This window comes from Rhodococcus sp. p52 (assembly GCF_000763325.2).
Taxonomy (GTDB): domain Bacteria; phylum Actinomycetota; class Actinomycetes; order Mycobacteriales; family Mycobacteriaceae; genus Rhodococcus; species Rhodococcus pyridinivorans.
The window spans coordinates 171273-228943 of record NZ_CP016820.1; the positions used below are offsets into that span (position 1 = coordinate 171273).

The window sequence follows — 57671 nt, forward strand, 5'->3', positions numbered from 1 at the left end:
GCTCGTTGCCGTCGTCTTCGGTCGTGTCATCCGAACGCGTGAGGAACGCGAGAGCCCGCTACCCCTCGACGGGGCGGAAAGTGCGAACACGCAGGATCCCGCGATCCGGACCGCTCGTATACCAGGACGGGGCGGCTGCTGCTGTCGTGCTACCTCGAGGTCCGGCCCGAGCACACCGATCGGTGGAACTCGGCAGTGACGCTGCGCTCGTGCAGGATGGGGGTCTGCCGGCCTCCTGCGGTGCCGATGTCGTCGACCTCGGTAGTCGGGTGGGGTTGCGGTTCGGCGTGCTCGAAAACGTCTCGCGGTGACCGGGCGAGACGAGTGAGCAGTTCCGCTCTCGACGTCAAGGTCCGTGGTCTCGTCGAGTTCGCGGGAGGGGGATGGCGTTCTCAGCGACCGCAAGGTGCGGTCTTCGACGAGCTGCGCAGCATCATCCCGAAGCTTGCCGGGGTCGGGCACGGGTCATCGTATCCGCGGTAGCGCTGGAGCGTCGCCCTTCGAACCGACCTATCGGGCCAGCACGCCCCGCCCTCGACTCGAGGACACGGCACCGCCATTGTTGTAGCAGCAGCTCAGGTCGGCATCGCCGACCGGGCAGCAGCCGCCTCGTCAGCTCGCGCGGGCGTCGCTCTTTTCGCTGTTCGTCTTCTGCGCCGCAAGTGTCTTGACACGAGCAGAGGATTTGCGCCCGAGTTTTTTGTCGATGGCGAGCTTGCCCCGAGCAGCGTTGATCTGCGCGTCAGTCGCTCTCGGTGCTGTTGTGGTCGCCATCATGGTCCTCCGTGTCGTTGCTGCCAGTATCGCCCAGAGCAAGCACCTCATCAAGCACGGTGTCGGCGGCGAGGAGTTCATCCCGGCCTGCCAGAGAACTGGTGATCATCGCCCGGACCAGCTGGACACCCACATTCGACCGGTGCGCACTGTCGACGTCGAGCGCCAACTCGGTGGCGTACTGGAACCGACGCCACCACTCTTCCCGCCGCGCCTGTACTTCGCGCTGCTCCGTGGCGCGGGTAGTGGCCCGCCACACCAGAAAAGCGCTGGTTCCCGCCGCGATCAGCGTCAAGACATTGAGAACGATCTGTACGGCCGGCACCGAGCCAGTATCGCACCGCACCCCACCCCCCCCCTCCCGCCGCGCGACCGCGGGGTCGTGGGGCCGATGATTCGCAACGCCAGAGCTCACCAGTGGCATTCGAGCCCTCGAGTGACATTCCGCCCGACGACGAGCAGTGTGCCGCTGCCCATGCCGGGGTAGAGGACTCGACCCCGGCATGGGCAGGGGCCTGTGAGCGAGGGACGGTTCGGCCGCGTGAGGGATGCACGATAGCGCGAGCGGCGAGGCGCTCGGACTCGAACAGCGCAGCGGTCCAGAGCGAGGAGAGTCCGCATGTTCTGTCCGAGCTCATCATCGCCGAGCGCACCCCGACGGAGCGTGTCGAGATCACCGGTCCGCACACGAGGTTCCCACCACCCCTAATGCTCGCGCATGCACCCGTCACGCACCTGCTCCCGATCCTGTCTCGTCCGACGGAGCGGTCGGTGTCCACCGACAGGTGTTCACGGTCGGTCGCGTCCACGACAGCGGATGGACGAGCGTGCACCGAACGACCTTTCTCGACTCGACGACCATCTCCACTCCTCACACGGGGAGCCTCGGCCGTGCGGTGACCTGCCGGATCGTCCGTTCAGCGCAAGTCCGCATTTCCGTACATCCGCATCTCCGCATGCTCGGTCAGGACTCGTTGGTGCGGCACCCGACCCGAATCAGGCGCCTCGCCTCGTCGCACGAGGGACCCGTGCGGCGCGCCCGGCCCAGCGGTGATCGGCATTCCGGGGTCCGACATGGGGAAGGTCCGGACCGGGGGCGCAGGTATTCACCCCGGTACGGGCCTGGTTCTGAAGCCTATCCGGACTGCCGACGGGAGCGGTTCAAAGGTGCGAGGGGCCACCTTCGGTGTCCACCCGAAGGAGCGTCGCTGGCGCGCCGCACCGACAAGAACTTCCTGTTGTTGTGTCCTGCTGGCCATCCGATTGTGACCGGCGGTCCGCTCCGCGCAACCCCTGGGCGCTGCGCGGCCTGACGGCCCGGAAACTTTCTCCCCCGCTGCGCTCCTCGAGAAACTTTCCGTCCCAGGGATTGCACTCCCGCGGCCCTGATGCCGGTCGTCATCTCCTTGCCAGCAGGGCACAAAGAACAGCCGGCCCCGGGGCGGGCGGTTCTCACTTCGAGCACGGGAGCGCACCTATGACGTCGCCGCAATCGCCGATCTTTCCTCCCCTCACCACCCGGAGCACCATCATGATCGCCGGAGAACACCAGCAGGTTCGCGTGGATGTGACCAGCGCGCTGACCGCGGCCGCCGCAGTGTTCGTCACCTTCGGGGCCGTGCGCATGGTCTTCACCGACCCGGCCGTGGCCCGCGCCCTGACCGCCGCGCTGCGCCGTCCGCGCAGCGGCGGCTATCTGATGGCGCTGCCCGAACACTTCCTGCTCAGCCCCGACCGGTTCGCCTCCGACGAGCACCTGGTCACGGTGAACTGGTCACAGGCTCCCCAGACCAGCGTCGTCCCCGGCGGTGCGTTCTCCCCCGAGCGTCGCCGCCACGTGCACTGGGTCGATGTGGAAGCCGGACCCTTGATCTTCCGCTTCTTCGACAAGGCCGGACACACCGCGTTCGTCGCGGAACTGGCCCGCATCATCCAAGTCGCCCGGTCCGTGCTGCTCCCCGCCAACGAGAAAGCCCTCGCTCTGCACGGGCACAGCTGAGTAGTTGTCCCCAGGTGGCCCGGTTCTCCACAGAACCGGGCCACTCACCTATTTTCGCTCCGAGTCGCTCACTGGCGCCGGACACACTGACACCCAGCACCAGCGCTGCCCTTCACCATCCGGCGAGGAGAGACCACGACATGCACATCTGGACAGTCACCTGCGATCCGCACTACGAACACACCTTTGGCACCACCGGCACTGCTGCGACCGAAGTCGCCGCCGTCGCTGCCGGCGCCGCAGCACTGCGCCGCCTCATCCGCACCACCCCCCACCTCGACCACGCTCCGTTCCTGAACCTGCTGATCGACGCCCGCCCCCGCATCGGCATCACCGTCACCGCCGAGCACATCGAAGACGCCCTCGGACGCATCGACCAGTACGAATACGACGCCACCCTCGCCGCCGCGGTCGACGACAGCATCCTCGGCTGCCTCGACACCGAGACCAACGGAGACACCTACCTCGATGAGTGACGACACGGGACTGTCGCTATCGGATCCACCGGAAAACTGACATTCCCACGGCACGTGAAACCTCATTCGAATCGTTCTCGGTTCTTCGTCCATCCATTTCGTGAGGGCAACACCCGTACTCAATTCGCCTTTTTCCGGCAACTGTCCGTCGAGGCCGGTTACAGGCTCGACACCGATCGCTTCCAAGCCGTCAGCAAGACCGAGCTGAAGCAGAACCCCCTGGTCGGGGACCTGCGTGAGCAGTTCGTCTGGGGACGTTTCGAGTACATGCAGAACGGCGACACCGGCCTGATGCGCGACGTGCTGGACATGGCGATCACCGAGGTGGTCGATCCTGTTCCCGCCGGTCCGGTCATCGACCACGGTGTTGATCTGCGCGCTATCACCGCCGCCATGTCCGCGCACCCACGCTCTGTTCACGACTTCACCGCCAATACCTCCACGCCGGGTCCTGTGACTCCACCCGTGGACCCGCCCCGCAGCCGACCCACCCTCGACCTCGACTTTTAGACGGATACGTAACTGGCGATGGTGGTGCCGCAGCATCGCCACCGACACTCGCACCTACGCCATGGTGCATCCACACCCCCGCGCCTGCCGGTCAGGGTTCTGCAGAGGAAAGCGGACCGTCATCGCTGGCCCGCCGTGCATCACCGAGCACCACCCGGAAGTGTTGCAGCGAGCAACAACAGGGTGAAACTGCTGCATACACGCACTATCATGAGAGCGATCCGTGCAGAGGGCGCAGATGGTTCGAGCCGAGGAGGTGGACAGATGAGCGTGGTCACACCGAAGACCGTGCGTCAGCAGCTCGTGCAGTCCGCCGTGCTCGACAAGATCATCACCACCGGTCTGTCGGTCGACACCGAACCGGTGCGCCGCAGCCTGCAAACGATCCGCCGTCAGGTGAACCGGAGCCCACTGATGGAGCGCTACCTGGACCGATGGGACATGATCGTCCGCACCAACGACATCGATGACATCCGCCGGATCGTCGAGACGGACGACGACACCAGCCGGGAAATGCGCAACCTGTCCCCCCTGTCGGTTCTGCTCAGCGATGACGAACGTCGCCGCGTCCTCACCGAATTCAGCACCAGACTCAAAGCTACTGCGCAGCGGTGAACCGGGACGAACTCGGACGGGCGATCAAGGCCGCGTGCGCCAACCTCGACGAACCTCGCGTGATCGTGCTCGGTTCCCAATCGATCCTCGGCAGCTTCGACACCACCGCCCTGCCTCCGGCCGCCTTCCTCTCGCGAGAAGTCGACATCCTGCCCCTGAGTGGGATCACCGATCCACCTGCCGTCGAAGACAAGCTGCTGCTCCTCGATGCCCGACTCGGCGAGGGCTCGCCTTTCCACATGTCCTTCGGTTTCTACGTCGAAGGCATCCACAAAGACGTCGTAGTCCTGCCCCGACACTGGGAACACCGCCTCGTCCACTTCATCGTCGACGACGACACCTCCACCCTCTACGGCCGAACCGGATTGTGCCTGGACCCAGTGGATCTGTGCGTGTCGAAAACGATCGCCGGACGCGAGAAAGACTACGAATTCGTCGCCGCCCTGGTCGCAGAACAACTCGTGCGAGCCGCCGACATCCGCGCCCGCATCGACAGCGGAATCGAGTGGCCACCGACCTACACCGAGAACAAGGATCTCTGCCTCGATCGAGCGCGGAACTGGCTGAGCAGTCTTGCCGACCCCACCGCGACCTCGGCCAAGGAAGATCCTGCCTCTAATGCTCCGGCGTCGGTGGCCGCCGACATCGCCACCGCTCTCCTCGGCCATCCCCGCTCGGTCGAGCAGATGCTCAACAGCAAGAACCGAGGTGAGAACCCCTCGACGTCCGCTGCTCCCCCTGACACCGGACCGACCCGAGAAGCCGGACCCGACCTCTCTCAATGAGTGCTGTACGAATCTGCCTCCACAGACCGGTGTGCGAATACCGCGACAGACGGAAATAATGGAAAAACAGAAATCGTGCGCCAGTCGGCTACCCTCGCCGACCTTCCAGCGTGGACAACAACACGAACTTCGTGCCCATCAGATCGAACGCCGCTTCGCTGTCGCCGGCGACGAGGAGTTCCCGCTCACGGGCGTGTAGAGCTGCAATCGCGGTCTCGAGTTCCTCGTCGGTCATCGCATCGGCGGCATCGCCGATGGCTCGCGTCCCTTCTTCCACGCGCCGAGGGTAGCCATGGTGCCGTTCGCTGCACGCGCAGCCCATCAGCGGAAAAGGCGATGGTCCCCGGCGGGGGCGCCGGGGACCATCCTTCGACCCGTCAGGGAATCACTCACCTGTCGGGGAACTCGGGTGATTGCAGCGGTCACCGTAGCGGAAGCACGGATCGGTACCAAACAGGTGGAGCGAGAGCGACCGGCAGGAGGAAGGACTCTCGCCAGTCAGTCCTCGACGGGTACAGATCGCTTACGCGCGCCGGCCACGGATACGTGAGCGGGCTGTCGGCGTTGACCTCGATCATCGCCGTGCCGGTGTCCTCATCGATGTCGTTGACGGTGAACACGAACGTGCCGCGTGCGCTGACCGTCACCTGATCGCCGGGCTTCAGGGTGCTGTCTCCGATCGACACGACAGAAGAGGGGCGTGTCGTTTCCCAGTTCACACCAAAATTCAGCGAAGCTAATTTTCTGGATCCCGGCGGGTCGCCCCGTCTGCGATCCGGCCGGCTCGCTCACCTTCCGAGTCGGGCCTTGGTTGCTCCTGTGTCTGTCTCGGTGGCCATTGCACCCCCGGTGAACGGCGGTCCCGTATGGCGCGGAATGGCGATCTCCGCCTCGCAGACGAGACACAGATAGGTGCGGTGTCCGGTGGCCCCGGAGGGGCGCAGGGCCGTTGTGCAGGTGCACGGTGTCCAGCCCACGACCACCCGGTGCGGTCCCAGCCGGTGCCCGTTCGGGCAGAACTTCGGCGGGCGCTCGTAGGACACCACACCACACATTTTCGCACATGTGTTCGACTAGGGCGTTTATAGTCAGGGCGGCAGGTCGATGGAGGGACGCGAGAGGCGGACTTCGGGAAGCATCGGCCTGCCACATCGTTTCCGCAAGAAACAGACATCGAGAGCGGAAGTACCCCCCTCATGCCACCTCGAACGATCCGGGGTTGACCACGCCCGCTACCGCGCCCCTCGATGGCATAGCGCCGATCCCTACCATTCGTAACGTACGTATCATGATACGTACGTTACGAATATTGTTACGATGCCGGATACGAACGTCATCGGGTCGGGAGGGCGAGGTCATGGCCGAGGAAGCCAGAGGGGGACGGCGCCGCGAATACGCCACCGACGCCGACCGGGTACGGGCCTGGCGGCAGCGCCAGAAAGACAAGGCCCGCGCCCAGCAACACCAGGATGCACTGCCGACCGATCCGACCTCGGCGATCGGCACCCTCGCCGACGCGGTACCGCTGCTGCGCCGCGAAACCCAGGCGATGCTCGAGACGCTGACGACGATCGCGTCGTCGATCACCACCGCGACCGATCTGCTCGCCGATCCGGCGGCGATCGATGCACAGCTGCGGCGCGTGCAGGCCGAGGCCGACAAGGTCCGGGCCGACGCCGCCGCCGAGATTGCGGCCCTGCGGGACGAACTCGACACCGCTCGCACCGAACGCGCCGACGCCGATGCCGCCGCCACGGCCGCTGACGCCGAGGCCACCGAGGCTCTCGCCCAGCTCACCGCAGCCCGGGCCGACCACGCCGCGGCACAGGACCGCTGGCAGCAGCAGCTCGAACTCGCCGCCGCGACCCACCGCGAGCAGATCGTCGGCCTCGAGCACCGGATCGAGCTGCTCACCGGGCAGCTCGACGAGCACCGCGAGCGGCTGACCCGAGCGATCGCCGAGAAAGACGCCGCGGCGGCCACCGCAGCCGAACACATCCGGCGCCTCGAAGGCGAACTCACCGCCGCCCGCACCGCGGCGGCAGCCGAACGTGACCGCGCCGAAGCCGCCCGCGCCGACGCCGCCGCCGCACACGCGCAAGCCGAAGCCGCCCGCGAACGAGTTGCCGAACTGCGCGCCGAACTCCAGGACCTGCGCACGCCCCCGCCCGGCCCGTGAACCCCCATCCGGCTCCCTGTCCTGCCGACTGCCGCAGCTGCGGACCTCGAGGTTCGAAAGGGATCGACCTGTCATACTTCGATCCGGCCATCCCCGCCGTACCCCTTGCGGCGGGGATGCTCTCTGCGGTCAGGCACTCGCTCATCGCCGACCAGGGCCGCGACGTCGTAGACACCCCTGGGGTGTCGTCTACCCCACCTGAGGTCGGACCCTGCGGGATCGCACTCGTCCAGAGTCGATGCGTGGTCGAATCGTCTCGGCTGGCGTGCATGATGAGAGGCCACCGACACGTACCGAGGGGAACGATGTTCACCGCATTACGCGGCCGATTCCGCACACGATCGGTCACAGCCCACGCGCCGACCACCGAAGCGCACCGGAGCGGCACACCCGCGCAGGCGAAGGCCGATGCGGCAGCGCACACGCACGCCCAGATGCAGATCGAGACATTGGAGAAGTACCTCGGCTCGCTCACCGAACAGGACCGCGCCGAGTACATCGCCGCAGCACAAGACCTCAAAGATGCGATGAACGAGACCGGCACCGAGGATTTCCGCGCCTGCCACCGAGGGGGACGGCCGCCCGGTGACCACAGCGTCCCCGACGGAATCCGCTCGCTCCAGCAGCTACGGGCACTCGCTCGTACGATCCGCACCTCGAGCCGGCCTGACCCGACGGAAATCGCCGCTGCGGCGAACGCAGGCACGTCCGCCGCGACTCCACACACCGACCCGGGAAGCGGCGACGACACCGACCCGGACCCAGCCGGACAGCAGAAGCTGTGAACCGCGCCGGCGGCGCGGCCGCGGCCACCGTGTTGGTGATCGCCGGCCGCAGCATCGACATCGACACTGCGGTCGCCAAGGCCCACGGCTATCCGGCAGTGACCGTGGCCCGCTACGACCTGCCTGGCCCCGGACCCGCCGCGGTGATCACCGCCGACGAGATCGCCCGCACCCACAAGGTGCGCTCCCGCATCAGCCACGCCCACCGCGACTGGTTCATCCGCAGCGCCGTCGACGCCCCGTGGGCGGCGGTGCCGATCGCGGCACAGCTGGTCGACGCCGACCCGAACATCAGCGGTGGACTTTACGACCGTGCCGAAGCTCTCTACGACCATTTCCGCACCGCCGCGCCCCGGCAGGTGGGGGTCGCCGAGATCAGCAAGGTGCTCCACCTCAAACGCCCCGGCTTGTTCCCCATCCTCGACTCGAAAGTCATGGCGTTCTACCGGCTCCACGCTCGTGCCGCCGCGGCCCGCTATCCCCATCGCGGCAGGCGTGCGATGTTCTGGGCAGCCATCCGCGACGACGTGTGCGCCAACCTCGACAGCGGTGCCCTCCCACTGTTCCGCCGCCGCCTGGCGCAGTCCGAGAGCGAGCAGGTCCGCCGGATCGCGACCCTGACCGACGTGCGTCTGCTCGACCTGCTGACCTGGGCTATCTCCTGAGGTAGCACGGGCCAGCTGGGTGCTTGCTCTGGCAGCTTCATTCGAGTTCTTCGGTTTCCGTGGGTGCCGGATGGCATGTAGCGAAATCGATCTATGGAGCGAACTACAGAGTGCAGCTGTGCGTTCACGGCCTGCCAGCGTCGTGATCTAGGCCGCGGCCTCTACTGCTGTCCTGCACGAGTTACATCGGAGGATGCTTGTCGACGAAAGTGACGGGCGGCGCAAGCAGCGCGGTTGCCGCTTCTTCACATGCGGCGTGTGCGCGGTTCCGTGGCACCGACCCCCTGATTACCGGCGTTACCCGACGTAAGCTCGCAGAACAGGTCGGCCATTCCAAAGGCCCTCAGAGCGCCATCCCGTTGCTGCGTTGGATGCGCGCGATGATGTTCGAACGGCTCGTCCGCGACAAGCGCTTCGCGTCCGAGGTGGTCACCGTTTCCGTCGGCGCCCTGGGCCTGGAACGGCCGCAGGCCGTTGTCGTAGCCGACGCCCACATCGACACGAGCAAGACAGCGTCCGCATTAGAGCTGGCGCATAATGCTGCCGTCACGCATGGACATGCCACTCTGATCCACCAATTGGCCGTTCCATTTCTCGGGCTCGAAGGCGAGAACGCTACGGACACGCATCCTGACTTCGCGGTGGTTGCGCCCAAGGCTCCAAACAGTGACGGCAAGTCTGACGGTTCATGGTTGATCGTCGGCGACGCCAAGGACTATCAACGAGTGCGCGCCAAAATCGAGGATGGCCGTCTCCTCAAAGGATTTCTGCAGGTCGCCCTAGGTGCCGAGTCCGCCGCAGCATGGACGAAGCTGCCCGCAGGAATGGACGTTCACACATTCGGCATCCTCGCCGTACCTCGCAACTCTTCCCTGTCTCCGACTGCAGTAATCGAGAACCTGAACGACCATCGTGAAGAGGTCCGTATGCGTGTTCGAGAACGCGCTTCCGAAGCGGCCGCCTTCCCTCCGGAAACCCGCGCCAACTTACCGGCCCATCTTGCACACTTACAGGCCATCTATTCTCCGGACACCTGTCCTAGCTGCGACATGTTCATGTTCTGCCGTGCCGAGCTGCAGAAGTCGACCGACCCGGCCGACCTACTGATCGAACTGGGAGTCAAACCAGAAGTCCGAACACAGGCCGTGGGACTGATTGATGGCGTCACCCCCGTCGGCAAGATCCCGAACTCGGTCCGCCAGCAGATCGAGGCGACGCTCGCAGGAAACGGCATGCTATCCGGTCAGCGGCGCCTCGACCCGATCGGGCAGCCCGGTACGGTCAACGTGGTGCTGGTCAAGTCGGACGGTGCGACCCTCGGTGTGTACGGCATCGCTGTCCAGCGCGTCACAAAGAATGCTGTCGAGCCATGGCACGTTTCGGTGTACGACAACCCGGACAGCGACGCCACCCGACGATCGATCATGAAGCTGCTTGGCAGGGAACTCAACAAGGCCATTGCAGAGCAATTCAGGATGAACGCCGACGCTCCCGCCCCCGTCCACCTCGTTGTGCCCGACTCGACAACGGCCGACCTGCTGGTTTCGATCGCTGACAGTGTGGCCGGCAAAGAACTTTCTCGGTTGCGCTGGGAGCGCGACAAACAGCAGGGGCGTCCAGCGCTCACCTACAACGGCGAGCCTGCCGCCATTCCCTCGTACCTTCCAGAGAAGGACCGCGTAGCCGTTTCATTCCTGTTGGAGCAGGACCGAGCACGGACTATGCGGGCCCGCTCTACCATTGTCGACTTGCGCAGGGCACTTGCCTCTCTCGTGACGGCCGGCGGTCCAACCGGCAACTCTCTTCGTCTTGACTACCTCGCGCCGTGGGTAGACCCGAGCGAACCTCTGATCGACCACCGCGCCCTAGCAGAATTGATCGAGAAGTCGGCTCACTCGGTCGGCGCGCAGTTAACCCCGACCCAGTCCAATGCGATTCACCATGCGTTCACAGGTGACAAGCCCGGGCTTCCGCGACCGGCCAAGCCGAGCGTCTACCACGACTTGATCCGCACCGAGATCGAATACAAGACCACCGTGTTCGACAAGGCCTCCCGGATTCTTCAAACCGAGTTCGACCTCTCAAAGCTGCAACCAGCGGTGCGCACCGTAGAGGCCGACGCCCAGCGCCTCTGGCGTCGACGACTCGACCTGCACGCATTCGACCTTGTCCGGTTCGATCGCACATCCCGCTGGTGGCGCAACGACGTGGTGCCGATCCTCGAAGCGGACGACAAGTTCACGGCCCAAGTGACAGCCTTGACGAACCCGCTTGCAGCCTACGACGCAGCTCAGGATGCAGGCACACGCCACCTCGCCCTGGCACGAGTGATCAACGACGCTCCGTTGACGCTCGAAATCGACTCCCGCCGCATCGGCGACGAGTCGCGCATCGTCGCACTTCACTGGAACGGCTACGCCCTAGTAGAGACCGACGAGGTCACCGTTCAGGTCCAAAAGGGCAGCTTCAAGCTCTCCCACATGCCCATCGGTGAACTTACAGCCGTCGGGACACACCCTCGCCAATACAGATGGTCACCACACCACGATCCCGGTTTCACCGTCGGCGACGAGGTGATAGTCGCAGATTTCTCGTGGTTCTCCGATAACAAGAGCGACGTGTGGTTGAACATGGCCCGCCCGAGCGTCGACTCGTCGTCCGCGCCCAAACCCGCCTGCACCCCCGACTCATTCATCGACGACCCGGCCAACCATCAGTGGTGCTGCAAACCTCACGAGGCGGCCGAAGCCGAGTGGTCAGATATCCTCGCAGACCGCCGTGCCCGCGGAGAGCTCAATCCACAAGTATGGCCGCCCGTACTGGACTCAGACGCGTTCGACGTCAACGCCGCTGACGAGAGCCTGCCCGATCCGGCCGATCGGCCGGCCACACAACCACCCGACGAGCTGACGATGGACGACGTGGAATAGCTGATGACTGTCACATTTACATCCCCGTCGCTTGTCGCTACCGATGCCTACCACCACTCGCGTGCCGCAGCGCAGAACGAAGCGGCGGCCACCTTTGCCAAGGGCCAGCTGCTCGACGCGCTCAACGGCAGCTCGGACATTCAGCGCATCCTGCTGAAAGCTGCCGCCGGGGCCGGCAAATCATTCCTGCTGCGCGGTCTGGTCCGCGACGCCATCGATCAACCGCAGTGCCTGCGTGTCGCCGTCACAGCCTTCCAGAACCGGCAGCTGTGGCCGCTTGCCGCGTCCCTCGGAAACGACATCGGTAAGGACCGTGTGTGGCTGTGGGCCTCCAAGCGCGTCTTCAATGACGTGCCGGACTGGGTCAAGACGTCGGCCACCGTCGTCGACTCGGTCAAAGCGATTCCCCAAGACGTACCTGTCGTGCTGACCACAACACACATGCTCGGAATGACCCGCCAGCACATCCGAAGTCACTTCGGCACATCTTTTCACGACGATTACCGATTCGACGTCTTGTTCGTCGACGAGGCATGGCAATTGCCGCACCACCTGTTCGACAAGATCACCTACACAGCACCTATCCACGTGGGTGTCGGTGACGTCGGGCAACTGCCACCCTTGGAGATTGCCGAAAACCCATGGCGCGGCGACCCCGGCTTCAACCCCTATCGCGCCTGGCCGACCGCCTACGACGACGACCCCAACACATGGGCCACCGAACTGCCGGCGGTCTGGCGCCCGACAGGCGAACAACTGGGATTGTGGCGTGCGTTCTACCCCGAGTGGGAGTCACTCAACTGCGTCGCCGCACCCGGTGACCGATCAATCGGACTCGGCACTCTCTCCGGCCTGGCAAAGACGGTGTGGGAGTCCGTCGCTACCGGCGTCCCCACGCTCCTCGAAGTCGACGGATTGCCGGACGCCGAAGCTGCCGACGTCGACCTGCCACTTATCGAGTTCGTCGAAACCCTTCTCGACGACCTGTTCTCAGCAGGGTTCACTCTTTCCTCCCAGATCTACAACGACGACGGAACACCGAGCGGCAAGACCAAGGAGGAACGCCCCGGCGCCGATGCGGACGACCCTCTCGTCGCTATCCTCGCCACCCGAAATCAGGCGGTTGACGACGCCACCGACGCTGCCGCCCGACTCAGGGCCAAACACAATCTGATCGAGTCCGACTTGATCGCGTCCACCGTCGACTCGTGGCAGGGGCAGACGAACGGCATCACGATCGCCCTCCATCCCCTCACCGGCGCCTCCGAGTTGGACGAGTTCAACTCGGCGTTCGGCCGTCTCGCAGTGGCCTGCACACGCGCTACACATGGATTACTGATGGTGTCGCGGCCCGGACTCGACAGGCTGCTTCAAGAAGCACCTGTACGCCCAGGTACTCCATTCGGTGAACCGGGGAACCGCCATTTGCCCCGTCAGACCCATCAGCGCATCCTCGCCACCTTCGCACGAGGGGTCGCCACAGTCTCACCGACTCCGTAAGAAAGAATCGACCCGTGTCACGCCTCAACGACCTCATCCGCCACGTCGCCAATATGGATCCTCAGCTGGCGAAGGACCTGCAGCGCGAAACCGACGCGCTCGCGGAACGCCGACCGTTCGGACTGAACTTCGAACGACACACGCCCGAGGCGGTGGAATTGCCGGGCCGGCCAGTGCGCAAGAACGACAAGGTACGCATCCTGCCAGACCGTGGCGAAATGCCGAAGAAGGAGAACGAGCGTCTCTATCGTGTAGCGAGGACTTACACCGAAGAAGGCCAACGGTGGGCTGACGTTGTGGCGGTGGACGATCCCGACGAGGGGTGGTCCGTGCTTGTGGAGGACCTCGTCGTGGTTGCCGAGTTCCGAGACCCGATCTATCCCGGGCTCGTCTCCACGGGGAAAGTCGAGCGTGGCGGCGACAAGCCGTTCCACACTGTCATCAACTCCGAGAACTACCATGCACTCCAAGCGCTGCTATTCACGCATCGGGGCAAGGTCGACGCCATCTACATCGACCCCCCGTACAACACCGGGGCCAAGGACTGGAAGTACAACAACGACTACGTGGAGTCGGACGATCACTATCGTCACTCCAAGTGGCTTGCGTTCATGGAGCGTCGCCTCTTCCTTGCGAAGGAACTACTCAACCCCGACGACTCGGTGCTCATCGTCACAATCGATGAGAAGGAGTATCTGCGGCTGGGATTGCTGCTGGAACAGTTGTTTCCCGAGGCTAGAATCCAAATGGTGACGTCGGTTATCTCCCAGCGCGGAGTCGCGCGCGACGGCACGTTTGCTCGCGTCGATGAGTACCTGTTCTTTGTTTTCATCGGCAGCGCGAAGATCTCGTTTACCCCTAGAGATCTTCTTGGATCTGTTGAGTCTGAAAAGCCACGTCAAATGTGGTTTCAATTCCGACGAAACGGCGAAGGGTCATTGCGTGTAAACTCGCCAAACCTTTTTTACCCCCTCCTCATTGAACCAGAGACTCGACGAATCATATCCGTGGGAGATCCACTGCCACTTCAATTCGACCGTAGAGAATTTCCAGTTCCGGCCGGCTTGGAGGCTGTTTGGCCGCTTCGCGAAGACGGTACCGAAGCCCGTTGGAGAACCGGTGTCTCGATTGCGCGCCGCAACGCCGAAGCTGGATACCTCCGTGTGGGACCAATGAATGAAAAGAAGGGGCTTCGACCGGTGCTTTTCATCAACGAAGGGGGGGTCAAGGCGATTGAGAGCGGAGAGATCGAAGTTCTCGGTAGGGGAGAGAGTGGTGAAGTGCTTCTGGGTAGTGCTAAACGTGAAGCGGTGCAACCCAAGACTGTGTGGAACAGCCCGGCTCATGATCCCGGTTGGCACGGTAGTCGAATGCTCGCCTCGTTCCTTCCTGGAATCCGCTTTCCGTACCCGAAGTCGCTATACGCGGTCGAAGACTCGCTCTCCATTTACGTTGCCGACAAGCCAGAAGCCGTAATCTTAGACTTCTTTGCTGGATCTGGCACGACAGCGCACGCAACATTTCGTCTCAATAAGCGAGATGGTGGCCACCGTCGCTCAATCGTGATCACGAACAACGAAGTGAGTGCTGAAGACCAAAAGGGCCTACGTGCGGGAGGGCTGCGCCCCGGCGACCCTGAGTGGGAGCAGTGGGGCATCTGCGACCACATCACCAAGCCCAGAATAGAGGCTGCCGTTACAGGCAAGACCCCGATGGGAGAGCCGATCAAGGGGGATTACAAGTTCACGGACGAGTTTCCGATGGCGGACGGATTCGAAGAGAATGTCGAGTTCTTCACCCTCAGCTACGAGTCTGCGATGCGCGTGTCCTCTAACCGCGAGTTCGCCAAGGTTGCGCCATTTCTATGGTTACGTGCCGGAGCGCGCGGGCGGCGCATCGACGACGTCTCCACTGGTTGGGACGTGGCTGACGCGTATGGGGTTATCGCGAACCTGGACCTAAGTGAACCATTTATCAAGACGGTAGAGGCGCAGGAGGGTCTGACCCACGCGTTCATCGTCACCGACGAGGACCGACTGTTCGAGGCGATGGTGCGACAGTTACCCGAGCACGTCGAACCAGTCCGCTTGTACTCGTCCTACCTGCGTAACTTCGAGATCGAGGCAGGAAGGGCCGCACGATGAAGTTCACCCTCAAGCCGTATCAACGCACCGCCCTCGAAGACATGCTTGTGACGCTTGACCGCGCCAAGACGATCTATGAGCGCGAGACGACACCGACGTCTGTTTCGCTGTCCGCAACCACGGGTGCTGGCAAGACGGTCATCGCCTCAGCCGTTATTGAGTCGCTGTTCTACGGAAACGACGACTTCGACTTCGAACCAGATGACGGCGCCGTCGTCATCTGGTTCTCCGACGACCCGAATCTGAACGAACAGACGCGGTTCCGCATCATGGAGGCGTCCGACAGGATTGTGTCGACAGACCTTGTCACCATCGAACCCCCCTTCTCGAAGCCCAAACTTGAGCCGGGCAAGGTGTACTTCCTCAACACACAGAAGCTCTCGAAGTCGTCGCTTCTCACTCGCGGGCACGAGATTCTTACTGAAGACGAGGTCCTGGACGGGATGCACTCTTCTGTCCAGCCCGACCTGCAGGGATACACGATCTGGCAAACCATCGCCAACACGATCGACGACCCCGATCTCACGCTTTACCTGATCGTCGACGAAGCGCACCGGGGGTTCGGCACGAAGGCGACCCGAGACAAGTCCACGATTGTCCAGCGCCTCATCAACGGCCACGCCGGGTACCCGCCCGTCCCGATCGTGTGGGGAATCTCTGCCACCATCGGAGACTTCAAAGAGGCAATGGATGACGCGGCCGTATCCGGAGACCGCCGATACCTTCCCCCAGTCCAGGTCGATGGTTTCCAAGTGCAAGAGTCCGGACTCGTCAAGGACATCGTCAAGATCGACATCCCGGCCGAAGCGCAGGCCATCGACATGGTTCTGGTGCGTCGAGCCGCAAAAAAGCTGAAACGCTCATCCGAACGCTGGCAGAAGTACTGCGAGTCGCAAGGGTTGCCGAACGTCGTCAATCCACTACTGGTACTGCAGGCGCCCAACACGCCAGATCACGACAAGCTGGGGCAAGCGCTTGACGTCATCTTCGAGGAAATGCCGGAGCTGGGATCGGACTCCATCCGGCATGTGCTGGGCGAACACACCATGCAGACCTTCGGAGCGCATCAGGTCAACTGGATCGAGCCGCAAGTAGTCGAAGACCGCACCCATGTTCGGGTGCTTATAGCCAAGGACGCGATCTCCACAGGATGGGACTGTCCACGAGCGGAAGTGCTCGTCTCGTTTCGGCCGGCGAAGGATCACGACCACATCCAGCAACTCCTCGGCCGGATGGTGCGCACACCGCTGGCGCGGCGAGTCCCGGGCGACGACGAACTCAACTCCGTCGACTGCCTGCTGCCCTTCTTCGACCGCAAGACCGCCGGCGACGTCGTGAAGTTGCTGACCGCTCAGATCGACGGCGTACCCGACCCGACAGGTCGGAAAATGATCCTCGAAGAGTGCGTCATGACGCCCAACAAAGCGATTCCCGACGAGGTCTGGACGGTGTGGGACAACCTGCCGTCCATGACGATTCCCCAGCGCGGCACTTCGCCGGTGAAACGTCTTGCCTCGCTCGCTCTTGCCCTGTCAACCGATGGTGTTCGCCGGGACGCACTCGCCGAGATGGCTCGGAAAATCCACAAGGTGCTCGATGAGTCGGCCGAGCTGTACAAGAGTCGGGTGAAAGCAGCCACCGCTGAAGTGTTAGCAGTGCGTCTGCAGGAAATATCGGCGAAGTTCGGCACGAAAGGTGTCGGATACACCGACATCGTCGAGCAAGCCGACGAACGAGCCATTCGAGTCGCGTTCGAGGACGCACGCAAGGCGTTCGGTTCCGATATCGCACAGACATATGTCGACCATCTGACGGGTGAAGACGACAGCGACGATGTGTTACGCGATGCGTTCGTGCGGGCTGCAGCACTCGCTTGTGTGCCGGAGGTCCGGGAAGCGGTCGACAAGAAATCGGACGAGCTTGCTGAGGGGCTGTTCGAGGAGCATGCAGACGCGATCCAGGACTTGCCTGACGATCGCCAACAGGAGTATCGCGAGATCAACGCGCTCGCTGCGACCCCTCAGATCAGCCGGCTGGGGCGGCCGCGCACCCGGATCGAGGACTACATCGAGGAGGTCGACGATCAGTGGCGCCGAGCCGAATTGGTGAAGTTGCACCTGATGTCGGATGAGAACGGAGATGCGCCTATCACCAACCTTAATGACTGGGAAGGCGAGATCGTCAAGTACGAGATCGCACGATCAGGGGCGCTCGCGTGGTACCGAAACCCGCCACGCCAGACCGCCGACTCGCTCGGAATCGCCTATCGCGATGAGACAACCGGCAACTGGCGTTCGATGCATCCGGACTTCATCTTCTTTCATGAGATCGAAGGTGAGCCTAAGGCGTCGATCGTGGACCCCCACGGCCACCACTTGGACGACTCACTGGTAAAGCTTCAGGCGCTTGCCAGGTTTGCCGAGCAGCATGGTCATGCGTTCCATCGGATCGAAGCCTTGAGCAAAGTTGGTGACGTGATGAAGGTGTTGAACTTGCAGGACGAAAATGTGCGGTCCATCGTCATGAGTGGCGGTCGGACGGTGGACTGGTACTACAACTCCCAGTTTGCTGGTAACTATTACGCGGAAAACTGAGGGATCGCGCCCCTGCCATGGGCGGGGCCTGTCCGAGCTGCCGCACGTCAGGGCATCACGTCAGTTCATCCGGGGAATTGCACGCATCTCAAGTCGAGGCGAGACCCAATCCGTAAGGGGTTGATAGTGGTATCGTGTGGTTGCCCAAGGCAATAGCCGAGGGAAGCGGTTCGTGTAGGAGGTCTCCGGAGTGTAAGTACCCCCTGTGGGCAGCTCCACCTAGCGGTTTCCAGCCTTGCGCGCCCATCATGCTCAAGAAGAGCCCCACCCATGGGTGGGGTTCTTCTCGTTGTCAGAGCGTGAATACCTCGATCCGGTGTGCGATCTTCGCTCTCATCTGGCCACCGCGGCCCCAGGCCCATGCATGGATATCGGGGAGCCACAGCAGTGGATCGCTCGGGGAAGCATGATGGTAGACGAACGGCGCATCGGCGCCCAAGGCGTCGCGGATGGTCCGATTATCCTCCCGATCCTGATTGCAGGATTCGATAAGGACCCGGCTCACCGAGAGCGTCGCCAAATCCCGAACGGCGGCCCCGAGAGTGAGATCACGGGCGCTTCGTTCGGGCATCTTTCCCGACTTCACGACGTAGAGGCGACTGGCCGCGTCGAGCTTCGCTACCTCGGTGACCAGCTTCGGCGCCTCCTTCTTGCTGACAGACTTCATGTGAATCCGTGCGCTTCCTCGCGGACGCAGCGCTTCGACCTGCTTACGCAAGGCTGCGACATCTCCGCCGGCGACGGTGACAGCGCAGAGCATGTAGCCGTCACGCTTGGACTCGTCAATGAATGCGTGCACAAGCGGGGATCTTGTCAGTGGAGGGTGCAAAGGTAAGTCCGGGCACCGAACCAGGTAGTCGCTGCGTCGGCGATGACAGCTCCCGACCTGGTGGTTTCCGACCTACGCCCGCAGTTGCGGATTCTGTGCAGATCCGCATCATCGGAAGCTGACCCCCGCCAACTCGATGAGCTCTTCGAGGTCGAGACGGTAGGCATCGAGAGAATATCCCCGGCTCTTGGCGCGGGCGGTGATGATCGGCCGGTAGTTATCCAGCAGAAGTCGGTAGAAGGGTAAACACCGGTGATGAGAGTTGCCGTCGTCGCCGATCTCCTCCAGTCGTGGGCCGACTTCCGACCATCTCCTTCCGCGCACCAGGTACTGCACATATGACAGCAGTCGACCTTCCAGCTCGTCGCTGATGTCGAATCCCTGGAACCGCAGCCGGTCGATGCGCTCTTCGCCGAGGACGGCTCGATCAGCAGGGCTAAGCGCCTCGATGCTTGCGCTCAGGACGCGGAACATATCGAGCAAGTCCCAGACCAAGGCGCATTCGGTGCGGGTGAGTTCCGGACCGACCGCAGCGAACACGTCGCCGTACTCGCCGGCGTACCCTTCCTCGAGAGTTTCGCTTCGTCGTGCGTAGTAGTTGGCCTCATCCGGCACAAGAGCGGCCAGGATCCTCGACTGGTTCGCGAGCAGCAGCCGTTCGGTCATCGTCAGTGATTGAGGAACATCGCCGCGACGCATCTCCACGTCGCGACCGAGCAACTGATCGATCTGGTCCCGCAACAATGCACTCACGGTTGCGCCCTTGGATTGGGCCAGCGCCTCAAGCTCTTCTCGGGTCTCGTCGCTGACGCGGAGCGTGAGGGTGGCCATCGGATCCTCCAAGTAGTCTGAACTACAGACAAGAATACAGTATTTATCTTCGTAATACCGCCTTACGTCACCGTGCGCGTAGCCCCCCTGACGGCTGTGCTGTTTACCGATCCCTAACCAGCACGCTTTTAGAGCGAACCGAGGTCATGTCGCAAGGCAGACCGATTGTGGTCTTCGCATGCATTACTTGTATTGCTTGCCTGAATCTCCCGGCCGATCCTGCCCGTAGCTGCCGATTACAGCCCCTCCAACAGTCCCATCAAGTCCTCGAGGAGCGCGTCGGCGCGGGCTTCGATCTCGTCGAAGACGTCGGTGAGGCTTTCGAGGGTCTCGTGGTCACGGCGGCGAGCCTGGGCGCCGCGATCATAGTAGTCGGGGTCGAGGACGATATCGGGCTCGATCCAGGAGTCGGTGTGGTCCTGTGGAGTAACAGACAGCGCCTTGCGCGCCGGGGACTGGCCGGACAGATGCGCCCGTACCAATGCCGATACCGATTGTGGGGTCATCGATTGCGCGTGCGGGAGGTGTCCCCAGCGGTCGATCGGACACAGCAACGGTTGCCGGGCCTGCTCGGCATCGAGCGGATCCGCGATGATATCGACGGGGTCGGTGAGGTGGTGGCGCAGCAGGTGCGTGCCGGGGTGCTGGTCGAGGAAAGTCTGGATCTCCGCCCACCGCCGATAGATCGCGGCAGCCGGGTTGCCCCCGGTCTCGGGATCCTGTGCGAGACGGAAGCGTTCGCCGGCCCGGGTCGTGGCCACCAGAGTGTTGCCGTCGAGGCGGATGTCGCGGCGGCGCAGCCGGGTGAGGTCGGTGAAGCTCATGCCGGTGGCGGAGAGGACCAGGAGCAGGGCGTCGCGGCGGCCGAACAGTCCGCTCGGCCACCCTTCGGTGGGCAGCTCGGCCGCCCGCTGCAGGAGCAGCCGGGCAATCCGATCGAGACGCGAAGTGCGGGTGGTGTCGAGGTGGCGGCGCACCGTCTCGGTCCGCCCCGGCGGCGGGTAGCCGTGGCGGGTGTGGACGGCGTTGATCGCCGACAGGCGGCGCCGCTGCGTCGCGACCGCGGCGGGGTGCTCGTGCAGGAACAGCGCGAGGGTCTCCGGGGTGGCAGGGATGGGCCGGTGGTCGGCGGCGGCGCACCAGTCGGCGAACAGCGCCCAGTCGTGCCGGTAGCGGGCCGGGATGCGCAGGCCGAGGTCGGAATCGTGAACCTCGTTGCGGCGGATGCCTTCTCGTGCGGTGCTGGTCATCGCGGTCACAACCCGAGATTCGTGACAGCGTTCCCGATGAGCGGGGCGTGTTCGCGGGCGTAGGCCTCCAGCATGGCGGGGGTGCTGTGCCCGGTCTGGCGCATGATCGTGTGCGCGGACGCGCCGTTGCGGAAGGCCTGGGTGACGAACCCGGCCCGCAGCGAATGCCCACCGAGCTGTTGGACGATCTCCGGGTCGTAGCCGGCCCGGGTGGCGCGGCGACGGATGGCCTTGTGCACCGCCACCCCCGACAGGGCGGTGTCCGAGAGATTGCCGTTCTTCCGGATCGATCGCAGCCACGGTGATGACGGGACCATGCGCGGCCGCACACCGCGGCACACATGCGCTTCGAACGGCTCGGCGGTGCGGAGCAGGCGGATGACGGCGGGGCGGCCTCCAGCGTCGGAGGCGGAGACGATCTGCGCCCACCGCATCCACGCACACGGCGGGCAACTGGTGTGGTTGTGTATGAACGGCAGCACCCGCACCGTGCCTCGTCCTTCCTGATCGGTCTTCGATTTCCGGAGGCGGATGTGCAAACCGTCGAGCCGGTGCAGGGACACGTCGTTGCAGGTGAGCGCGACGAGTTCGCTGCGGCGGAACGCTCCCGCGAAGCCGAGCAGCAGGATCGCACTGTCGCGGCGTTCGAGGACCTCGTCGGCCCAGCCGGGTGCTGTCCGCTCGCATCTTGTCGACGATGGTGAGGATGTCGGCGGTGAACAGCGGCGCTCGCGGACTGCGGGGCCGCTCCCCTGCCGCGGAGTAGTCGCGGCGGATCCCGGACAGGGTCGTGGTGACCAGCTCATCCGTCCCGGGGGCGGGATGGCCGGCGCGGCGATGGTGGAAGCCGATCCCGGCGACCCAGCGGGCCAGCGCGGCCGGGGAGTAGGCCCGCTCCCCGCCTCCGTCACCGTCGCGGCGGCATCGAGGAGGTAGGCGGCGACGGTGAGCGGATGCGCCGGCAACGCCGCATGCCCTTCCTGCCGGCGCCAAGCGGTGAAGCGGGCCCAATCGGCGGCGTAGTTGCGCCGCGTCGACTCGGACCGTGACCGCGAGACGGTCCCTGCCACCTTCGTGAGGGCCTCGGCTGACAGGGCCGGGACGGACGGCACGGCAGGGTCCCCGGAAGTCGGTACAGGCGGCGAAGAGTCGTCCGGGCGAAAGCCGACACGGGTCCGTGCTCGACGGCAATGAGCGGCGTATGTGTCGGCTCGAACGGCGCCCGCCCTGACGCCTCTGGTGAATCCTCAGGGTGGGCTTTTCTCGCCGTAACTCATCGGCCCATCGGTGAGTAACGCCATGACAGGAAGATCTCAGAGGCACCGGTGTTCGGGGTGGTGACGTGGACCGAGCCGCCGAAAGCCCGCGTAGTCTTCCGTTCGTAAGTCGCCGGCATCCTGCGCGAACAACCAGAAGTGAGCTTGGGATCTGTGTTCGCCCGTCCGATTCAGTGCGGTTCGGTGAAGAATTTGTCGCCGCGGTCGTCGTCGGTCCCGCGGAGGTCGGGAGGAGGTAGCAAGGTATCGGCGAAGCGGTACGAACAGCCGATGTCGTCGACCGATGCGATGCCCCAGTTGTCGCGGAACCACGCCACGCAGGTCGTGGCGATCAGGTCCAGATCGCGGCTGAAGAAATAGCCGTCGGTGCAGTCGTCGAAGTGGTTGTCGAAATACCAGCGATCGAGCACGACGCCGGCGGTCGAGTAGTCGGCGAGCAACAGGTGTCCGAGCTCGACGGTCGAGCGGCGCAACAACATCACGTCGTTGTCGAGTACCTGGATCTGCGCGCACACCACCTGCTCGTCCTCACCCCCGTCGCTGTAGTCGCGTGGTCCGAGGTCGAGAACGAAACCCACCGGCTTGTCCGTCATTGACTCGACCAGCCAGCCGGCCATTTCGGACCAGTGCTCCTCGAGGTGCTGCGGTTCCGGCCCGACGGACCAGGTGTGGCCACAGTGCCGGCACCGGTAATCCGGCAGCGCACCGTCGTCGCCAGGGGTGCATCCGGCTGCGATCGTGCCCGGAGGCGGCGGCGTGGGCGGCATCCCCCACATCAACCGAAGCGCCTGATGACGGCTGCATTCCGGACACGGTGGGCGCTGGACGAACAGGATGTCCATCACGGTCGGCCCGTACGGCTCCTGCAGCTGCGCATGGCACCGAGCGCAGACCCGCACCGCCAGACCCGGCCGCGGGAACATTCCCATATCTGCGGCATCCTCGTCGTTGCAGAGGTGCACCTCGAGAACACTCGGTGACTCGTGCCCTGAGACTGCGGCAGAAGGGCCGGTATCGCAGCACAGGCACTGCGCGGCTCCGACGATGTCCACACCCGTGTCATCGTGCTGGAGGCGGGTAGCGGCGCAGCCGGTGGTGTAACGAAGCTGCCACGGCGTCGGTTCGCTGCGTTCGGCATCGTAAGCAGCCATCCACCGTTGTGCATAGTCCGGATCGAGGGTGGCCGGTGCGGTCGGCATCGGCTCGCCCATGCGCTGTTCGATGGCGGGCACCGAGATGCCGTCCGTCTCGGCACCGGCGCTGTCTTCGGTGTCGCATCCGCGGTCGGCCGAACTCGACGTCAGAGTCTCGATGTTGAGGATCATCGGCTCGCGAGCGGGCACAACGATGATGACCGTGTCGCCGGACTCGTACTGCGCCGGCATCTCCCAGAGCGGATGGGCAGCGTCAGCGATGTGGTCGAGTGCGAAGTACGAATCGAGAGCATCTCGGCGAGGCGACAACCGGCACAGGTGGACCCGGGGTGCTCGTGTGTGTGCGTCCATACCGACGAGCATGGCACCAGTGGGCGACAGCATCACCCGAGCGAGAGAAGCGTACGAGCATGCCGGAGTGGACAATCTGGACCCTTATCGGTCTCCAAGCACTCGGGAATGCAACGGCGCGAGAACTCCATGCGCTGATCGAATACCCAGGGGTACGGATGCAGGCCTGCCCGCCCCGGTGCTCCTACATCATGCGTAAGTGCGGATACTCTCGCTGCGCTGCGCCGATGTGGGCTGCTGCCGGTCAACGCTGGGCACTGCCGAGTGCGAATGGTTGGAACGAGAAGTGACCGGCAAGATAGGGCATCTACTGGAGGGAGATGAGAGTGCAGTAGCCGCGCCCCTGTCCTACACCTCGGGGAAGGACGGGCCGTAGGTCAGCACAACGCGTAGCGACCGGGCCAGGCTTTCCCAGTGGTCGTAGTTCTTCGGGCGCTTTTCGAGAATCAGGACCGGTTTCACCTTGGCTGTGCTGGCCAGTCGATGGGTATAGTCCAGGACTTGCCCCAACCCGAGACGAATCTGCTGGTCCTGCTTGACGCCGCCCAGGCTCTTGACTTCTCCCACGTAGAGCGTCTTTTCCTTGGTCCAGCCGATGTCGAAGGCCGGTGCGCCTGGAGCCGGACGCAGGGCGAGAATGCCGTGGCTCGTCAGATGCTCTTGGAGCTTTTTCACCGTGTCTTGGTGGGCGACGGTACCGGCGTCGAGTTTGTCGAGGTCCTCCTTCAAGATCGTCGCAGGGTGGGTGGACCCGCGATGAACCACCAGCGGACCACCGAACACGCCGTTACCGGGTGCAGGCAGGACGACAGTGGTCCCCTTCGATGAGCCGAGACGTCGGCAGGGTGCCGGCTTCCTCTTGAGCAGGTTGGCGAATCCGGCGGAGTCGACCACATGCACGTGCGGGTGACGCAGAGCCCGGGCTTCTTGGACTGCGAGCAGCTTTCGGCTGTAGACCTGATCTGGGTCGGCCACGACATTCGCGTTCAGCTCGCCGTATACGAGCAGAGTCAGCGAGTGGGAGAAGTCCTGCACGACGGCGTCCGCACCGCGGCCGAGTGCCAAAGTTCTGCACTCTTTTTTGGTGTGGTGGATCCCGTTGATCCTCACCCTTCCGGTGAAGGTCACATGGTGCCCCCGCAGGGATCTGACCCAGCCGTCACAGTCATGTATCGACATCGTTCTCCTCATGGTCACATGTCCACTCCACGATGCACGATACGGCCGTTCCAGACCGACACAGAAGCGAATCAGGCTGCAGAACAGCGTGTTTCAGCGACTTGTGGTGGTCTTCCATCTCGATCTGATGCCGGTGTCGTCGACCGATCCGTTGACCACCGCAGGGATGTGCTTCCAACGCCGCCGACCATGCGCCCTCTACTTCGGACCCGACCGATGCCAGCGACTACGCGGAGTCCCTTCCCGACAGAACCACACCGGCGCATTCGACACCACCATCAACGGCCATGGGGCCCGATGGCTCCATCTGCCAGGGGCCAGCCGGATGGGACCCGGCGACTGCCTTACGGGAACGGTTGATTGCTCTCGCCCAGGACTCACCCAACCAATTCCGCGAAGGCGCACCAATCCCTAGGGGTTCAACACACCGGATCATCGGTGTCGTTGCTGCGGGTAGCGTTCAGCGACGCGAGTTGCACGGTGCCGGTATACGGTGCCGACGATCCCAGATCCGATTCACCCTCGGAATACAGGTGAACGTTGATGTAGCCGGGATCGTTCGTCCGTCGTGATACCGCATCCCGGGCATGGTCTGCGAGACGTTCCGAGTGGTAGTCGATGCTCAGGCAACTGTGGGGTCCGGTCGCGTTCGTGCCCACCACTCGGCTGTCCTCGACCGCATCCTCGGGCAGCAGTTGCCGGGCGGCATCCAGGGCCACATCCTCAGTCACCGCTGTAGCGAACACCAGATCAGCGCTCCACAACTCGTGCCCGGCCCGGCCACCCCCATCGGAATAGTCCTCGAGGCACAGCACGGTATCGGCGTCAAACTGGAAGGCGTATCCCTGACCGAAGGTGAACTCCCCCAGCCGAGAGGTGCATTTGGACAGCGGCACCGGTTCGAAGCGTCCCTGGTACCAAGACAGGGTCGAGGCGATACCGCGCATCCCGTTCTCGTCGACCGGCCCTGAGGACAGGGCTCGTTCGACAGGTGCGGGCTCTGCGGAGGCGCTCACCTGGGGGCAGAAGGCGGTGCGCAGATAGCTATACAGTCTCGACGCCGACGTTGGCGGCGCTCCCTGGTCGACGTCGTCGTCGATCACCTGTTCCCAGCTGCGGTATCCGCTGGCCACCTCCGCGCAGGTCTGTGCCATTACCACCGCGAAATCCTGCCGCTGGGCGAATGTGGTGGCTCGGCCGTCGAGTCCGTAGCCGGCGCCGTCGGCGCGGGCACCGAGTTCACACACCAGCGCATCGCTCACCCCCGCTGCCGCCAGTCGGGTCTCGACACTGCCGTCCGACGCCTCGACGGGCAGCCCCTCGTCATCGCCACACGGCTGTTTCTTCTGCGGCGTGGTTTCCGAGGTCATCGTCGCGCCGGCCGAGGCGGAGGTCTCAGGCAGCGACTGGGAACCGGTCTCGTCACTCGGGCCACAGGCCACGAGCACCGTCGTCAGTACGCCGCACGCGGCCAGTGAAGCCGAATTCTTCGTAATCACGGGTGTCCTCCGAGTTGTTGCGCTATCGAAAATTTCACCGGGTGAATCCTCCGGAAGACGTGACAATGACGTGTCCGGTCGCGTAGACAACACACGACGCCTTTGTGCATACGTATTTACACGTATTCATCGTGGTCTTGGGCGGACGAAAGCCGATATTTTACGAGGTGGTCACCGTTTTCCTGATGGCCGGGCGGTGACGACGGGCGGCCACTGATGTGGGAAGATCTGCCACGGGGTCAGTTGTGTCACCGTGGCAGATCTTCTCAGGGGCAGTGGAGTTTTCGGGAAGAACCCTCCGATCTTCCCGGTGGACTCCGGTCAGACCACGGTGTCGATCAGGTCTGCGCTGCCGGTCGACAGGGTCTGCAGGACGACGTTGAAGTTCTCGATGAAAGCACTCAGGATCTCGGTCATCGTTTTCTCCTCGTGTCGATTCGGACCCGGCCCGATCCGGTCCGGGTCGCCCTGGCGTTTCCTGGGCTGTTTATCTATTACCCGCCGCAACAGATGCATAACCTTCCCCCCATAGAAAATGGGTGATCTGTTTCACATCAGTTTCGTAGAGAGCCAGAATTGACCGAGTCAGCATGCCTTTCTTTCTCAACCGGCGACGAAGAGCAGGACGCAACCTTCTGCATCTCCAAGGACGCCTACCCCTGCCAGGATCGCTGCGGTTGTCCGAAGCTTTCGACAGCACGACCCCGGGTAGGGACTGCTCATGGCTTCGGCAGGTGTGTTGGAGTCTGAGCCGAGGACGGTACCGGCCTAGGTTCGGATCATGCGGAGAGGACACCGAGTGCAGCATCGACAATACGGGCACGGACCGGCAGGAGATGAACACCTGCCTCGCTGGTGGCCGGCCGGGGCGATGGTCGTTGCCGCGCTGGCCTTTCTCGCCCACGATCGGTTGCTCGGCTGGCACGATCACTACGGGTTGTTCGGCAATGCTGTCGATGCGGTGGTTTATCGCCATGGCGGGATGACGGTGCGGACCTCCGAGCCGCTGTACAACTTCGTGTTGTTCGATCTGCTGCCCTTCACCTACCCACCCTTCGCGGCACTGGTGTTCGTGCCGCTGTCGATGCTTACGGTTGCGGGCACGATGATCGCGGTGCACCTGACGAATTTCGTGCTGCTGTATCTGACGGTGTGGTTGAGCTGGCGTGCTCTCGGCTATCAGGACACCACGCGTCTGCGCATCGTCAGCGGCGCGCTGGCGGTGGCGTGTACCTGGCTCGAACCGGTCCGGATGAGCATCTGGCTCGGGCAGATCAACCTGCTGCTACTGGTACTGGTGCTGTGGGATCTGTCCCGGCCCGAGGCCAGCCGGTTGCGGGGCATCGGGGTGGGTGTCGCCGCCGGACTGAAACTGACCCCGGCCTTGTTCATCGTCTACCTGGCGGTGGTGCGGCAGTGGCGCGCTGCGGTCGTCGCGGCCGGTACCTTCGCCGCCACCATCGTGGTCGGCTTCGTGGTGATCTTCACCGATGCCTGGACCTACTTCACCGACGCGATCATCCGGTCGGACCGGATCGGGTTGATCTCGTCCCCGGCGAATCAGTCGATCCGCGGGATCCTCGCGCGCACCCTGCACACCGACGAGCCGTCGATGTGGCTGTGGCTGATATGCGCTGCGGTGGTTGCGGCCGCCGGACTGAGTGCAGCGGCCCTGGCGCAGCGCCACGGTGAACAGTTGCTGGCGCTGACCCTGTGTGGTCTGACCGCGCCGATGGTCTCCCCGTTCTCGTGGGGACATCATTGGGTGTGGACGGTGCCGCTGCTGGTGCTGTGCCTGGACCGAGCGCGGCGCCGACGCCGCTGGTGGGGTTATCTTCTCCCCATAGCTGCGGCGTTGCCGCTGGTGGCGTGGTACCGCTCCTATCCGGACGGAGTGGTGGCCATCGGCACCTTCATGACCCCCGCCGAACCGGTGCTGCGCACCGTCGCGCAGTGCGCCTATCCCCTCATCTTCGCTGTCGCGGTGACAGCCGTGCTTCTCGCCTACGGTCGGCGCACCCCACCGGCCGGCGCGGCGGTCTGCGACGCCGGCAGTACCGACAGGCCCGCCGCGCCGCGCAGCACACCCCCGATCCTCCCGTCATCCCCCGCACGCAGCAGTGGGCACCAGGACACCGACACCACCACGTCAGAAACCCGCCGCGACCGCGGGCACGACCCCGCCCCGCCCGTATCGTGACCGGCATGTCCGTCCTGCCTCGTCTGCTCGGCGCGATCGAACCTCGCACCGCCCGCTCGCTGCCTCAGGCGGCCACCTACGCGCTGTGGCCGCTGGCGGTGCTGATCGTGCTGCAACGACTCTGGTGGGCGCTGTCGGAGCCGTTCCCCTTCGGCCGGTTCCTGACCGTGTACGACGCCTCGTTCGCCTTTATCAACCCTCACCTCGCCGAGCACAGCGATCCGGCCGCACTCAGTCCCGGTGCCGCAATGCTCACCGCGCCCCTGGCGGTGATGACACCCGAGACGGCCTGGTGGTGGTGGCAGGGCTGTTCCGTCGCAGCACTGCTCACAGCCTGGTGCCTGGTGCTGCGGGTGCTGCACCTTCCGATGCGCTCGCCGGCGACGCCGGTGCTGCTGGGTGGAATGTTCCTGTGCGGTCCGGTGACTTCCACCCTGCTCACCGCCGATCTCGGCGCGTTCGTCCTGCTCGCCCTCACCCTCTGGCTGCTTCTGGCGGTGCGCCACCGCGAGGTGGTCGCGGCGATCACGCTCGGGGCTGTCGTGGCGTTGATGCCGGTCTTCGCGGCGTTGCTGATCGTGCCGCTGCTGCGGCGCCGCTGGGTCCAACCCCTCCTCGCCGCCGCGGTCGCCACCGCGATCGCCGTGCCGGTGTGGATTCGTACCGGCGAGTTCGGGTTCTCCGCCCTCGATTCCACCCCCGGCTCATCCCGGTCGGTGTTCGCCGTGGCCGACTATCTGCATCTGCCCACCGTGGTGGCGATCCTGCTCGCCGCGACGATCGTCGCCGGCGCGGTCGCGGCCCTGGTGCTGCTGTATCTGCGGCGCGAGGAGCAACCGTTGACGGTGTTGACGGCAAGTGGGATCGTCTTGCTCGCCAGTTGCCTGCTCACGCCGATCGCCACCGCGGCTTATTCCCTTACGTTGGTGCCGCTGGTCGCCAGCGTGGTACTGGCCGGTTCGGTGCTGCGTAGTTGGCCGGCTTGGCTGGCCGTCTATGCCTTCGGCACCGACGAGAACTGGTCCTCGGCCCACTTCTTCGCATTCGGCACCCACCTCGAGATGCTGCGCCCCACCCTCGGCTGGATGCTGCTGCTGGCCACCAGTCTCACCATGCTGGCCACCGGGCATCGCACTCCTGTCGGCCCGATCCCTGACCGGACGATGAAGACTTCCCCACTCGAGTGGGACTCCTCGGGAGGCGAACACGACTCCCCGACGACCGGATCCTCGTCGGCTCCGGAACCCGGCGCATATTGATCACCGTCGCAGCACCCGAGCCGAGATCGTTCAGCGCCCAACGATCCCCGCACGGGACTACGCTCCCTGGCCGTCATGGGCTACGTACAAGATCGTCTCGTTTGCGGAGCAGAGGGTGATCTGTCTACGTTCGGGGGCACTGCCGAGCAACGATCTTGGAGGCATGATGCGCAGACGGTGGCGAACGATGGCACGCGGCAAGCTGCAGCGAGCGCTGGCCGAAGTCGTCGATGCCTCTGCCCAACGCTCCTGTGAACTCCAGGACAGACACCACGACCGGGTGCTCGCCGAATTGACCACCACGACCGCCCAACTCGCGGCAGTCCTCGAGGAGCTCAAACACACACGATCCGAGGTGAGCGATCTCAAGGACCGTCTCGCCGACTTCGAACAACGCCAACGCCGCGATCTGACCTACGCCATGGACCGCACCGCCACCGACACCGCCGCCGCGTTCGCCGTCGCGAACATGCCGACCGCCACCATCTGCGATCACCCCCATCAGACGCTGCGTTTCGCTCTCGAACAGGTGCGTATACCCGGCCTGGCCCTTGAGTTCGGAGTCGCGTCGGGCACCACCTTGTCAATCATCGCCGAGGCGCTGGGAGACGACCATCCGATCTTCGGATTCGACGTGTTCACCGGACTTCCGGAGACCTGGCGCAGCGGCTTTCCCGCCGGCGAGTTCGCCCAACAGCACCTACCCGAGGTGCCCGGCACCGAACTGGTATCCGGACTGTTCGGCGACACCCTGCCCGAATTCCTCGAGACGCATCCCGGCGACGTCGCCTTCGCGCACCTCGATGCCGACCTGTACTCGTCGACGACGACGGTATTCGATCTGCTCGGCGCTCGACTCGTGCCGGGCACCGTGCTTGTGTTCGACGAGTTCTTCAACTACCCGGGATGGCCCGAACACGAATTCCGGGCGTGGACGGAATATGTCGAACGCACCGGCATCAACTTCGAGTACCTGGCCTACACGCGCAACAACGAGCAGGTCGTGGTGCGGCTGCGATAGAGCGCCCCCGCTCGTGGCGCTACTGCTCGTACAGGCGTGCCCAGTTCTGCCGGTCGGACAGCTGCGGCAAGGCGTCGCGGTATCTGCTCTGTACTTGAGCACCTTCTGCGCGCAGACGCCGCAGCACCGAGGTCATGCGCCGGGTCAGCTGCCGCGCGGCGTACATATCGCGCGTACGCACTCGCACCCCCGACTGGGAGGCATCGGTGACCACGGCATGGTCGAACAACGACACATGCCACCAATGCGCCTCACCCGCAGGAATGCTCACCACGCCGTGCTGAGTGCGGCCTAGCCACTGGTAGGCAGCCCGCTTGGCCCGCACCAGATCCAGGCGCTTCTTGTCGGGCCGAGGCCCCGCCTTGCGCACGACCACATCTGCCCGGCGAACCCCCGGAACAGCATGCGCCGGATGCTTGATCGTCTCGGGAAACCGCATCCGCTCCTCGCGGATCGACTTCAACGCCATTTGACCACCATCGGCAAGCACATCGGGTCCGGCCAAGAAGTCCTCGATACCCCGCAAGGTGGTGTGCGCCAAACCGTACTGCATGGACACGATGTACTCGGTGATCTCCCGGGTGAGCACCTTGCCCAACTCCGCAGTGTCGAAGTCGCTGTGCAGCGCCGCGACGATCAGCGAGTTACGGACGCTGAAATACTTCGCCCAGTCGTCGCGGTCCTTCCAATGAAAATCGGCATGCCATACCCCGGCATTGGGCAAGGTCACCGTGACGAACCCGGCAGCGCGCGCCCGGATCCCGTATTCGATGTCGTCCCACTGGAAGAACATCGGCAGCGGCAGTCCGATCCGGGTGATCACCTCGGCCGGAATCAGGCACGACCACCACGCGTTGTAGCCGGCGTCAACCCTTCTGTCCTGCTGCTTTTTGACCATGTCGGCGTCGTGCAGCGAATTCTGCGCCCACCGCCCGGCCTTGAGTTTGGTCAGATCCGCTTCCTCCGCACTGACATGCAGATTCCGCGGATTCATCAGATACAACATCTGAGCGCCCACGAGTGTCGGTTCCGAGGTGACATTGGCGAACGCGTTCATGCGCAGCACCGACTCGGGTTCGCAGAGGATATCGTCGTCCATCAAGATCACGTTTGCGTGTTCATTGATCGCCGACGCCTCGTACATACCCCGGGTGAAACCGCCGGCACCACCCAGATTCGGTTGCCGGATGTAGATCAGCTTTTCACCGAGCCGCTCGGCGACCTCGACGAACAATCTCTGCTCGGACACATGGTCGGTGCCTTGATCGACGACATAGACCGCATCGATACCAGCGACCATCACCGGGTCGGCTGCAATGGCGGCGAGGGGCTGCGCGCAGTCCGCAGCCCGATTGAACGTGCAGATCGTGATGGCCGCGGGCCGGATCGTCGACGGCGAATCGACCGTCCATTCAAGGTCTCGGATCGTCAGCGGACCGTCGACAGCAACGAACTCCACCCACAACGCCCCGCCGTCGAGGAAGCAGTCCAATGCCGCTGACAGCGACGTCACCGACGAACCTTCGATCTGCACACTGCTCACCGTGCGGGCATGACCCTCGGCATCGGAGGCTCGCAGCAGGACCGTTGCCTGCCCCACAGCCTCGAAACAGAAGCCGACGCGAACCTCCCGTACGGTGGTCCACTTCTGGTAATAGCTGGCAGCGAACCGACCGAAGTAGGTGTTGGTGTCGACCCGCGCACCCTTCTCCAGGTTCAACACGAACCGCTCACGGTGTGCCTTGCCACCGCGAATGCGGGCATACAGGTCGTCGTCGACCCGAGGAGTCGGCGCGGCGAATACTCCGCGTGCCACCACCAGGCGTGCCGACGCCTCGTGTTCTACGAGCACGGCCCGTTCCGGCTCAGCATTCCCGATCGGCGGTTTCCCCGCTGCGGACATGGTCATGACGCTCCTAGCCGTTCGACGATCACCCGCAAGCCCCTCCATGGGTGCGTGTCGTCAGGGAGAGTATCAACTGTGGACTCCGCGACGCCCGGTACAGCAAGTCCGCTCTACGCAGAATCTCCGGAAGCCGCAGTTCACACAGGGCTGATATACATCGGCACCAACACAGATCCAGTGCGCACTGCGCACGACGAAGGCATCCCTATAGCGCGGTGTCAGAAAGCCTACTTCCGCTAAACGTCAGCGCCGTGGCGGGTCAGCCACCGCAGCACCATGCGTTCGGGGTTTGACGGTGTCCTCGTGGCCGACGAGCATCCACAGATAGCCGCGGCGCACCCCGAAGCCGCCGTCACCGGGAACGGTCCGCAACGCAGTCTCCACCATGTCGAGTCCCTGCGGGTCGTCGAGCAGGACGCGAGCATCGTCGAGTGTCCGGATCCCCGGGACTGTCTGGATCACGCACGTGTTTACTTCGTCGGGCGAGTACCACGCCGTGAACGCCTTTACTGGCAAGACCGTTCAGCGCGCTCAACCGTTTCCGTAATCGTTCGGTACTGCGGTCAGGACTTCTCGGATCAGAGTGCATCGCGCGCAGCTGCATCGAAGTCCGACGTTATGAGGTGTCTCGCAGTCTCCGGTCGAGGGCAGAGACGACAAGACGGCGCGGTTGTTGTCACCGCTGTATGGATGGCGCGCGTAGGCAGGCACGATCCGGGAGGGTCGCGGTCAGCGCACCTGCCGAGCGGTGTCGGCGGCCTTGCGGGTTGCCTTGATCACCGTCTGTGCCATGACCAGGTTGCCGCCGGCGCCGATGGCCATGCCGATTCCGAAGGGAGCGGCGCGGCCGAGCACGAGCACACCTTGGCGGGTGCCGTACTTGGTGATGAAGTTGTAGCCGAGCACGCGGTTGATGGACCGGATCGTCGTGGTGGGAACGGAATTGGTCAGCAATTTGCCCAGATGTGCCCCGCTGCGGCCGGCGGCTTTGCCGACGAACGACGATCCACCTCCCCCACCGAGCACCGTGAGCACGATCGCCTTCTGATGCTCGAGGTCGGTGAAGTCCATGCCGAGCACCTTCAACACCGACAGCACGTGCCCGGCTGCTGCGGTCAGAAACCACGAGGTGTCCCCGGCTGTCATCGCCAGCGCTGCTGTAGTTCCTACCCCTGGCACGGCCGCGGCCGCACCGGTCGCCGCGCCGGTGGCTGTCACACTCGACCAGAACGTCGTCTCGAGCTTCTTGAGCAGCTGCTCCTCGGTGGCGTCGGGATGGCGCTCACGTAACCGCGTCACCCGCGATTCGACCAGCTCCCCGGCAGCGACCAACGCTTTGTCCAGCAGCGCTATCGATTTCGACGACTCTGGGGCCGAGTCCGCCCCGGCAGCCTCCTCGCGTACGTCGTGGGCCGTCTGGGCCTGCCGCTCGTCGAACACTGATCACCCCTCACCGGTCGCTGACGTTCCGACAAGGCATATCAGACAACCGCGACAACCAGGCCCTGCGGACCGCCGAAAAGCGTCCCGAGCACCCCAGGCGACACGTCCGGACGGGACGGACCGCATCGAGGCACCAGAACACCTGACCTGGGTTCTCGGCCAGCAGATCCCGCGCGTGGCCCGCCATCCGATTGTTCTCCCCGCACTGCCGGTCGAGTTCACCCCCGTTCGTGTGAACGAACCCTGACGAGTGCCTCGGGACCACCGCAACGTCGGGGAACGGAGTTCAGGTGACGAGCCCGGCACGAAAAGCCGCAAGCGCGGCCTCGACGCGGTTGCGGGTACCGAGTTTGGTGAACACCGCCGAAATGTGGGTCTTGACGGTGGTTTCGCTCAGGAACAACCGGCCGGCGATATCCGCGTTGGATGCGCCGGTGGCCAGCTCCTGCAGCACGGTGCGTTCGCGTTCGGACAGCACAGCCAGGTCGGTCGGCGCCGCCGCCGCGGTGGGGTTGGGGCGGTGGGCGGCGATGCGGCGCAGCGATTCCTGGCTGAACAAGGTGTTGCCTGCGGCGACGGCGCGTACCGACTGGTGGAAGGTGTGCGGGGGTTCGTCCTTGCTCAAGAAGCTGTGTGCACCGGCGGCGACGGCGTGGACGACGAGATCGTCGACGTCCATCGCGGTCATGGCGATCACCTTCGGCGGCTGCGGCAGTGTCATCAGCTGGCGGGTGGCGTCGAGTCCGCCGACCCGGCGCATCTTCAGGTCCATGAGCACCACCTGCGGGCCGACCCGGTGCACCGCCTCGAGGACCCGGTCGCCGTCGTCGGCTTCGGCGACGACGGTGATGTCGTCGGTGGCGGCGAAGATGTCGCTCACCCCGCGGCGGACGAAAGGATCGTCGTCGACGACGAGAACGGTGATCGGTGCGGCGGCAGTCATGGCGCCGACAGCCTAACCGTGGGCCCGGACACCACCCCGCACCGAGCGGGTGGGTCAGGCGAACCAGGGCAGCCAGCAGGAGACGACGAAGTCGGTGCCGGTGACACCGGCGTGGACGGTGCCGCCGATCTGCTGGGCCTGCTCGGCCAGCCCGGTCAGCCCGGCACGCGAGCCTGGCGGCACCGTCGGCGCGGCCGTGCTGAGCCGGTTGCGGACATCGATGCGGATGCCGTCGTGTTCGGCGCCGGTAACGGTGATGCGCACCGTCTGACCGGCCGCGTATTTCTGGGCGTTGGTCAGCGCTTCCTGCACCACCCGGTAGGTCACGTGCCCGGAGACCGTGCCCACATCTCCGGGACGCAGGTCGGTGAACAAGGTGGTGTGCAACCCGGCAGCGCGGGCGGACTGCACCAGATCGGCAATCGCGTCGATCCCCTGATGGCCGTTCGAGTGCCGGGCCTCGGCGGTACCGCGCAGGACCCCGACGATGTTCTTGAGTTCGTCGAGGGCCTCATGGGCGGTGCTGCGGATCATCGAGGCGGTGTTGGCGATCTTTTCCGGGTTGTCGGCGCCGCCGACCTGCAGGGCGCCGGCGAACAACGAGATCCGGCTCAGGCTCGCGGCGAGGGTGTCGTGCATGTCGCGGGCGATGCGGGTGCGTTCTTCGGTGCGGATCATCTCGTCGCGCATCGCCCGGGTCTGTTCGGTGGCCTCATCACGGCTGTGCTCGGCGGCACTGAGCTGGCTGCGGGTGCGTTTGACCAACGCCAGCGCCACGACGCTGCCGACGAACACCGCGGCCACCAGCCACGGGAGCCACCAGTCGATCTCCCACGCCGGTTTCGGTTGGCCGGGCTCGGGTTTTTGTTCCATGCTCAGCACGGAGTTGTCGCGGGTGCGGCCGGCGTCGTAGAGCAGCGAGACCACGCACGCCGCGTACACCGCGCCGGCGGCGGCGACCAGGCGGCGACTGTGCTCGATCTTCGCCACCGCATATAACGCGATCAACGCCGCCGTGGCATCGGTGGAGAACACCAACGGTCCGGCCACCGCCACCGCCAGCACCGGCCAGGGATGCTCGTGCCGCCACACCAGCGCCGCGGCCGCCACCAGGTTCAGCACCAACCCGATCGTGTAGTTCCACGCCGGGGCGGTGCCCGAATCCTCCGAGAGCACGAACGCGGCCAGGGTGCAGAACGCGCTGAGCGTCACCGCCCCGATCGTCCAGGCACGACGAATCCAGACAGCACGAGACGTTCGCGGGGCAGAAGTGGCCATCACATCCCTGCACGCTACGCAACGACCGATCGTCACCGGCATCGGCCGATCGGACCGGACATCACACCCATATCCGACCGAAAGAACGAACCGGTCCGACCCATCGGACGAGGCGCCCGCGGGGTGGCATCGGATGAGCTGAGAACACCGACGGCGCACGGCACCGACTATCGCCGCGCCGCTCCCCTACCCCACTGTTGTCGAGGAGATGTGATGACCGATCCCGGTATGTACCCCAACCCTGAGCAGCACCCCCACGGCCGGCCGGGCCGCAGCAAGCGCCGGATCTGGCCGTGGCTCGTCGTCGGGGTGCCGGTGCTGCTGTTCGGTGCCTGCTCGATCGCGGTGGTCTCCAACCTCGGTGGGGACACCGAAGCCACCGTTACCGCCGGACCGGACGCCGCCGGCGGTGACGGTGATGCCGATGCCGATCGGGGCCCGGATTTTCCCGGCAAGCTCGACCACGACACCGCCGCGCCGGCCGGGGCCACCATCACCCGCGACGACCTCGCCTACACCCTGACCCCGCTCGAGAGCGTCGAGACGATGTTCAGCAGCTCGCTGTGCAGCACGGTCACCATCGACAATGTCGGCACCGCCCAGAACGACTTCAACGGCTACACCGACTGGAGCCTGCAGGACCCCAGCGGCGCCATCCGCGACGCCACCTTCGGCACCGATCGGCCCATGCTCAACTCCGGCAAGATCGCACCCGGGGGCCGTGCCACCGGCAGCGTCTGCTTCGACAACCCCACCGGCGCTGCGCCGGGGACCTATGTGGTGCTGTTCGAAGACACCTTCTCCCTGTCCACCGACCGCCTCGCCTGGATCAACACCCTCTGATCGGGGAGTCGGATCAGAGGTAGGGATCCCGTCCCGTAGCTACAAGGACCCTTGCCTCTGCTCTGAACCACGTCGCAGTGGGATGCAGACTCCGTGCAATCGACAGGTCAAGACTCGGATCTCGGACCCTGTCGCAGCAGAACCATCAGCGGCCGCAAGTGACTCGGGACATGTCGGTGTCCTCGCCTATCTTCAATCCGACCGGTATGGATGGGGGAATTCCAGTGCCAACGCGCATGTCTTCGACCGCTACTACGCGCCTTGAATGTCGTTCTCCCATTGTCCCCGACAGGGTGGGCGAAGAAGCGGCGTTCCGTCAGAGCAGACCACGCCAAGTGGGGCCAGCCCTGGGACGCCGTATGTCAGATCCATCGCACCGCGGGCGCCCGGGACCAGCTGCGTCTCCCAAAGATCTTCTTCACATCGCGGCAGAAATTGCCCACCGCCCTCGATTAGCCGAAGTGCTGTAGTTGGGAGGACCGTGCGATGCCACTTCTAAGCACTTATGACCGCAAAGCCCGCCTGATTCCGGGGCTTCTAGGACTTGCTCCAGTCCCGATAACCATCGCTACTCTGGGCTTGCGGCAGTTTCCCGCGGTGACGGTTGCTCTGGCGTTGATCAGCATCGCTGGAGGGGGATATTTCCTCTCTGTTCTGGTCGCCAACTTCGGGCGTCGCAGTCAAACGATGCTCTGGCAAGAGTGGGGCGGGCGTCCGACAACACAACTGCTGCGCACTCGTCAGCCTGCCGATAATCCGATGCAACGCGACCTCTGGCGGAACGCGCTGAGCCGGCGAACAGGAATTCGCTTACCAGCACCGAGTGAAGAACTGGCTGATCCCAGCGCTACGGATCACGCTATCGAGACAGCGATCGAGCAGGTACTGCACTACGGTCAAGACGAGCGTTTTCCGATCTTATTATCGGAGAATTCTCAATACGGCTTGGAGCGTAACCTTTACGGATTCCGCAAAGCGGGCCGACTGATAGCAGTACTTTGCATTGCCGGACTCGGCACCGCCCTCTACTGGGCCAACTGGGCTCCTCCCAGCGCAATCAGCGCCGGCATCGTAGCCAATATCATCGTCCTCGGAATCTGGCTTTTTCTCCCATCGGCACAACGGACGAAAGAGGCCGGCTTCCGTTACGCCACCCAGTTATTGAAATCAGTCGCTAGAGCAGAACAGGAAGAAAGATCGCAACCACCTTCCAGTCAACCTTCCGTAGAAGGAGATTCTTGATGTCCATCGTCAAATCTTACGGCATCGGCAATGGCGACATGTACTACATTCGCCACAACAGTGACAATTTCACCATCATCGACTGCTCGTTACCAGACGATCGAATTGGCAGCATTCTGGCCGACCTGACCACCCAGTCCAAAGATAAAAGCATTACACGTTTTATTTCGACTCATCCTGATCAGGATCATATCTCAGGACTGGTCGAGCTCGACGATCATCTGCATATTCCCAATTTCTATTGCGTCGCCAATCAAGCGATCAAGGAATATCCTACGGATGACTTCATGCGCTACGTCGAGCTGCGCGACAGCAGCAAGGCCTATTACCTTCACAAAGGTTGTTCACGTCGATGGATGAATGAGAGCAGCGAGGAACGCGGTAGCTCCGGGATAAACATCCTCTGGCCTGATACCTCGGATCCAGATTTCCAGAGCGCTCTCGAAGATGCTGCCGCCGGAATGACGCCAAACAATATTTCCCCAGTTATCCGATACTCCGTCCAGAACGGTCCGAGCATGGTCTGGATGGGCGACTTGGAAACGGATTTCATGGAGAAGATTGCCGGCAAGGTGAACATAACCAAGACGAATATTTTATTTGCGCCGCACCATGGCCGGACCTCCGGTAAGGTACCCGACATTTGGCTCAAAGAACTAGACCCCGACTTGGTAGTTATCGGCGAAGCACCGTCCGAGTACCTGGATTACTATCGCGGCTACAACATAATCACACAGAACTCGTCCGGTGACGTGTTGTTCGAGGCGACGACCGGAAAGGCACACATCTACGTCGGCGACCACACCTACAATGTCGACTATTTGAATGATGACGGTCTCGACCACAGGGACGGCCTTTATTACATCGGCAGCCTCTACATCTGACAAGTTCACCTTATGTCAGGTAAACGACCGCCCGGCTACGGTCCGCCGAAAGACGGTCAAGGATGGGTGAGCAATCCTCGGCCCCGGCGACATCGACCACAGGTTCACCCTCGAACAGTTCGTGGTGATCACAACATGTGCCGGTGACCCGATCTGCACCCAGGTGCGCGCCCTACAGACCGAGGGCGGAGTCGATGTCGCGCCGCATCCAGAAGGGTACATCGAGCCGCACAAAGTTGCCGCGGGGACGCAGGGTGCGGGCGTACTCGGCGACGAGGCGGGCCTTCGCGGATTTGCCGGTGGACTCGTAGCGTTGCTCGATGCTCGCCAACAACGCCTGAAATTCCGGAACGGTAATCCTGATATCGTTGTGCAGGATCACCGTGCGAGGCGGCTTCAGCTTTGGCGCTTTCGGTACCGGCTGCACGATATCGGAGGTCGACGACCTTCGATCAGCGACAGGTGACTTCTGTTTCTGCGACGCGGTGGTCACAAGCCCGCCGGCGCTGAGCTGGAGATCGCCGAAATCGGTCCAGTGCGTGCGTCCGTTCGGCAGTTGGGTCCCGAGCCGGAGGAGTCGACCGTCCGCGGCGTCTTGAAGTGCCAGGTGCAGCGAGTATCCATTGCGCCGGAGCAGACTCCGCGGCGCGGTTTGTCCGGGACCGAAGAGCCAGCTCACCCACTGCGACGAGGCAAGGAGTCGCGCCTCACGTTTCTTCCAATCGGAAAGGTCGGCACCTCGAAGCGCGACAACAATCGACCCCTGTCCGTTCGGGAGTTCGACGGTCACACCCTTGCAGGTGCCGCCGGTTCGGAAGTCTCCGTCGAACCTGACACGGACCGGTCGTCGGCCCTCGCGCTCCAACATATTCCGGATTCCGACGTTGATGAACAGGTGGTCGGCACTCGCCGTGTCCGTGTGGGCACGGTTGCATGGCGGCATGGAACCATCCGCATTCGGAAAGTGCGCGAAGTGTGGGACACGTTCTTTCCCGATCCGAGTGGTCAACCGGCGACCGCATCCGCCAAGCAAATGCCCGCACCAAATACTCCGGTGTTCGAGGGCGGCGCGCAGCGCAAGTGCCTCCCACCGATCCATCGGCATGAGTACCGGCTCATCGGATCCCGGGGCCCGGAGCACTGCGGTCTGCACTCGGCGTGTATCACGCACCAACGACTCCAGAGGGAAGTGGCCCGATCGGGTCCGCATGGTCAGGGACATTCAACGAGGCCACGGCTCGCGCTTACCGCGGCAGCCGTCTCGGTAGAGAGTGCCACCACATCAGCCACACGACAGACCCGGACCACGTGGTTCCGCAGCTGCCTTCGGACGTCCTTTGTCCGTCCGGAGCTGTAGATAGCCGAAGGTAGCGGAGGGCACCTTCGTCACTGGATCTCGGAAAGGGTGTCCTCGACCAACTCCTCAGCTTCGAACGAGGCCGAGTCCTCCTCGGCGTAGCCTTCGTCGATGTCGCGCTGGACCGGCTTGCCGATCGCGGATTCAACCAACCGACAGAGCGCTTCGCGGCGCTGGCGGAAGTATCCGTCGAAGTCGTCCTCGCGGAGTCGGTCGGCAGGGACGAGGTGCGTGCCGAGGATCTGATCGAGCTTCTCTGCCTCGATCTGGGCCCGGTTCTCGATCACCGCCAGGTATGTCGACGGGGCCGATCCGCCGATGGTGCGATTGGTGCGTGCGCTGATCGTGGTCTTGTTGACGATGCTTTCCCGGTGCTCGTCATCGATTCCGTTGTCGTTGCACCACTTCTGGGGAAATATGTGATGGATATCGACCGCCAGATCGACGTACTGGACCTTGTCGAGCGCTTTGTCTTCCATCCAGTCGCGGGCGCCGCCACCGAGAATCAGCGCCGCGAGACCCTTGTAGGCCGCCGCATTGCGGGTGCGCAGGGAATGGAACCGGGATTCGGTGAACGATGCGTCCTGGACCGTTCGCGGCACCACCTCGGTGGCCCCGAGTGCCCATGCTGGCACCATCTCGATGTCGCGGGCGAAGCGGGTTTCGATCGCCGAGCCGTAGAGCTCACCCAGCACGCCGCACCAATACCATCGCGCGAGCCGTTCCCGGACCCCAATCAGATCCGCGTCCTTCCCGAGGACAACCCGGATGGCCGCCAACGGGACGAGCTGCTTGGGATAGGGAATGTCCCGAGGGGCAAAGATGTGCCGATCGGCAAGGAAGGTCGCCGCCCAGACGAACGCCTCGCGTAGCGGACCACGCCACTCCAGATAGTCCTCCAGAGTCAGCTTCAGAACGTCCTCACGCTTGGCAGAGATCGCGGGCGGGCGGTCCGACGTATCAGCGAGGTGCCGTTTGCGGGTGGTCAACATCGTGACCGCTTGGAGGAAGTCAGTGTTCTCCACCGCGGCCAGTACCGGATAGGACGACCATTTGAGCTGGGTTTCCTTCCAGTCGTCGTTGAGTCGGAAATCCGCTCCGGTCCGGTCGTAGTAGCCGGCGTCCCCGGCGAAGACTGCTGTGAGAAGTTCGAACACGTTAAGGGGGAGCCCGCCGATGTTGACTTTCTCGAAGACAGTTGCCACTGCGGCTTTGTCGGTGTTCTCGTCGAGCACGATCGCGGGGATGTCGTAGGTCGCGGCCGGCTTGATGAACTGTTTGTGGAACTCCGTCCCCAGGGTGCGGTCGTCGAGTTCCAGGATCCAGCTCATGTAGTCGCCGTACAGAAGATTGAGCGGGAAGTAGCCCTGCTGGCGCTGCTTGTCGTGGTCGGACAGATCGAGCACGACTTCCTTGTTGAAGTGCGTACGGATCACCCCATCCCCGGGGATGGAGACCACCGCCTCGTCCACACGATTCTGATCGCTGAGGGCGGTCTCCATATGCACCAGATACCGGCGGTTGAAGAGCTTGCCGCGACTGTCCTTGGTCGCGACGACACCGTCCCCACTCAACGCCTGGGTCAGCGATGTCAATCGTTGCTGACCGTCGAGCAGGAGAAACTTTGCGGCCGTCCCGGGTGCGAGATCCACGCCTTCGAGGGGACGCGGCTTGAAACGAACCTGACTGTTACCGGTCTTGAGCAACATCACTGCCCCGAGAGGATGACCGCGCAGCACGGTCACCAGAAGCTGACGGATCCGCTCGTCCTCCCATTTGTAGCCACGCTGGAAGTCGGGAAGCTGGATCTCACCGGAGCGAGTCCATTCGAGATACTCCCCCAGCTCGTACATCGGGGTCAGGAAGCCCACAGCTTCGCCTCCTCGAAAAGCGTCTCACCACGCCCGGGACTCTCCGGGGCGAATCGTATGTGACATTACAACCTGCTACTCGCCACCCGTTGAACCTCGACGAAGGAGGTGGCAGGACCTGTCGCCTGTCGGCGAGGAAGCTGGCGGCGGACGACGGTACGTCCGTTGATTGTTCGGGTCTCGCATTTCCTGAATTAGGAAGGACAGAATGACGAAGCGATCGTGGAACAAGCCGGGCAGGACCGGGGTGTGAATCACCGGCGGCGCGTTGCATGGCCTGTATGTGTCAACCATGCGAGGTCCAACACCGAACCGAATTTACTGCCCACCGCCCACGTATTGGTCGATCTGCACGGTCGGGACCCGGAGTTAGAACCAGCAGGTCACAGGTGTGGAGAGTCATTCATTTCGAGAACGTGAATCAACTCGGGTCTTGAGTTCGAGTGCCCGCCGCAGGACCGTTCTCCCCACCGAATCCGGCTCCTCGAAGTACTGAGCGAACCCGCCTGCGCTCCAGTGGTCGGCGCGGACCATTCGGGACAACGCCCGCACGCAGTCCTCTCTCGAAGCGGTTGCGGCATCATCGATCTGCCAGTCATCGGGTTGAAAATGCAGGACCAACCCGGCCCGACGGAGCAACCACCGCAGATCGGAGATCACCGGACTGTCGTCAGCATCCGGCCACTGCTTGAACCCCGTATCATCCGTGCCGCCAGTAAGTTCGGACAACGGACCGTCGTGTTCTTCGATGCGCTGGAGCAGTACCGCAAGCTGTTCCCAGTCTTCATGGGCGGCCTGGTCGAAAGCAGCACGGAACACTGCATCGTCGTGCACGTCGACCAGCTGCCAGTCCCGTTCGGGACGAGGACCGGGGACGACGGTGACATGCTTGCCGATCGGCACTGCGACGGTGGCGTGTCCGTCGGCATGGACGGTCAGGGTGTAGCCGTCGACGACGGCACGACGGTCCCGGCCGTCATCGACGGCTTCGGTCTCCACGTCCCCGTCGGTCAGGACTCGGGTGTCGAGGTACTGGACCGGACGGGCCATGCCCTTCTTCCAGGGCGTTCCCGGATTGGGAGTCCCGATCAGGTGCCACCATCGAAGGGAGGGAGTGCCGGTGAACGCAATCCGGCCGACATCTGTGCCTTCGGTGAGCCGATTCCAGCCGGTGATGTCGAAGGCCGTGACGACCTCGTTCTTGTAGATGCCCAAGACTGCGTCGGCGTAGGAGTCCAGTTTGTCGTCGGCGATGCCGGCCCAGTTGCCGAGCGTGACATCGGCGGCATCGGCTTCTCCGCGGGCGACCGCGGGCCACGAGTACGCCAGGTGGACAAGGATCATGGTACCCCCATGAATGATCAACATCGTTTGATGATCAGAGATCATGTCGGTTGCCTAACGCTCCGTCAAGATCCATCAACATAAGCAAATGATCCGGAATCATTGATCGTTGAGTCGGTCATGCCTGAATGGGGTCGCTCGGGGGGCGGGATCGCGGGACGTTCCCTATACGATCGTTTTCAGAATGTCAGCCAGCGACTCTTCGAACAAGAAGACGTTCGGCATGCCGACTGCGTCGCGGCCTCTCAGAAACGTCCTACAGGATCCAGCGGCCGCATCCGGCAGTCGGCTGGTTGCCGAGACACATCACGAAACTATAACCGAACACTTTGGCTTGAGTGAACCCACAGCTTGCATATGCCGAAACCCTCGTATGGGAACTTCTCGCAGACCACGGGGAAGTGGATCCGCCCGTATCGGCCGGTTTCCCTCCTTGAGTTGGCCTAGGTTTGACTAGTGCCGATACGACCTCCGAATGAAGCCGTCGCATTCCTGACCCAGGAACGCCCAGCCCAATGGAATGCATGGGTGGCTCAATGGCGATCGGAGAGAAGACCTGACGAGTACCTCGACCTGGCCAACATCAGGTTGAGATCGCTTGCTCTTATCGGAGTTGACCTATCACGTACCCATCTCAGCCGCGCAGACCTGACCGGCACGGACCTGACCGGCGCGGATCTGACCGACGCGTACCTGACCCGCGCGAAGCTGCCTGCCGCGGACCTGACCGAGGCAGACCTGTCCCGCACGGTCCTGACCGACGCGAACCTGACCCGCGCGGACGTTTCGCTCCGCGCGTTATCGTCCGCTTCGATTGAGCGTCTCGAGTTCCGAGCCCAACAAGAACGAGTTCTCCCTGACAATGCGGTGGCCGGAGTTTCAATCGAGGTGGCACTCGGCGCTGGCGAGGACCCCGCGACCATCTTGGATCTTATGAGGGCCGTGGAAACGCTTTGTCGATTAGCGGTGGAAGTTGGAGTAAGAACCACGCCCACAACCAGGGAGACGGGACAGATTGCTGTCGCAGTCGGCACTCCCTACGGCATCGAGATCAAAACAACGCGAATCCGTTACGGCAGCCCTTTGTGGTTTGAGCTAATCGAATTGAGCATCCAGTCAGGTGCTCTCTTCGCCGGCGTCCGGGGCGTGGCTCGCGAAGTAGATCGCGGCGAAGACAGCCGTCTCCTCAACTTGATTCTTATGCTATGCCGTAAATCGGAACGCAGAGCTCTGCTCGACAAGCGGGATGCTCGGAACAAATTAGCTCTAGCAAAGATCGAGACTGAGATCCGTGCAGTCGAGGGAGAAAGCAATGTGTCGGATCCCGTGAACGTGCAAATCGCTCCCAGTTCAGGCGCGGAGCTTAGGGGTCGTGTTGACTCATCCGAAATCGAGGATCCTATTGCGAGAGCTGAGATCGAGGCCAGACTCGGGAACGTGATCCCGATGTTCGAACGTGGTTTCACCCTAGGTGTCACAGACCCACCTCCCCCGGAAGATCTAGATGTATAAGGAGAAGGTCGAGCGAATCGAGAGACGGTCGACCCAACTGCACGCACTACGTGCATTGCATGCGTGCAGTGTCGCCATGTGACCGCCGTCGGATTCCGTTCACAGTCCCTCCAACGCGGCTAGCAAGTCGTCGCACAAGGCGTCGGCGCGCTGTTCGATTTCGTCGAAGACATCGGCGAGGTCCACGAGAGTCTCGTGGTCGCGGCGGCGGGCGGCGGTGCCCCGGTCGTAGTATCCGGGTTCGAGGTCGATCTCCGGCGCGACCCAGACATCGGCGTCGTCCGGTCGGGGAACGGGAAGCGCCCTGCGCACCGGGGCCCGACCCGACAGGTGCATCCGCACCAGCATCGACACCGACTGCGGGGTCATCGATTGCGCGTGTGGGAGATGGCCCCAGCGGTCGATCGGACACAACAACGGTTGCCATGCCTGCTCCGCATCGAGTAGATCGGTGATGATCTCGACTGGGTCGGTGAGGTGATGGCGCAACAGGTGGGTGCCCGGGTGTTGGTCGAGGAACGTCTGGATGTCTGCCCACCGCCGATAGATCGTGACGGCTGGGTTGTCCTCGGTTTCGGGATCGGGTGAAAGCCGGACGCGTTCGCCGGACCTGGCGGTGACCACCAGGGTGTCGCCCTCGAGTCGGATGTCGCGGCGGCGCAACCGGGTGATGTCGGTGAAGGTCATGCCGGTCGCTGCGAGGATGAGCAGAAGGGCGTCGCGGCGGCCGAACAGTCCACTCGGCCAGCCGGTGGTGGGCAGCTCGGCCGCCCGCTGCACGAGAAGGCACCCGAGCCGGTCGAGACGCTGAGCACGACCGGCATCGAGGTGCCGGCGCACCGTCTCGGTGCGCCCGGGGGCGGGGTAGCCGTGGCGGGTGTGGACGGCGTTGATCGCGGAGAGCCGGCGCCGCTGCGTCGTGGGCGCAGCGGGGTGTTCGTGCAGGAACAGCGCGAGCGTTTCGGGGCCGGCCGGGATGGGGCGGTGGTCGGCGGCGGTGCACCAGTCGGCGAACAGCGCCCAGTCGTGCCGGTAGCGGGCCGGGATGTGCAGGCCCGCCGTGGTTTCCGGCGGGTCGCCGAGTCGCTCGAACGAAAGACCCATCGGCTCAGAGCCCGAGGTTGGTGACGGCGTTGCCGATCAGGGGTGCGTGTTCGCGGGCGTAGGTTTCGAGCATGGCGGGGGTGGTGTGTCCGGTCTGGCGCATGATCGCGTGCGCGCTCGCGCCGTTGCGGAAGGCCTGGGTGACGAACCCGGCCCGCAGCGAATGCCCACCCAACTGTTTCACGATCTCGGGGTCGTAGCCGGCCTGTGCGGCGCGGCGGCGGATCGCCTGGTGCACGGCCGCTCCTGAGAGCGGGGTGTCGGAGAGGTTGCCGTTCTTGCGGATCGACCGCAAGAACGGCGAGGACGGGACCACGCGGGGGCGTACACCGCGGCACACGTGCGCCTCGAAGGGTTCGGCGGTGCGCAGCAGGCGGATGACGGCGGGCCGGCCCCCGGTGTCGGAGGCGGCGACGACCTGCGCCCATCGCAGCCACGCACACGGTGGGCAACTCGTGTGCGAGTGGGTGAACGGCAGCGCCCGCACCGTGCCTCGTCCTTCCTGATCGGTCTTGGTCTTGCGGAGTTTGATGTGCACCCCGTCGAGCCGGTGCAGCGAGACGTCACTGCAGGTGAGTGCGACGAGTTCGCTGCGGCGAAACGCGCCGGCGAACCCCACCAAGAAGATGGCGGAGTCGCGGCGTTCGAGGACCTCGTCCGCCCACCCCTCGCAACGTGCCCGTGCTGTGTCGACGATGGTGACGATGTCGGCGGTGAGCAGCGGCGCCCGCGGACTCCGGGGTCGCTGCCCCGCCGCGGCATAGTCCCGCCGGATCCCGGACAGGGTCGCGGTGACCAGCTCGTCCGCCCCGGGAGCGGGATGGCCGGCGCGGCGATGGTGGTAGCCGATCCCGGCGACCCACCGCGCCAACGTCGAGGGTGAGTAGGCCCGCTCCCCCACCTCTGTGACGGTCGACGCCGCGTCGTGGAGGTAGGCGGCGACGGTGAGCGGATGCGCCGGCAACGCGGCGTGATCTTCCCGGGCGCACCAGGCGGTGAACCGGCTCCAGTCCGCGGCGTAGTTACGCCGGGTCGACTCGGACCGCGACCGCACCGCCGTCCCGGCCACCTGTGCGAGGGTCTCGACCGGCAGCACCGGCACGGACGGTGCAGCAGGCTCCGCGGCGGTCGACACGGAGGCGTCAGAGGGGTCCGGATGGCGCATCAGCAGGTCGTCGGGCACGAAACGGGAGCCTACCGCCCCGTTCGGACACGTTCCCACCGGAAATCGCGCTCAGCAGGGGTTTCGACGGAGATGGTGCGCTAATGTCAATTATCAGCACCGACCCCGCACAAACCATGATTGACATAACCCCAGGTCACGAAACGTGCCCGATTTGTCTGTAGGTTCCACGAGGACGTGTCACTTTCCAGATTCCGTGTCACTCGCATGTCATTTTCCGCGTTTCGTGTCACCCAGTCCTGCTTTCCCCAGCTCAGGCCCCTCGGGTTGTCTCACGCCGCCCGGGATGTCCGAGGATTCTGACAAGATCGTGAGAATCCCTGGCTGACACGAACTTGGAACATCGCAGGTCCACGCACTGCACTACTGACAAGTTCGACGAGAACCTACACTTTTTGTTGTTGTCGAGATGCAGCGAAGATTGACAAGCCCGACCACGCAGGTTGACAACGATCATTCAGGCCGCCATCGCTTGTACCTGTACTTATGCGTAAGAAGTGCAGTCAACGTCACCTCCCTTTCCGTCGAAGTAGATTGTCAATCTGCCTCACGGTTGTGGAGGCACCGGATCGAGATGAGGTGCGGCCGCGGGGATCGTTGGCGCGGAGCCACAAGGTTGTCGGGTGGGCGTGTCAAGATCAACGGCATGAACGCACAGGCGAGCCCGATCCTGGAAACGGTGGTGGTGCTGGCGATGGATTACGGGCAGTTCTGTCTCGACGGTGGGCTCGGGGACATCGACAATGAGCTCGAGCTGCTCGAGCAGGCCCAGGCGGAGCAGCCCAGCGCCGGTGACGGCACCATGATTGTGGTGGTGTGCCCGCACCAGAACAACTACGAGATGAGCGTGGACGTGCAGGTCTTCGACCGCCGTCCCGCAGCCGATCGCTTGGCATGGCAGCAGGTCAGCGAAAACCGCCTCGAGATCGATGCGGCCGGGGGGTGAGCGTGTCGTCTCCGACCAGCGAACCGGTGACGGTCGCGGTGCCGCCGGGCCGGTATGTGGTCGAGGTATCCGGGCGCGGGTTCGTCAACTACGGCTGGCCCGGTTCGACCACGCCGGGGGATGTGTGGCGGTTGCGGCTGTGGCCCGACGACGGCAGCGTCCTCGAGCCGGCGCAATTGTGGGACATGCCGGGCTTCGGCATCCCGGAGAACATCCCGCCTGCGACGAACGGATCCGACGTCACGGAGCGATCGTGAACCCACGTCCGAGGACGGCAATCACGACTGTGCTGGTGTTCACCGGGCTCGGTGTGGTGTGCGGCATCGCCGGCGCTGCCGCGTTGTGGTGGTTCGCCTCGCAGCCGCTCGATTTCTACACCGCCGGTTATCAACCGCTCGACTTCGCGTCCGCCCGTATCGATTCGCCCTCACCGCACGGGTACATGGCCGTGTCGGTCCTCGGTGGTGGCGTGCTGGGAGCGCTGGTCGGTGCGCTCGTTCATCTCACCGGGTGGGGGTTGATGCGGCGTGCATCCTTGCAGTGAGCACCGCATGTTCATGACCAGGCACGAATAGTGACGAGCACTGTCACCACGCCCGGAATCCGTCATTCTGAAGCGGCGTGTGCTGTCAGTCTTAGCTGCATCTCGACAAGAGCGGAGATGTGCGGAGGCCGCCGGAGCGGTGATCGAGCCGTGTGCATACACGAACCCGCGGCTCGGGGTTGTTCGGCTACCGGAGGCGGGAGCGGTCGAGCAGTTCGGCGACGTCGAGCAGTTTCGGCGGGCTCATGTGCTGTTGCGGCAGGGCGTGCACGCCCGCCGCGGTGACCCACACGGTGCCGGCCCCGTCGACGGTGACGTCCGGGCGGGGGCTGCGGATCGGGGTGCTCACGATCAGCTCCCAGGTGGCCGGATCGAGCCGGGTGAACAACCAGTACTGGTGCTCGGCGGAATACGTCGCGGGCCCGGGCAGGGGCCACCACCGCCCACGGCCGGTCCCGTCCGGAGGATGACCGACCACCCAGAGCAGGTCCCCGATCTGTCCGCCGCCGAGGACGTGATCGGGCAACGAGTTCACCTGCGATGGTCAGACCGTCGAGTACCTGGTAGACGGCGGTGCCGTCGACGATCGCCGGGGGACTGCCGGTCAGAAACGGCCGATAGGCCATCATCGCGGTTTCCAGCGGTGGACCGATGGTCACGGCGGCGTGCAGATCGACTCGGACCAGGCGCGCCGCACCGAGTGCGCCCGTGGACGGGTCACGCCGCCGGAACAGCAGAACGAACTCGCGACAGGGGCCGGACATGGAGGATCCACCGGACCAGGCCTACGGCCGGATGAGCAACCCGCAGCGATTCGCCCCGCTCCTCCTGGCCGCCGACACGCTGGTGGCAGATCTCGCCGAACGGTTCGAGGTGACCGCGACCCGGGGTCCGGCAACCCTGCGGCCCGCCTCGGCTATCCAGCCGATCGAGTCGATACGGATCACTGCCCCGCACCCGGATCAGGCTCCGTTGACGATCACCACGACCTCTTTTCCGGGGCTGTACCTGGACATCGGTGCTTGGCAGCACATCGCGTTGCCTGCCTGCGGGTGCGATGCCTGCGACGAGCAGGTCGACGACGCTGTCGAGGATCTGATCAAGTACTGCACGGCGGCGGCCGAAGGGCGGCTGTCCGAACACCTCGACGATGTCCATGGGGTACTCGAGCACGCCTGGGACGGTGACGGCTGGAGCAGCCGCGGGACGCGGACCCTGTCCTTCCACCGCATGAGCGAGCTGCGCGCCGGCACGGTTCAGCCGCCGCCGGACGGGCACTGGCGTCCCTGGGCCACGCAAGGGCCCTGCCGGCGACCGGTGAGGGGCGGTGGGGACGCCGCAGCCACCCCGCAAATCGGCCGCAAGCCACACAGCTTCGGTGTCCCGCCGGGGAGGATGTCGCCGTGATGGGCCACACCCTCGACTTCGACTCGTCGCCGCCGCCCGCCGACCAGTACGAGAGATGGATCTGATCGTCGGCCCCTGCTACGCCGACGGGTACCCCGGGGACACAGCGGTTCCCCCGGCCACTATGCCATTGTCAACGCTCAGAACCGTGCCGCCTATCACCGAAGTTCACAATCGCGTCACCTGCCACATGCGCGCAACATGTCTTCGGTCGTCGGCTGACAGGCGCTTCTAGCGCATGCCCTTGACGACGACATTCAATCGAACAGGAGTCGACAGCGTTATCAGTTGGAGACTAGTCGAGGTCGCGGAGGTCGTACTCAACCTTCAGAGTTGCTCGGTCCTTGGCGACGGATTCGGCGAGGTTGCGGGCCGCTGCCTGAAGACTACGGAAGTCCGACGCTACCGCGAAGTCTCCACTTCGTTCAGCGATTTCTCCTTGATCTCGGTAGTACGTCTCAAGGCGCATCAGCTTGTTTAAGCGATCACCAAACCGGGCGTAGTATTCCGCGAGCTGGTCTTTGGAGTAACTGGGGACCTTCTTAACGGAGAAATCCGTACCTTCACCGGACGTTGTCGTCATCGTTCTAGCTCTTCGCGCCGCAGTCGTCGTTCTGGCAGCGTCCGTCCTCGGTGACCTCGCCGCCGCATTCGTTGCACTCTCTTGCCATTTGGTTTCTCGGCTCTTCGCAGTTAGCAGTGGCATTGGCGCCGGCTGGGTGCGACCCGACGTGACCGTCGAGTGCAGGCCCACCGTACCCGGCGGCGTTGGTTCTCCGGGGTACGGAACCCGAACGCGATACGGCCGACGTGCTTGACGATGCGGTTGTAGCCTTCACTGCGCGCATTCGACAGGCCGGTGGTGATCGCCAGGATCATCGGTTCCTGCCACGCCGAGACGGTCGTCGCCAGCTTGCCGATCTCCGGGACACGGCATGCCGCGCAGAACGTGTAGAACCGATACAGCCTGTCCCGGATCTCATGGCGAAGGCCACCACGATCGGTGCAGCGCAACACATCGCGCAGTAGTTCTTTGGCGATCCATGCCGCAGCGATGTCCCCGTGCGGGTCGGCGGCGGTCAGCTTCTCGAACAGGGCCGATCGTTGTTCGTCGGTCAGGCGTTCGGAGGCCCGCAACAACCGTCGTCGATTGATCCATTCGACATCGCTCTTGCGGCCGCGCCGACCCCGCTCGGCCTGGGTGACCCTGCGCCGGACGGTATCGACCATCTCGTTGGCCTTCTTGACCAGGTGGAACCGGTCCACCACCAGTTGTGCGTGCGGCAGTGCCTCGCGCACCGCCTTCGCATACACCGACGACATGTCGATCGCGACATGGGTGATCTGTGCCTTCCACGTCTCGTCGCGGGCGTCGAACCAGTCGATCACCACCGCCGAGGTGCGTCCGTTGACCTGCGCCAGCAACCCTTGATCGCCGGTCAGGTCGACCAGTCCGGTGTCCCACCGGTCCACCCATCTCCGTTCCCCGGTCTCGGGGCAAGTTTCCCATTTCGCCTTCCCGCGTCGGGTCTCATCGATCCCGAGCACCATCACCGGCTCAGGCTCGCCGGCCAGGGCGGCGTCGGCGACCACGACGAGGTGGCCGTGGACGGTGTGCCAGGCGCACCCGTAGTCGCCGGCGACCGCGGACACCGACCGGTCCCCGTCGAGGACCGCCTCGACCAGCAGCGCCTTCGCTCGTGGCGTGACCCGTGCCCGGGACGGCACCCCCGGCGTCGACTCGGTGAACACCTTACGGTCACAGGAGGTATTGGTGCACAACCATTTCCGTTTCCGCCACACCAACAGCGGACGGTCGGGTCCGACCTGCACATCCCGCGGTCTGGTGGTGACCCAACCCTTCGAGCGCGATGATTTCTGCCCGCACTGCGGGCACATCCCGACCCATTCGGGTGCCGTTGCGATCTGCACGATCCGGCTGTCGTCGACCGTGCGCTGCACCGATTCGACGATGACGCCGTCGAGATCGAGCAGCAATGAACTACCGTGGTGCATGCCCGCGTTCCTTGCTGTCCTGGATGCCTGAGAACACCCAGCTCACAAGGGCGCGGGCCCTTTTTCAATCACCGACACGGCAACGGGGTCGATCGGCACCAGCCCCTACCAAGTGCGAAGAGCCGGTTTCTCCTGTCTGGTAAGAAGTGGCTCCGGGATGCCGTAAGCCGTGGCAGAGATTATCGCCATCTATCGTCCGATGCTCGCTGAAAACGGCTTTGTCATCCGTTTGAACTACATATGAGGAACCGCGTTCTTGCCACGCCCGGGTAACTGGATTGCAGGCGGGACTCGGTAAAGGTGGCTGCATCGCACCACGGTCAGCGGCCCTACCGAGTGGGTACTCGGATCCCCCGAGCAGATGGCCGGTCGCGGTGCCGACCCTAATACGCCGATGTTCGTGAGCTTCGTACCCGTTGCGACGACACGGCGCCAGAGACAGACCGGCGGGATTCGTGCACCACCGCACCGGACTCGATTCGTACCTCCGCCCGATCCGTGCGTCCCTGCCCTCCGATCCGAGACAGCTACGTCTGCGTCTCGCTGCCGATGATCTTCACCATCTTCAGAGCTCTGGCCGAGTTCGAACGCAACCTTATCCGCGAACGCACCCACGTCGGCCTCGGCGCCGCCCGGTACGACGGAGTGAAGAGGCGTACGTGACCATGCCGGTGTGTCGCCGGCGAGGTGTCCTGAGGAGGCGGTCATGCATTCCTCGGTGTACGCCCTTCGAGCAGGTCCTTCAGTGCAAGATTGATCCCGACACCCTTTGTGTGGCGAAGCAGCCGATTTCCTGGATCCCGGTCTCCCCACACCTTTGTGCCGACATTGTGACGGCCCGAATCGCGATACCACTTCTGGAAGTCGAGCGCGACCACGTCGGATTCGCTTACTGCACGGATTGAGTGCTCTCGCTCGTGATACACGAGTTTGGCATGGCTCTCGCGGAAGTTCATGACCTCCTCCTCAGTCAGCATTGCCTTGACCAGGGACCCGTCGGGGAGTAATGCGAGAGTATAATACTCGTGGTTGGTTTCTTGAACTCGAACGTTTCCGCTTCTGGTGTTTGCTTCTTTGTGCCAATGGCGCCGGTCGATCGGCCAGTGCGGGCCGAGAGCCTGCACCTCGCGGAAAACAGGTCTGCGTTCATGAACTACGTAGCTGCGGGAGCCGAATCCGAGAAAGCCGGCGGTGGTCTTCGTCACCGGCACATCGGTGTATGTCGTTTTTCGGTACGTCAACGGAGGACTCAGAGGCATTGCAGTCTCTCGCGCAACTCGCTGCGCGTACTTCTTCAACCGGTCCCAGTCGATATGGCTGGCGTCGTACTTGGTTCGATCCATAGGGCGCCTCTCGTCGATCTATCTGACTTGCGGGCAAGGACATGTGTAGGCGTCAAACAGGTGTGAGTGGGGGACAGGGAATCTGGATGTCCTGTCCACGACTCGCAGGTGCTGGCGTATCGCTCAGACGATATTGCCGTGGGCAAGCACTCGACACACTGACGGATCCGCTTGATACATCGGACCATCGAGTATTCCGTACTCGAAGCCGCCTTTGGAACTGCCAAGCTTGAGTTCATCGAGAAACCGCGCCATGAGCTGTGCTCCGGTCACTTCGGTGAAATGCGTGACGAAGAAGATCAGACAACTGCCCAGGCTGTCCTGGCAAGCGGTCCAATGAAACCGTAAGCCACCCAGGTCTAACATGAACATTCCGTTCGACTGTTCCTCCGAGCGGCCCACCGTCGGCACGTTCGACACAACGTGACCGATGAGATCGACCGGATTCATGTCGGCGTAGATCGTGGGGTTCAAGCCGCCGGCAGATCGGATCAACCGGTCCAGGTTCTGGATCGCAGGAGAAGGGTTGCCGGAGAGGTTAAGAGAATCCATGTGAGTCCTTGGCTTGGGGTTGGGACGACCGGGTACACAATCGGCTACTTCAGTGGAGGCTCCTGGCCGGATCCTTCGCACAGTCTGCATGTGCCGGTGCCTTTGCAGGCTGAGCACTTGTTTTGATTGACGGTGCCCTCGGCTCTCCACCCGGAGCCGTTGCACGTCTCGCACGCGGTGGTTCCTTTACAGGCCGAACAACGCATGATCGTTCTCCTTCTCTCAATTAGTAGGGGTGGATCGACCGGAGGATGCGTTCTGCCTCAGGATCGACACGTTTGGGACGGGCGTTACTGTTCAAGCCTCCGAGGCTGCCCATGGTTCGCAAAATCGTGTCGGCGAGTATCGCGCTGCTGTGCCACATATTTCGATCGAACTCCTCGGCGTCCTCAGGGGGACTGTCTTGGTCGTCTCGCTGCTCCCACGGAAAATCGAATGGAAGAATCAGGCGATGAGATCGGGGGAGCTGCTCTACCGCGTCACGGAGTTCATCGCGCCATGCGGTCCACTCTTCCACAGAGAAACGCGGTTTCCCGTTGTCCGACCGCAGAGCTTTGAAGCTCTGACGGGCGATCACCCTGTCGGATTCGGTCAGGAGAACCACGAACGGTAAGCGGTCACGGTACTCGACGTCGTCGATCATGCGGACTAGGGTGTGCGGTTCGGGGTATTCCCCGACGACCGCTCGACCTACGTGGTGGATGAACGTGTCCTGCGGTGGATCGAACAGAAGACGCGCGAGACCGTCGTTGCGCAACTTGTTCATCTCCTCGATATGGTCGTCACGGTCGCGCTCACGGGGCGGTGTTGCCGTTCGCTCGATCGAGGAGCTGTTGGTCAACCCCCAGCCGAGTGCTCTCGCGGCGATCGCAGCGACATGGTGGCGCCAGGATGACTGGGTGAGGGCGACGACCAGGACGGTTCTCGAGTTCAGCTTCGGAAACAAGATGGGCGCCTTCGAGGGAACTCTGTCGCGGGTGAAGGCGGGGATGGACAGGTAGACGACGTCATTGGGCGCCGCCTCGAGCGGCGGGGTGGGGCGTGGTCGAACATGGTCGGCCAGGAAAACGGCCCGATCGCGGATCACTGCCCCGAACTCCTCGATCAATGCGGCACGCACGCTTTGGCCAGGGGCAAGAAGTCCCGGACGTGCAGGTGTCACTGCAATTCTGGTACCCGACAGGACTTCTGCTTCGGGCGAGGGGCCGGAGCGGTGAGGCAGAATCCCCACAGCCCATCGTCCGGTAGCGGTAATGTCTTCGACGAGATCGAGCTGTACCCCTCCTGCCTGGCGGCGGCGGGCGAGTTCGTCTTCGAGTTCTTGGGCACGCATCTGCCATTTCTTGCCGTGAAGGATATGAGAACGTTCGTCTTCGAGTGCTGGAAGCAACGCGCGCAACAGTCGGTCCGGAGCGATCCCGAGTGCCTCAACGAACGTCGGAACCTCGTCGAGTCTCGGTCCGGAATTATTCGATGAGCCCCTCATCAAACGGCGCTTGAGGGTTGCTTCAGATTCGAAGTTCACCGCCCTTCTCAACTTGTCCCATGTCAGTCCGCGCTCTTGTCTCGCAGCTTCATAAAGGCTGGCGAGTCTCTCGGATGCCGAGAACGGTGAAGGATCGGACGTAGCGTTGTTCACGATTGTGGGCTCTTCGCACTTGGTAGGGGCTGGTGCCGATCGACCCCGTTGCCGTGTCGGTGATTGAAAAAGGGCCCGCGCCCTTGTGAGCTGGGTGTTCTCAGGCATCCAGGACAGCAAGGAACGCGGGCATGCACCACGGTAGTTCATTGCTGCTCGATCTCGACGGCGTCATCGTCGAATCGGTGCAGCGCACGGTCGACGACAGCCGGATCGTGCAGATCGCAACGGCACCCGAATGGGTCGGGATGTGCCCGCAGTGCGGGCAGAAATCATCGCGCTCGAAGGGTTGGGTCACCACCAGACCGCGGGATGTGCAGGTCGGACCCGACCGTCCGCTGTTGGTGTGGCGGAAACGGAAATGGTTGTGCACCAATACCTCCTGTGACCGTAAGGTGTTCACCGAGTCGACGCCGGGGGTGCCGTCCCGGGCACGGGTCACGCCACGAGCGAAGGCGCTGCTGGTCGAGGCGGTCCTCGACGGGGACCGGTCGGTGTCCGCGGTCGCCGGCGACTACGGGTGCGCCTGGCACACCGTCCACGGCCACCTCGTCGTGGTCGCCGACGCCGCCCTGGCCGGCGAGCCTGAGCCGGTGATGGTGCTCGGGATCGATGAGACCCGACGCGGGAAGGCGAAATGGGAAACTTGCCCCGAGACCGGGGAACGGAGATGGGTGGACCGGTGGGACACCGGACTGGTCGACCTGACCGGCGATCAAGGGTTGCTGGCGCAGGTCAACGGACGCACCTCGGCGGTGGTGATCGACTGGTTCGACGCCCGCGACGAGACGTGGAAGGCACAGATCACCCATGTCGCGATCGACATGTCGTCGGTGTATGCGAAGGCGGTGCGCGAGGCACTGCCGCACGCACAACTGGTGGTGGACCGGTTCCACCTGGTCAAGAAGGCCAACGAGATGGTCGATACCGTCCGGCGCAGGGTCACCCAGGCCGAGCGGGGTCGGCGCGGCCGCAAGAGCGATGTCGAATGGATCAATCGACGACGGTTGTTGCGGGCCTCCGAACGCCTGACCGACGAACAACGATCGGCCCTGTTCGAGAAGCTGACCGCCGCCGACCCGCACGGGGACATCGCTGCGGCATGGATCGCCAAAGAACTACTGCGCGATGTGTTGCGCTGCACCGATCGTGGTGGCCTTCGCCATGAGATCCGGGACAGGCTGTATCGGTTCTACACGTTCTGCGCGGCATGCCGTGTCCCGGAGATCGGCAAGCTGGCGACGACCGTCTCGGCGTGGCAGGAACCGATGATCCTGGCGATCACCACCGGCCTGTCGAATGCGCGCAGTGAAGGCTACAACCGCATCGTCAAGCACGTCGGCCGTATCGCGTTCGGGTTCCGTACCCCGGAGAACCAACGCCGCCGGGTACGGTGGGCCTGCACTCGACGGTCACGTCGGGTCGCACCCAGCCGGCGCCAATGCCACTGCTAACTGCGAAGAGCCCGATTGTGGAGGTCCTCTCATGTCTGAAACACCATCTTCAGA

General features: G+C 63.8%; 48 protein-coding genes and 4 pseudogenes. 25 read left to right on the forward strand and 27 right to left on the reverse strand.

The window, feature by feature from the left end; all coding sequences use genetic code 11:
- Positions 1-612: 612 nt before the first annotated feature.
- Both IM25_RS26240 and IM25_RS23600 read right to left on the reverse strand, forming a co-directional pair.
- Complete coding sequence (locus IM25_RS26240; RefSeq protein WP_157127014.1) at positions 613-777, reverse strand: hypothetical protein; 165 nt, start codon at positions 775-777, stop codon at positions 613-615.
- Positions 743-1099 carry a hypothetical protein gene (locus tag IM25_RS23600; protein ID WP_157127015.1) on the reverse strand — a complete coding sequence of 119 codons (357 nt, stop codon included), beginning with the start codon at positions 1097-1099 and terminating at the stop codon, positions 743-745. The genes IM25_RS26240 and IM25_RS23600 overlap by 35 nt, the downstream gene beginning before the upstream one ends.
- Before the next feature lie 1152 nt (positions 1100-2251).
- On the opposite strand from IM25_RS23600, the gene IM25_RS23605 reads away from it, so the two are divergent.
- From IM25_RS23605 to IM25_RS23625, 5 genes are all read left to right on the forward strand, one after another.
- Positions 2252-2773: a hypothetical protein gene (locus IM25_RS23605; protein WP_033098801.1), complete on the forward strand. Its 522-nt coding sequence runs from the start codon at positions 2252-2254 to the stop codon at positions 2771-2773.
- Positions 2774-2913: 140 nt separating this feature from the next.
- Positions 2914-3249, forward strand: coding sequence for a hypothetical protein (locus IM25_RS23610; protein WP_052040221.1), 336 nt, complete (start codon positions 2914-2916; stop codon positions 3247-3249).
- Positions 3250-3303: 54 nt separating this feature from the next.
- On the forward strand, positions 3304-3759 hold the full coding sequence (locus tag IM25_RS23615) for a hypothetical protein (protein WP_232333509.1): 456 nt from the start codon (positions 3304-3306) through the stop codon (positions 3757-3759).
- A gap of 264 nt (positions 3760-4023) precedes the next feature.
- The gene (locus tag IM25_RS23620; protein WP_065996590.1) at positions 4024-4374 is read left to right on the forward strand and encodes a hypothetical protein; all 351 of its coding nucleotides are present in this window, start codon (positions 4024-4026) and stop codon (positions 4372-4374) included.
- Positions 4371-5159 (forward strand): hypothetical protein, encoded by a 789-nt coding sequence (locus tag IM25_RS23625; RefSeq protein ID WP_065996591.1) that lies wholly within the window; start codon positions 4371-4373, stop codon positions 5157-5159. The genes IM25_RS23620 and IM25_RS23625 overlap by 4 nt, the downstream gene beginning before the upstream one ends.
- Before the next feature lie 88 nt (positions 5160-5247).
- Here IM25_RS23625 and IM25_RS23630 read toward each other — a convergent pair whose 3' ends face one another.
- Both IM25_RS23630 and IM25_RS25750 read right to left on the reverse strand, forming a co-directional pair.
- Positions 5248-5436, reverse strand: a complete 189-nt coding sequence (locus tag IM25_RS23630) for a hypothetical protein (protein WP_033098870.1) — start codon at positions 5434-5436, stop codon at positions 5248-5250.
- Positions 5437-5581: 145 nt separating this feature from the next.
- Positions 5582-5845, reverse strand: a complete 264-nt coding sequence (locus IM25_RS25750; RefSeq protein WP_033098869.1) for a hypothetical protein — start codon at positions 5843-5845, stop codon at positions 5582-5584.
- A gap of 671 nt (positions 5846-6516) precedes the next feature.
- Here IM25_RS25750 and IM25_RS23640 point away from each other — a divergent pair.
- The 7 genes from IM25_RS23640 (at position 6517) to IM25_RS23670 (ending at position 17956) form a co-directional block, all read left to right on the forward strand.
- On the forward strand, positions 6517-7338 hold the full coding sequence (locus IM25_RS23640) for a hypothetical protein (protein ID WP_033098868.1): 822 nt from the start codon (positions 6517-6519) through the stop codon (positions 7336-7338).
- A gap of 305 nt (positions 7339-7643) precedes the next feature.
- Entirely contained in the window at positions 7644-8123 is a 480-nt protein-coding gene (locus IM25_RS23645; RefSeq protein WP_065996592.1) for a hypothetical protein, read from the forward strand.
- Positions 8120-8788, forward strand: a complete 669-nt coding sequence (locus tag IM25_RS23650) for a DUF6308 family protein (RefSeq protein WP_065996593.1) — start codon at positions 8120-8122, stop codon at positions 8786-8788. The genes IM25_RS23645 and IM25_RS23650 overlap by 4 nt, the downstream gene beginning before the upstream one ends.
- A 197-nt stretch (positions 8789-8985) precedes the next feature.
- Entirely contained in the window at positions 8986-11718 is a 2733-nt protein-coding gene (locus tag IM25_RS23655) for a hypothetical protein (RefSeq protein ID WP_033098615.1), read from the forward strand.
- Between the two features lie 3 nt (positions 11719-11721).
- The gene (locus IM25_RS23660) at positions 11722-13218 is read left to right on the forward strand and encodes a hypothetical protein (RefSeq protein WP_033098614.1); all 1497 of its coding nucleotides are present in this window, start codon (positions 11722-11724) and stop codon (positions 13216-13218) included.
- Between the two features lie 14 nt (positions 13219-13232).
- Positions 13233-15362 carry a site-specific DNA-methyltransferase gene (locus IM25_RS23665; protein WP_033098613.1) on the forward strand — a complete coding sequence of 710 codons (2130 nt, stop codon included), beginning with the start codon at positions 13233-13235 and terminating at the stop codon, positions 15360-15362.
- On the forward strand, positions 15359-17956 hold the full coding sequence (locus IM25_RS23670; RefSeq protein ID WP_033098612.1) for a DEAD/DEAH box helicase: 2598 nt from the start codon (positions 15359-15361) through the stop codon (positions 17954-17956). The genes IM25_RS23665 and IM25_RS23670 overlap by 4 nt, the downstream gene beginning before the upstream one ends.
- 292 nt (positions 17957-18248) lie before the next feature.
- Here IM25_RS23670 and IM25_RS23675 read toward each other — a convergent pair whose 3' ends face one another.
- The 7 genes and pseudogenes from IM25_RS23675 to IM25_RS23705 all read right to left on the reverse strand — a co-directional run bounded on the left by IM25_RS23675 (position 18249) and on the right by IM25_RS23705 (position 26392).
- Positions 18249-18755: a hypothetical protein gene (locus tag IM25_RS23675; RefSeq protein WP_052040183.1), complete on the reverse strand. Its 507-nt coding sequence runs from the start codon at positions 18753-18755 to the stop codon at positions 18249-18251.
- Positions 18756-18893: 138 nt separating this feature from the next.
- Positions 18894-19616, reverse strand: coding sequence for a YfbU family protein (locus tag IM25_RS23680; protein WP_052040182.1), 723 nt, complete (start codon positions 19614-19616; stop codon positions 18894-18896).
- A gap of 236 nt (positions 19617-19852) precedes the next feature.
- A complete protein-coding gene (locus IM25_RS23685; protein WP_033098622.1) occupies positions 19853-20866 on the reverse strand; it encodes a hypothetical protein in 1014 nt (337 codons plus the stop codon).
- A 5-nt stretch (positions 20867-20871) separates the two neighbouring features.
- Positions 20872-21960, reverse strand: a pseudogene (locus IM25_RS23690) (site-specific integrase).
- A 353-nt stretch (positions 21961-22313) separates the two neighbouring features.
- Positions 22314-23648, reverse strand: coding sequence for a hypothetical protein (locus IM25_RS27525; protein WP_335739996.1), 1335 nt, complete (start codon positions 23646-23648; stop codon positions 22314-22316).
- Between the two features lie 348 nt (positions 23649-23996).
- Entirely contained in the window at positions 23997-24776 is a 780-nt protein-coding gene (locus tag IM25_RS23700; RefSeq protein WP_157127016.1) for a hypothetical protein, read from the reverse strand.
- Between the two features lie 470 nt (positions 24777-25246).
- The gene (locus IM25_RS23705) at positions 25247-26392 is read right to left on the reverse strand and encodes a hypothetical protein (protein WP_157127017.1); all 1146 of its coding nucleotides are present in this window, start codon (positions 26390-26392) and stop codon (positions 25247-25249) included.
- Between the two features lie 733 nt (positions 26393-27125).
- On the opposite strand from IM25_RS23705, the gene IM25_RS23710 reads away from it, so the two are divergent.
- The 3 genes from IM25_RS23710 (at position 27126) to IM25_RS23720 (ending at position 30806) form a co-directional block, all read left to right on the forward strand.
- The gene (locus IM25_RS23710; RefSeq protein ID WP_232333510.1) at positions 27126-28526 is read left to right on the forward strand and encodes a glycosyltransferase 87 family protein; all 1401 of its coding nucleotides are present in this window, start codon (positions 27126-27128) and stop codon (positions 28524-28526) included.
- Positions 28527-28531: 5 nt separating this feature from the next.
- Positions 28532-29785, forward strand: coding sequence for a glycosyltransferase family 87 protein (locus tag IM25_RS23715; protein ID WP_157127018.1), 1254 nt, complete (start codon positions 28532-28534; stop codon positions 29783-29785).
- Positions 29786-29951: 166 nt separating this feature from the next.
- Positions 29952-30806, forward strand: coding sequence for a class I SAM-dependent methyltransferase (locus tag IM25_RS23720; protein WP_033098618.1), 855 nt, complete (start codon positions 29952-29954; stop codon positions 30804-30806).
- 19 nt (positions 30807-30825) lie between these two features.
- On the opposite strand, the gene IM25_RS23725 is transcribed toward IM25_RS23720, so the two are convergent.
- The 5 genes from IM25_RS23725 to IM25_RS23745 form a co-directional block, all read right to left on the reverse strand.
- Complete coding sequence (locus tag IM25_RS23725) at positions 30826-32715, reverse strand: glycosyltransferase (protein WP_065996595.1); 1890 nt, start codon at positions 32713-32715, stop codon at positions 30826-30828.
- A gap of 240 nt (positions 32716-32955) precedes the next feature.
- Positions 32956-33174, reverse strand: coding sequence for a hypothetical protein (locus IM25_RS23730; RefSeq protein ID WP_033098607.1), 219 nt, complete (start codon positions 33172-33174; stop codon positions 32956-32958).
- 267 nt (positions 33175-33441) lie between these two features.
- Positions 33442-34152, reverse strand: coding sequence for a hypothetical protein (locus tag IM25_RS23735; RefSeq protein ID WP_232333511.1), 711 nt, complete (start codon positions 34150-34152; stop codon positions 33442-33444).
- 289 nt (positions 34153-34441) lie between these two features.
- Complete coding sequence (locus IM25_RS23740; protein WP_033098606.1) at positions 34442-35098, reverse strand: response regulator; 657 nt, start codon at positions 35096-35098, stop codon at positions 34442-34444.
- A gap of 54 nt (positions 35099-35152) precedes the next feature.
- Entirely contained in the window at positions 35153-36310 is a 1158-nt protein-coding gene (locus IM25_RS23745) for a sensor histidine kinase (protein WP_442971924.1), read from the reverse strand.
- 279 nt (positions 36311-36589) lie between these two features.
- On the opposite strand from IM25_RS23745, the gene IM25_RS23750 reads away from it, so the two are divergent.
- From IM25_RS23750 to IM25_RS23755, 3 genes are all read left to right on the forward strand, one after another.
- Positions 36590-37219, forward strand: coding sequence for a DUF4352 domain-containing protein (locus IM25_RS23750; protein ID WP_033098604.1), 630 nt, complete (start codon positions 36590-36592; stop codon positions 37217-37219).
- A 486-nt stretch (positions 37220-37705) separates the two neighbouring features.
- The gene (locus IM25_RS26245; RefSeq protein ID WP_157127020.1) at positions 37706-38461 is read left to right on the forward strand and encodes a hypothetical protein; all 756 of its coding nucleotides are present in this window, start codon (positions 37706-37708) and stop codon (positions 38459-38461) included.
- Positions 38461-39345: an MBL fold metallo-hydrolase gene (locus tag IM25_RS23755; protein WP_033098603.1), complete on the forward strand. Its 885-nt coding sequence runs from the start codon at positions 38461-38463 to the stop codon at positions 39343-39345. Before IM25_RS26245 ends, IM25_RS23755 begins: the two co-directional genes overlap by 1 nt.
- Positions 39346-39517: 172 nt before the next feature.
- On the opposite strand, the gene IM25_RS23760 is transcribed toward IM25_RS23755, so the two are convergent.
- From IM25_RS23760 to IM25_RS23770, 3 genes are all read right to left on the reverse strand, one after another.
- Complete coding sequence (locus IM25_RS23760; RefSeq protein WP_157127021.1) at positions 39518-40135, reverse strand: hypothetical protein; 618 nt, start codon at positions 40133-40135, stop codon at positions 39518-39520.
- Between the two features lie 596 nt (positions 40136-40731).
- A complete protein-coding gene (locus IM25_RS23765; RefSeq protein WP_033098601.1) occupies positions 40732-42573 on the reverse strand; it encodes a GmrSD restriction endonuclease domain-containing protein in 1842 nt (613 codons plus the stop codon).
- A 399-nt stretch (positions 42574-42972) separates the two neighbouring features.
- Entirely contained in the window at positions 42973-43917 is a 945-nt protein-coding gene (locus tag IM25_RS23770) for a DUF6508 domain-containing protein (RefSeq protein WP_033098600.1), read from the reverse strand.
- 528 nt (positions 43918-44445) lie between these two features.
- On the opposite strand from IM25_RS23770, the gene IM25_RS23775 reads away from it, so the two are divergent.
- Positions 44446-45429 carry a pentapeptide repeat-containing protein gene (locus tag IM25_RS23775; protein ID WP_065996596.1) on the forward strand — a complete coding sequence of 328 codons (984 nt, stop codon included), beginning with the start codon at positions 44446-44448 and terminating at the stop codon, positions 45427-45429.
- A 99-nt stretch (positions 45430-45528) separates the two neighbouring features.
- Here the strand turns inward: IM25_RS23775 and IM25_RS23780 are convergent, their stop codons facing one another.
- Together IM25_RS23780 and IM25_RS23785 are read right to left on the reverse strand one after the other, a co-directional pair.
- Positions 45529-46533, reverse strand: coding sequence for a hypothetical protein (locus IM25_RS23780; protein WP_033098599.1), 1005 nt, complete (start codon positions 46531-46533; stop codon positions 45529-45531).
- Between the two features lie 4 nt (positions 46534-46537).
- Positions 46538-47716: a site-specific integrase gene (locus tag IM25_RS23785; protein WP_157127022.1), complete on the reverse strand. Its 1179-nt coding sequence runs from the start codon at positions 47714-47716 to the stop codon at positions 46538-46540.
- Between the two features lie 646 nt (positions 47717-48362).
- Here IM25_RS23785 and IM25_RS27155 point away from each other — a divergent pair.
- The 3 genes from IM25_RS27155 to IM25_RS23795 are packed head-to-tail and all read left to right on the forward strand — an operon-like array spanning position 48363 to position 49206.
- Positions 48363-48662: a hypothetical protein gene (locus IM25_RS27155; protein ID WP_232333498.1), complete on the forward strand. Its 300-nt coding sequence runs from the start codon at positions 48363-48365 to the stop codon at positions 48660-48662.
- A gap of 2 nt (positions 48663-48664) precedes the next feature.
- Positions 48665-48919: a hypothetical protein gene (locus IM25_RS27160; protein WP_232333499.1), complete on the forward strand. Its 255-nt coding sequence runs from the start codon at positions 48665-48667 to the stop codon at positions 48917-48919.
- A complete protein-coding gene (locus IM25_RS23795; RefSeq protein WP_232333500.1) occupies positions 48916-49206 on the forward strand; it encodes a hypothetical protein in 291 nt (96 codons plus the stop codon). The genes IM25_RS27160 and IM25_RS23795 overlap by 4 nt, the downstream gene beginning before the upstream one ends.
- 187 nt (positions 49207-49393) lie before the next feature.
- Here IM25_RS23795 and IM25_RS27165 read toward each other — a convergent pair whose 3' ends face one another.
- On the reverse strand, positions 49394-49732 hold the full coding sequence (locus IM25_RS27165; RefSeq protein ID WP_198162595.1) for a hypothetical protein: 339 nt from the start codon (positions 49730-49732) through the stop codon (positions 49394-49396).
- 236 nt (positions 49733-49968) lie between these two features.
- On the opposite strand from IM25_RS27165, the gene IM25_RS23805 reads away from it, so the two are divergent.
- Positions 49969-50613, forward strand: coding sequence for a DUF6226 family protein (locus IM25_RS23805; protein ID WP_033098766.1), 645 nt, complete (start codon positions 49969-49971; stop codon positions 50611-50613).
- Positions 50614-50908: 295 nt separating this feature from the next.
- Here IM25_RS23805 and IM25_RS23810 read toward each other — a convergent pair whose 3' ends face one another.
- Both IM25_RS23810 and IM25_RS23815 read right to left on the reverse strand, forming a co-directional pair.
- Positions 50909-51196: a hypothetical protein gene (locus tag IM25_RS23810; RefSeq protein ID WP_033098767.1), complete on the reverse strand. Its 288-nt coding sequence runs from the start codon at positions 51194-51196 to the stop codon at positions 50909-50911.
- Between the two features lie 110 nt (positions 51197-51306).
- Positions 51307-52675 (reverse strand): annotated as a pseudogene (locus IM25_RS23815) (ISL3 family transposase).
- Between the two features lie 503 nt (positions 52676-53178).
- On the opposite strand from IM25_RS23815, the pseudogene IM25_RS27170 reads away from it, so the two are divergent.
- Positions 53179-53280 (forward strand): annotated as a pseudogene (locus IM25_RS27170) (recombinase family protein); the annotation flags it as partial.
- Positions 53281-53333: 53 nt separating this feature from the next.
- On the opposite strand, the gene IM25_RS26255 reads toward IM25_RS27170, so the two are convergent.
- The 3 genes from IM25_RS26255 to IM25_RS23825 all read right to left on the reverse strand — a co-directional run bounded on the left by IM25_RS26255 (position 53334) and on the right by IM25_RS23825 (position 56049).
- Positions 53334-53972, reverse strand: a complete 639-nt coding sequence (locus IM25_RS26255) for a hypothetical protein (protein ID WP_157127003.1) — start codon at positions 53970-53972, stop codon at positions 53334-53336.
- A gap of 123 nt (positions 53973-54095) precedes the next feature.
- The gene (locus tag IM25_RS23820; protein ID WP_033098768.1) at positions 54096-54524 is read right to left on the reverse strand and encodes a hypothetical protein; all 429 of its coding nucleotides are present in this window, start codon (positions 54522-54524) and stop codon (positions 54096-54098) included.
- Positions 54525-54750: 226 nt separating this feature from the next.
- On the reverse strand, positions 54751-56049 hold the full coding sequence (locus IM25_RS23825) for a hypothetical protein (protein WP_157127023.1): 1299 nt from the start codon (positions 56047-56049) through the stop codon (positions 54751-54753).
- Between the two features lie 199 nt (positions 56050-56248).
- Between IM25_RS23825 and IM25_RS23835 the strand changes: the two are divergent.
- Positions 56249-57617, forward strand: a pseudogene (locus IM25_RS23835) (ISL3 family transposase).
- Positions 57618-57671: the final 54 nt, after the last annotated feature.

Excerpts from the sequence above, each read along its gene's own strand:
- IM25_RS23720 (WP_033098618.1), top strand. The coding sequence starts at position 29,952 with ATGCGCAGACGGTGGCGAACGATGGCACGCGGCAAGCTGCAGCGAGCG.
- IM25_RS23605 (WP_033098801.1), top strand. The coding sequence starts at position 2,252 with ATGACGTCGCCGCAATCGCCGATCTTTCCTCCCCTCACCACCCGGAGC.
- IM25_RS23610 (WP_052040221.1), top strand. The coding sequence starts at position 2,914 with ATGCACATCTGGACAGTCACCTGCGATCCGCACTACGAACACACCTTT.
- IM25_RS26245 (WP_157127020.1), top strand. The coding sequence starts at position 37,706 with ATGCCACTTCTAAGCACTTATGACCGCAAAGCCCGCCTGATTCCGGGG.
- IM25_RS23805 (WP_033098766.1), top strand. The coding sequence starts at position 49,969 with ATGGAGGATCCACCGGACCAGGCCTACGGCCGGATGAGCAACCCGCAG.
- IM25_RS27525 (WP_335739996.1), bottom strand. The coding sequence starts at position 23,648 with ATGGACGCACACACACGAGCACCCCGGGTCCACCTGTGCCGGTTGTCG.
- IM25_RS26240 (WP_157127014.1), bottom strand. The coding sequence starts at position 777 with ATGATGGCGACCACAACAGCACCGAGAGCGACTGACGCGCAGATCAAC.
- IM25_RS23670 (WP_033098612.1), top strand. The coding sequence starts at position 15,359 with ATGAAGTTCACCCTCAAGCCGTATCAACGCACCGCCCTCGAAGACATG.
- IM25_RS23685 (WP_033098622.1), bottom strand. The coding sequence starts at position 20,866 with ATGACCAGCACCGCACGAGAAGGCATCCGCCGCAACGAGGTTCACGAT.
- IM25_RS23645 (WP_065996592.1), top strand. The coding sequence starts at position 7,644 with ATGTTCACCGCATTACGCGGCCGATTCCGCACACGATCGGTCACAGCC.
- IM25_RS26255 (WP_157127003.1), bottom strand. The coding sequence starts at position 53,972 with ATGGATCGAACCAAGTACGACGCCAGCCATATCGACTGGGACCGGTTG.
- IM25_RS23725 (WP_065996595.1), bottom strand. The coding sequence starts at position 32,715 with ATGACCATGTCCGCAGCGGGGAAACCGCCGATCGGGAATGCTGAGCCG.
- IM25_RS23780 (WP_033098599.1), bottom strand. The coding sequence starts at position 46,533 with ATGGGTCTTTCGTTCGAGCGACTCGGCGACCCGCCGGAAACCACGGCG.
- IM25_RS27155 (WP_232333498.1), top strand. The coding sequence starts at position 48,363 with ATGAACGCACAGGCGAGCCCGATCCTGGAAACGGTGGTGGTGCTGGCG.
- IM25_RS23750 (WP_033098604.1), top strand. The coding sequence starts at position 36,590 with ATGACCGATCCCGGTATGTACCCCAACCCTGAGCAGCACCCCCACGGC.
- IM25_RS23620 (WP_065996590.1), top strand. The coding sequence starts at position 4,024 with ATGAGCGTGGTCACACCGAAGACCGTGCGTCAGCAGCTCGTGCAGTCC.
- IM25_RS23770 (WP_033098600.1), bottom strand. The coding sequence starts at position 43,917 with ATGATCCTTGTCCACCTGGCGTACTCGTGGCCCGCGGTCGCCCGCGGA.
- IM25_RS23820 (WP_033098768.1), bottom strand. The coding sequence starts at position 54,524 with ATGGATTCTCTTAACCTCTCCGGCAACCCTTCTCCTGCGATCCAGAAC.
- IM25_RS23640 (WP_033098868.1), top strand. The coding sequence starts at position 6,517 with ATGGCCGAGGAAGCCAGAGGGGGACGGCGCCGCGAATACGCCACCGAC.
- IM25_RS23660 (WP_033098614.1), top strand. The coding sequence starts at position 11,722 with ATGACTGTCACATTTACATCCCCGTCGCTTGTCGCTACCGATGCCTAC.
- IM25_RS23715 (WP_157127018.1), top strand. The coding sequence starts at position 28,532 with ATGTCCGTCCTGCCTCGTCTGCTCGGCGCGATCGAACCTCGCACCGCC.
- IM25_RS23810 (WP_033098767.1), bottom strand. The coding sequence starts at position 51,196 with ATGACGACAACGTCCGGTGAAGGTACGGATTTCTCCGTTAAGAAGGTC.
- IM25_RS23680 (WP_052040182.1), bottom strand. The coding sequence starts at position 19,616 with ATGGCCACCCTCACGCTCCGCGTCAGCGACGAGACCCGAGAAGAGCTT.
- IM25_RS23755 (WP_033098603.1), top strand. The coding sequence starts at position 38,461 with ATGTCCATCGTCAAATCTTACGGCATCGGCAATGGCGACATGTACTAC.
- IM25_RS23740 (WP_033098606.1), bottom strand. The coding sequence starts at position 35,098 with ATGACTGCCGCCGCACCGATCACCGTTCTCGTCGTCGACGACGATCCT.